The 57,671-nt window shown below is 71.7% G+C and carries 46 protein-coding genes (1 of these 46 running past the window's edge); 36 read left to right on the top strand and 10 right to left on the bottom strand.

Annotated elements, in window-relative coordinates; all coding sequences use genetic code 11:
• Nucleotides 1-225 precede the first annotated feature (225 nt).
• From ACFW48_RS24040 to ACFW48_RS24050, 3 genes are all read left to right on the top strand, one after another.
• Complete coding sequence (locus ACFW48_RS24040; protein ID WP_386317741.1) at nt 226-1,227, top strand: methionine synthase; 1,002 nt, start codon at nt 226-228, stop codon at nt 1,225-1,227.
• Between the two features lie 15 nt (nt 1,228-1,242).
• Nucleotides 1,243-3,438, top strand: a complete 2,196-nt coding sequence (gene ligA, locus ACFW48_RS24045; protein ID WP_386317742.1) for an NAD-dependent DNA ligase LigA — start codon at nt 1,243-1,245, stop codon at nt 3,436-3,438.
• A 259-nt stretch (nt 3,439-3,697) separates the two neighbouring features.
• The gene (locus ACFW48_RS24050; RefSeq protein ID WP_386317744.1) at nt 3,698-5,953 is read left to right on the top strand and encodes a putative bifunctional diguanylate cyclase/phosphodiesterase; all 2,256 of its coding nucleotides are present in this window, start codon (nt 3,698-3,700) and stop codon (nt 5,951-5,953) included.
• Nucleotides 5,954-6,280: 327 nt separating this feature from the next.
• Here the strand turns inward: ACFW48_RS24050 and ACFW48_RS24055 are convergent, their stop codons facing one another.
• Complete coding sequence (locus ACFW48_RS24055; RefSeq protein WP_386317746.1) at nt 6,281-6,871, bottom strand: TetR/AcrR family transcriptional regulator; 591 nt, start codon at nt 6,869-6,871, stop codon at nt 6,281-6,283.
• A gap of 85 nt (nt 6,872-6,956) precedes the next feature.
• Between ACFW48_RS24055 and ACFW48_RS24060 the strand changes: the two genes are divergently transcribed.
• The 11 genes from ACFW48_RS24060 (at nt 6,957) to ACFW48_RS24110 (ending at nt 18,620) form a co-directional block, all read left to right on the top strand.
• Complete coding sequence (locus ACFW48_RS24060) at nt 6,957-7,328, top strand: DUF4267 domain-containing protein (RefSeq protein WP_386317748.1); 372 nt, start codon at nt 6,957-6,959, stop codon at nt 7,326-7,328.
• A gap of 175 nt (nt 7,329-7,503) precedes the next feature.
• A complete protein-coding gene (gatC, locus tag ACFW48_RS24065) occupies nt 7,504-7,800 on the top strand; it encodes an Asp-tRNA(Asn)/Glu-tRNA(Gln) amidotransferase subunit GatC (protein ID WP_003973500.1) in 297 nt (98 codons plus the stop codon).
• Between the two features lie 5 nt (nt 7,801-7,805).
• Nucleotides 7,806-9,299, top strand: coding sequence for an Asp-tRNA(Asn)/Glu-tRNA(Gln) amidotransferase subunit GatA (gene gatA, locus ACFW48_RS24070; protein ID WP_386317750.1), 1,494 nt, complete (start codon nt 7,806-7,808; stop codon nt 9,297-9,299).
• A complete protein-coding gene (locus ACFW48_RS24075; protein WP_121749321.1) occupies nt 9,296-9,535 on the top strand; it encodes a hypothetical protein in 240 nt (79 codons plus the stop codon). The genes gatA and ACFW48_RS24075 overlap by 4 nt, the downstream gene beginning before the upstream one ends.
• 15 nt (nt 9,536-9,550) lie before the next feature.
• Entirely contained in the window at nt 9,551-11,065 is a 1,515-nt protein-coding gene (gatB, locus tag ACFW48_RS24080; protein ID WP_386317753.1) for an Asp-tRNA(Asn)/Glu-tRNA(Gln) amidotransferase subunit GatB, read from the top strand.
• A 274-nt stretch (nt 11,066-11,339) separates the two neighbouring features.
• Nucleotides 11,340-13,586: an MMPL family transporter gene (locus tag ACFW48_RS24085; RefSeq protein WP_386317755.1), complete on the top strand. Its 2,247-nt coding sequence runs from the start codon at nt 11,340-11,342 to the stop codon at nt 13,584-13,586.
• Complete coding sequence (locus tag ACFW48_RS24090) at nt 13,564-14,148, top strand: GNAT family N-acetyltransferase (RefSeq protein ID WP_386317756.1); 585 nt, start codon at nt 13,564-13,566, stop codon at nt 14,146-14,148. Before ACFW48_RS24085 ends, ACFW48_RS24090 begins: the two co-directional genes overlap by 23 nt.
• Before the next feature lie 35 nt (nt 14,149-14,183).
• Nucleotides 14,184-14,792 (top strand): hypothetical protein, encoded by a 609-nt coding sequence (locus tag ACFW48_RS24095; protein ID WP_386317758.1) that lies wholly within the window; start codon nt 14,184-14,186, stop codon nt 14,790-14,792.
• 212 nt (nt 14,793-15,004) lie between these two features.
• Nucleotides 15,005-15,190 carry a hypothetical protein gene (locus ACFW48_RS24100; RefSeq protein ID WP_386317760.1) on the top strand — a complete coding sequence of 62 codons (186 nt, stop codon included), beginning with the start codon at nt 15,005-15,007 and terminating at the stop codon, nt 15,188-15,190.
• Nucleotides 15,191-15,309: 119 nt separating this feature from the next.
• On the top strand, nt 15,310-18,393 hold the full coding sequence (locus ACFW48_RS24105) for an AAA family ATPase (protein WP_386317762.1): 3,084 nt from the start codon (nt 15,310-15,312) through the stop codon (nt 18,391-18,393).
• A 38-nt stretch (nt 18,394-18,431) separates the two neighbouring features.
• On the top strand, nt 18,432-18,620 hold the full coding sequence (locus tag ACFW48_RS24110) for a DUF6191 domain-containing protein (RefSeq protein WP_386317764.1): 189 nt from the start codon (nt 18,432-18,434) through the stop codon (nt 18,618-18,620).
• Between the two features lie 9 nt (nt 18,621-18,629).
• On the opposite strand, the gene ACFW48_RS24115 is transcribed toward ACFW48_RS24110, so the two are convergent.
• The gene (locus ACFW48_RS24115; protein WP_386317765.1) at nt 18,630-19,799 is read right to left on the bottom strand and encodes a PQQ-dependent sugar dehydrogenase; all 1,170 of its coding nucleotides are present in this window, start codon (nt 19,797-19,799) and stop codon (nt 18,630-18,632) included.
• 104 nt (nt 19,800-19,903) lie between these two features.
• Entirely contained in the window at nt 19,904-20,902 is a 999-nt protein-coding gene (locus ACFW48_RS24120; protein WP_386317767.1) for an aldo/keto reductase, read from the bottom strand.
• A gap of 75 nt (nt 20,903-20,977) precedes the next feature.
• Here ACFW48_RS24120 and ACFW48_RS24125 point away from each other — a divergent pair, with 75 nt between their 5' ends.
• The 6 genes from ACFW48_RS24125 (at nt 20,978) to serA (ending at nt 31,073) form a co-directional block, all read left to right on the top strand.
• Entirely contained in the window at nt 20,978-21,919 is a 942-nt protein-coding gene (locus ACFW48_RS24125) for a 2-hydroxyacid dehydrogenase (RefSeq protein ID WP_386317769.1), read from the top strand.
• Between the two features lie 407 nt (nt 21,920-22,326).
• On the top strand, nt 22,327-25,374 hold the full coding sequence (locus tag ACFW48_RS24130) for a putative bifunctional diguanylate cyclase/phosphodiesterase (protein ID WP_386317771.1): 3,048 nt from the start codon (nt 22,327-22,329) through the stop codon (nt 25,372-25,374).
• Nucleotides 25,375-25,646: 272 nt separating this feature from the next.
• Nucleotides 25,647-27,539 (top strand): acetolactate synthase large subunit, encoded by a 1,893-nt coding sequence (locus ACFW48_RS24135; protein WP_386317773.1) that lies wholly within the window; start codon nt 25,647-25,649, stop codon nt 27,537-27,539.
• Between the two features lie 35 nt (nt 27,540-27,574).
• Complete coding sequence (gene ilvN, locus ACFW48_RS24140; protein WP_121749334.1) at nt 27,575-28,099, top strand: acetolactate synthase small subunit; 525 nt, start codon at nt 27,575-27,577, stop codon at nt 28,097-28,099.
• Nucleotides 28,100-28,217: 118 nt separating this feature from the next.
• The gene (gene ilvC, locus ACFW48_RS24145) at nt 28,218-29,216 is read left to right on the top strand and encodes a ketol-acid reductoisomerase (protein WP_386317775.1); all 999 of its coding nucleotides are present in this window, start codon (nt 28,218-28,220) and stop codon (nt 29,214-29,216) included.
• Nucleotides 29,217-29,483: 267 nt separating this feature from the next.
• Nucleotides 29,484-31,073, top strand: a complete 1,590-nt coding sequence (gene serA / locus ACFW48_RS24150; protein ID WP_386317777.1) for a phosphoglycerate dehydrogenase — start codon at nt 29,484-29,486, stop codon at nt 31,071-31,073.
• Between the two features lie 60 nt (nt 31,074-31,133).
• Here serA and ACFW48_RS24155 read toward each other — a convergent pair whose 3' ends face one another.
• Entirely contained in the window at nt 31,134-32,681 is a 1,548-nt protein-coding gene (locus ACFW48_RS24155) for an MFS transporter (protein WP_386317779.1), read from the bottom strand.
• Nucleotides 32,682-32,778: 97 nt separating this feature from the next.
• On the opposite strand from ACFW48_RS24155, the gene ACFW48_RS24160 reads away from it, so the two are divergent.
• A complete protein-coding gene (locus ACFW48_RS24160) occupies nt 32,779-33,357 on the top strand; it encodes a TetR/AcrR family transcriptional regulator (protein WP_386317781.1) in 579 nt (192 codons plus the stop codon).
• On the opposite strand, the gene ACFW48_RS24165 is transcribed toward ACFW48_RS24160, so the two are convergent.
• Nucleotides 33,338-34,543, bottom strand: a complete 1,206-nt coding sequence (locus ACFW48_RS24165; protein WP_386317783.1) for a PucR family transcriptional regulator — start codon at nt 34,541-34,543, stop codon at nt 33,338-33,340. The two genes, ACFW48_RS24160 and ACFW48_RS24165, sit on opposite strands and share 20 nt — an antisense overlap.
• A gap of 162 nt (nt 34,544-34,705) precedes the next feature.
• Between ACFW48_RS24165 and ACFW48_RS24170 the strand changes: the two genes are divergently transcribed.
• The 5 genes from ACFW48_RS24170 (at nt 34,706) to ACFW48_RS24190 (ending at nt 40,243) form a co-directional block, all read left to right on the top strand.
• A complete protein-coding gene (locus tag ACFW48_RS24170; protein WP_386317785.1) occupies nt 34,706-35,632 on the top strand; it encodes a proline dehydrogenase family protein in 927 nt (308 codons plus the stop codon).
• Between the two features lie 46 nt (nt 35,633-35,678).
• Complete coding sequence (gene pruA, locus ACFW48_RS24175) at nt 35,679-37,319, top strand: L-glutamate gamma-semialdehyde dehydrogenase (protein ID WP_386317787.1); 1,641 nt, start codon at nt 35,679-35,681, stop codon at nt 37,317-37,319.
• A 305-nt stretch (nt 37,320-37,624) separates the two neighbouring features.
• The gene (locus ACFW48_RS24180; protein WP_386317789.1) at nt 37,625-37,756 is read left to right on the top strand and encodes a hypothetical protein; all 132 of its coding nucleotides are present in this window, start codon (nt 37,625-37,627) and stop codon (nt 37,754-37,756) included.
• A gap of 75 nt (nt 37,757-37,831) precedes the next feature.
• Nucleotides 37,832-38,875 carry a 3-isopropylmalate dehydrogenase gene (locus tag ACFW48_RS24185; RefSeq protein ID WP_386317791.1) on the top strand — a complete coding sequence of 348 codons (1,044 nt, stop codon included), beginning with the start codon at nt 37,832-37,834 and terminating at the stop codon, nt 38,873-38,875.
• 261 nt (nt 38,876-39,136) lie between these two features.
• Nucleotides 39,137-40,243 (top strand): branched-chain amino acid aminotransferase, encoded by a 1,107-nt coding sequence (locus ACFW48_RS24190; protein WP_386317793.1) that lies wholly within the window; start codon nt 39,137-39,139, stop codon nt 40,241-40,243.
• 53 nt (nt 40,244-40,296) lie between these two features.
• On the opposite strand, the gene ACFW48_RS24195 is transcribed toward ACFW48_RS24190, so the two are convergent.
• Nucleotides 40,297-41,751, bottom strand: coding sequence for a cytosine permease (locus ACFW48_RS24195; protein ID WP_386317795.1), 1,455 nt, complete (start codon nt 41,749-41,751; stop codon nt 40,297-40,299).
• 147 nt (nt 41,752-41,898) lie between these two features.
• Between ACFW48_RS24195 and ureA the strand changes: the two genes are divergently transcribed.
• The 7 genes from ureA (at nt 41,899) to ACFW48_RS24230 (ending at nt 49,855) form a co-directional block, all read left to right on the top strand.
• The gene (ureA, locus tag ACFW48_RS24200) at nt 41,899-42,678 is read left to right on the top strand and encodes an urease subunit gamma (RefSeq protein ID WP_386317797.1); all 780 of its coding nucleotides are present in this window, start codon (nt 41,899-41,901) and stop codon (nt 42,676-42,678) included.
• On the top strand, nt 42,675-44,390 hold the full coding sequence (locus ACFW48_RS24205; protein ID WP_386317799.1) for an urease subunit alpha: 1,716 nt from the start codon (nt 42,675-42,677) through the stop codon (nt 44,388-44,390). Before ureA ends, ACFW48_RS24205 begins: the two co-directional genes overlap by 4 nt.
• Nucleotides 44,391-44,401: 11 nt before the next feature.
• Nucleotides 44,402-45,439, top strand: a complete 1,038-nt coding sequence (locus tag ACFW48_RS24210) for an agmatine/peptidylarginine deiminase (protein WP_386317801.1) — start codon at nt 44,402-44,404, stop codon at nt 45,437-45,439.
• Between the two features lie 37 nt (nt 45,440-45,476).
• Complete coding sequence (locus ACFW48_RS24215) at nt 45,477-45,869, top strand: hypothetical protein (RefSeq protein ID WP_386317803.1); 393 nt, start codon at nt 45,477-45,479, stop codon at nt 45,867-45,869.
• The gene (locus tag ACFW48_RS24220; RefSeq protein WP_386317805.1) at nt 45,866-46,477 is read left to right on the top strand and encodes a TetR/AcrR family transcriptional regulator; all 612 of its coding nucleotides are present in this window, start codon (nt 45,866-45,868) and stop codon (nt 46,475-46,477) included. The genes ACFW48_RS24215 and ACFW48_RS24220 overlap by 4 nt, the downstream gene beginning before the upstream one ends.
• A gap of 355 nt (nt 46,478-46,832) precedes the next feature.
• Nucleotides 46,833-48,437: a citramalate synthase gene (gene cimA, locus ACFW48_RS24225; RefSeq protein WP_386317807.1), complete on the top strand. Its 1,605-nt coding sequence runs from the start codon at nt 46,833-46,835 to the stop codon at nt 48,435-48,437.
• A gap of 71 nt (nt 48,438-48,508) precedes the next feature.
• Nucleotides 48,509-49,855: a hypothetical protein gene (locus ACFW48_RS24230; RefSeq protein WP_386317809.1), complete on the top strand. Its 1,347-nt coding sequence runs from the start codon at nt 48,509-48,511 to the stop codon at nt 49,853-49,855.
• A gap of 42 nt (nt 49,856-49,897) precedes the next feature.
• On the opposite strand, the gene ACFW48_RS24235 is transcribed toward ACFW48_RS24230, so the two are convergent.
• Nucleotides 49,898-51,076, bottom strand: a complete 1,179-nt coding sequence (locus ACFW48_RS24235) for a Cmx/CmrA family chloramphenicol efflux MFS transporter (protein ID WP_386317811.1) — start codon at nt 51,074-51,076, stop codon at nt 49,898-49,900.
• Nucleotides 51,077-51,265: 189 nt separating this feature from the next.
• A complete protein-coding gene (locus ACFW48_RS24240) occupies nt 51,266-52,207 on the bottom strand; it encodes a DMT family transporter (RefSeq protein ID WP_386318019.1) in 942 nt (313 codons plus the stop codon).
• A gap of 84 nt (nt 52,208-52,291) precedes the next feature.
• On the opposite strand from ACFW48_RS24240, the gene ACFW48_RS24245 reads away from it, so the two are divergent.
• Nucleotides 52,292-52,921 carry a TetR/AcrR family transcriptional regulator gene (locus ACFW48_RS24245; RefSeq protein WP_386317812.1) on the top strand — a complete coding sequence of 210 codons (630 nt, stop codon included), beginning with the start codon at nt 52,292-52,294 and terminating at the stop codon, nt 52,919-52,921.
• 4 nt (nt 52,922-52,925) lie between these two features.
• On the top strand, nt 52,926-53,504 hold the full coding sequence (locus ACFW48_RS24250; protein WP_386317814.1) for a cysteine hydrolase family protein: 579 nt from the start codon (nt 52,926-52,928) through the stop codon (nt 53,502-53,504).
• On the opposite strand, the gene ACFW48_RS24255 is transcribed toward ACFW48_RS24250, so the two are convergent.
• Together ACFW48_RS24255 and hpnR are read right to left on the bottom strand one after the other, a co-directional pair.
• A complete protein-coding gene (locus ACFW48_RS24255) occupies nt 53,491-54,048 on the bottom strand; it encodes a YceI family protein (protein WP_386317816.1) in 558 nt (185 codons plus the stop codon). The two genes, ACFW48_RS24250 and ACFW48_RS24255, sit on opposite strands and share 14 nt — an antisense overlap.
• 92 nt (nt 54,049-54,140) lie before the next feature.
• Nucleotides 54,141-55,634 carry a hopanoid C-3 methylase HpnR gene (gene hpnR, locus ACFW48_RS24260; protein WP_386317818.1) on the bottom strand — a complete coding sequence of 498 codons (1,494 nt, stop codon included), beginning with the start codon at nt 55,632-55,634 and terminating at the stop codon, nt 54,141-54,143.
• A gap of 139 nt (nt 55,635-55,773) precedes the next feature.
• Here hpnR and ACFW48_RS24265 point away from each other — a divergent pair, with 139 nt between their 5' ends.
• Nucleotides 55,774-57,671: the 5' portion of a polysaccharide lyase 8 family protein gene (locus ACFW48_RS24265; RefSeq protein WP_386317820.1), read on the top strand. It continues 475 nt past the right edge of the window; 1,898 of the gene's 2,373 nt are visible here — the first part of the coding sequence; its start codon is at nt 55,774-55,776; the stop codon falls past the right edge of the window.

The following is a 57,671-nucleotide window of genomic DNA, read 5'->3' on the forward strand; positions in this document are numbered from 1 at the left end:
CCCGGCGGCCAGCAGCCCGACAAGAAACCCGCACAGAAGCCCGCCCAGAAACCGGGGCCCCCCCCCCCCCCCCCCCCCCCCCCCCGCCCCCCCCCCCCCCCCCCCCGGGGGGGGGGCCCCCCCCCCCCCCCCCCCCGGGACGGGAAGGGGCGGCGGGGGCGGAACCAGCCCGCCCCCGACAACCACCCCCCACCCCACCGTCGGAGACCTGCGTACGCTTCCCCTGTGAACGACGATCCCCGCCTCGGCCCCGCCACGGGCATCGGCTCCCTGCCGGGAACCGACGCCCGCGAGGCCGCGAAGACAAGCACCGGCACCTTCGAGGACTTCCCCTTCCTCCCCGAACTGCCCGCCCGTGGCCCCGGCGCCGACATGATCGGCCGCACCGCCGGGATGCTCGTCGAGCTGTACGCGCGCGTGGAGCCCAGTGGCTGGCGGCTCGGTGACCGGCCGGGACGGGACACCAAGCGGGCCCGGGCCTGGCTGGGGGAGGACCTCGACGCCCTGGAGGAGTTCACCCAGGGATACGAGGGACCGCTGAAGGTCCAGGCCGTCGGCCCCTGGACGCTCGCCGCCGCCCTGGAACTGCGCAACGGCGAGGCGGTCCTCTCCGACGCCGGCGCGTCCCGCGACCTCACCGCCTCGCTCGCCGAGGGCCTGCGCCTGCACCTCGCCGAGGTCCGGCGCCGTGTGCCCGGCGCCCGGATCGCGCTCCAGCTCGACGAGCCGTCCCTCACCGCCGTCCTGCGCGGCCAGGTACGGAGCGCCAGCGGCTACCGCACCCACCGGGCCGTCGACCGCCAGGTCGTCGAATCCGCCCTCCGCGACATCGCGGCCGTGCACGGCGACGACCCGGTCGTGGTCCACTCCTGCGCACCGGACGTGCCGTTCGCCCTGCTGCGCCGGGCGGGCGTCGCGGGCGTCTCCTTCGACTTCTCGCTCCTCACCGAGCGTGACGACGATGCGATCGGCGAGGCGGTCGAGGGCGGTACCCGGCTGCTCGCCGGTGTCGTGCCGGGCACGGACGCCGCATTGTCAGACCCTGCCGGTAGCGTCATGGGTGTCAGGACGCTGTGGCGCAGGCTGGGGCTGCATCCGGGGCTTCTCGCGGAGGCGGTCACCGTCACGCCGACGTGCGGACTCGCGGGCGCGTCCCCCGAGTACGCCCGCCGGGCGCTCGCCCACTGCGCCAGGGCGGCGAGATCCCTCGCGGACAACCCAGAGTAACGGGAGGACCACACGGTGGCCGGCGACAAGCAAGCGGAGACGACGAGCGTGCCCGCCGAGGCGCGCGAGAAGCACGTGCAGCTCGCTGAGCAGATCGAGGAGCACCGCTTCCGGTACTACGTGAAGGACGCCCCCGTCGTCAGCGACGCGGACTTCGACCGGCTGCTGCGTTCCCTGGAGGAGCTGGAGGAGGAGTATCCGGAGCTGCGCACCCCGGACTCCCCGACCCAGAAGGTCGCCGGTTCCTACGAGACGGAGTTCACGGCCGTAGAGCACCGCTCACGCATGCTCTCCCTCGACAACACCTTCAACGACGACGAACTCGCCGCCTGGACCGAGCGGATCGCCAAGGAGCTGGGCGAGCAGGAGTACCACTTCCTGTGCGAGCTGAAGGTCGACGGACTCGCCGTCAACCTCACCTACGAGCGCGGCCGCCTCGTCCGCGCGGCCACCCGCGGCGACGGCCGCACCGGCGAGGACATCACGCCCAACGTCCGCACCATCGCCGACATCCCCGAGCGTCTCAAGGGGGACGAGGTCCCCGACCTCGTGGAGATCCGCGGCGAGGTCTACTTCCCGATGGAGAAGTTCCAGGAGCTCAACGCCCGGTTGAACGCGGCCGGCGACAAGCCCTTCGCCAACCCGCGCAACGCGGCGGCCGGTTCGCTGCGCCAGAAGGACCCGCGCGTCACCGCCACCCGCCCGCTGCACATGGTGGTCCACGGCATCGGCGTCCTGGAGGGCTTCAAGGGCATGACCCGCCTCTCCCAGGCCTACGACCTCCTGAAGACCTGGGGCCTGCCCACCTCCCCGCACAACAGGGTCGTCGACGGACTCGACGGCGTACGGGACTTCATCGCGTACTACGGCGAGAACCGCCACTCCGTGGCGCACGAGATCGACGGCGTCGTCGTCAAGCTCGACGAGATCCGCCTCCAGGGACGGCTCGGCTCCACGGCCCGCGCGCCGCGCTGGGCCATCGCGTACAAGTACGCGCCGGAGGAGGTCAACACCAAGCTCGTCGACATCAAGGTGGGCGTCGGCCGCACCGGCCGCGTCACGCCGTACGCGCAGGTCGAGCCGGTCACCGTGGCGGGCAGCGAGGTCGAGTTCGCCACGCTCCACAACCAGGAGGTCGTCAAGGCCAAGGGCGTGCTCATCGGCGACACCGTGGTGCTGCGCAAGGCCGGTGACGTGATCCCGGAGATCCTCGGGCCGGTCGCCGACCTGCGGGACGGCAGCGAGCGCGAGTTCGTCATGCCGGCCGAGTGCCCCGAGTGCGGGACGCCGCTGAAGGCGATGAAGGAGGGAGACATCGACCGGCGGTGTCCCAACGCCCGCACCTGCCCCGCCCAGTTGCGCGAGCGCGTCTCCTACCTCGCCGGCCGGGAGTGCCTGGACATCGAGCACTTCGGTGGTGTCGTGGCGGCCGCGCTGACCGGGCCGCTGGAGCCGCCGCAGCCGCCGCTGGTGGACGAGGGCGACCTCTTCGGTCTCACCGTCGAGAAACTGCTGCCCATCAAGGCGTACGTCCTCGACCCGGACAGCGGGCTGCCCAAGCGCGACCCGAAGACCGGCGAGGAGAAGATCGTCACGGTCTTCGCCAACAAGGAGGGCGAGCCCAAGAAGAACACCCTCGCGCTGCTCAAGAACATCGAGGAGGCCAAGGCCCGCCCGCTCGCCCGCTTCCTCAACGGGCTCTCCATCCGGTACGTGGGACCGGTCGCCGCCCAGGCCCTCGCCCGGGAGTTCCGGTCCATCGACCGCATCGAGCAGGCCACCGAGGAGGAGTTGGCGAACACGGACGGAGTGGGCGGCACCATCGCCACCGCCGTCAAGGAGTGGTTCGCCGAGGAGTGGCACCGCGAGATCGTCCGCAAGTGGAAGGCGGCCGGAGTCCCGCTGGAGGACCGGTCGACGGGGGAGGACGAGGGGCCGCGCCCGCTCGAGGGGCTCACCGTCGTCGTCACCGGCACCCTGGAGAACTTCACCCGGGACGGGGCCAAGGACGCCCTCCAGAGCAGGGGTGCGAAAGTGACCGGATCGGTCTCCAAGAAGACGTCCTTCGTCGTGGTCGGTGACAACCCCGGGTCGAAGCACGACAAGGCGATGCAACTGAAGGTGCCGGTTCTGAACGAGGACGGTTTCACCGTCCTGCTCGAACAAGGACCCGAAGCGGCGGCCGACGTCGCACTTTCGGCTGAGGAATAGCGGTTGAAGGCCACCCGATCGGCGCATACCAGATGCATACGGGTGGCCGGGGTGCATTCGGGCAACCGTCGACGACCGGTGCCCCTGGAAGCCTTCCGCGGCCTACTGTTGAGGTGTGCGCCTGCCGTGCCCAGCTGCGGTCGGGGCATCTCCATGTCCCCGAGGGGCAGGGGGAAGGGTTCTCCAACGCGGAGCCGTTGATGGATGTCGGGCGTCGGGCCGCGTGGCGTGGGCACCGCCGGCCGTGAGAGGGACGGGAATGGAACCGACCGAGAGCGCCGCCGCGGGCTCACGGCTGCGCCTGCGTCGCATGGTGGGCGCGTGGCACGTGAGCCGGTGGCTCGGGCAGCGCGGTGGTGGCGCACCGCATCCCGCGGCGGCCGCCCGCGGCTCCGCGCCGCCGGCCGCAGGCCACGGCTCCCGGCCGCCGGCCGCCCGCCGCTCCTCCGTCCTGTCCGACACCGACACCGACGGTGAACGGCACCTGCACTGGCCCGCGTTGCCTTCGGCGGTCGTCGCGGCCGCCGCCTTCGTGCTGGGCGCCGGCTTCTACCGGGCGTTCACCGACGGCCACGCCCTCTTCCCGTCCGGCACCGCCGGCTGGTCCCTGGCCGTGCTGACCGGCATCGTCGTCGGGCACCTGGTCATGCTCGGCCGCTCCCGCTGGTGGGGCGGCACCGGCTCCGGCGCCGCCCTCACCCTCGCCGTCCTGCTGCTGTACGGCTGGGTTCCGGCCGGCATGGTCAGCCTCACCGTCGTCGTCCTGGTCGGCATAGCCCGCCGGGGCCGCTGGCGGCAGGGCGTCCTGCACGGCGCGGTGGACATCCTCGGCATCGCCGCGGGTGCCGTGCTGCTGGGCGTCTGCGGCTCCGTACCCTCCGTCGAGGACCCCTGGGACCCCATCACCTGGGGGGTGTACGCGGCGCCCAAGGTGGTGCTCGTCGCGGTCGCCTACCTCGCCGTCACCCGCGCCCTGTTGTGGTATCTGCAGACACCGCGCGTCGGCCTGCCCACCGTCGCCCGCACCGCCCTGGTCAGGCAGGGCCTGGTCGCCGTCGCTCTGCTCGGCATCGCCCCGCTGGTCTGCGTGGTCGCCGTCGCCAAGCCGCTGCTGCTGCCGCTGTTCTCCATTCCGCTGATCGCCCTCGACTCCACTCTGTGGATCGCCCGCGCCCGGGCCGAGGAGCAGCTGCGCGACCCGCTCACCGGACTGCCCAACCGGCAGTGGCTCCTTGAGCGAACCTGGACCGCGCTGGACGACGCCGAGCGCATCGGCGCCCGTGCCGCCCTGATGCTGATCGACCTCGACCGTTTCCGGTCGGTCAACGACACACTCGGCCACCTCGCCGGTGACCGGCTGCTGCTGCAGACCGCCGACCGGCTGCGGCAGGCCCTGCCGCGCGGGGCGGAGGCCGCGCGGCTCGGCGGCGACGAGTTCGCCGTCTTACTGCCCGTCGCCGACTCCACCACGTCGGCGACCCGGATGGCCCGTGGCCTGGTCGCCGCGCTCAGCTCTCCGATGGACCTCGACGGGCTCACCCTCGTCCTGGAGGCCAGCGCCGGAGTGGCCGTCTTCCCCGACCACGCGCTGGACGCCGAAGGGCTGCTGCGCCGCGCGGACGTGGCGATGTACCAGGCGAAGCGGGACCGCACGGGCGTCGAGGTCTACGAGTCCAAGCGGGACTCCAACACCCCGGACCGCCTCGGGCTGCTGGGCGACCTGCGCCGGGCCCTGGACGCCCACGAGGTCGAGCTGCACTACCAGCCCAAGGTCCGCTTCGACGGACAGGTCGCGGGCCTGGAGGCCCTGGTCCGCTGGGTGCACCCCGAGCGCGGCAAGGTACCGCCGGACGAGTTCATAGCGATCGCCGAGTCCTCCGGGCTGATGCCCCACCTCACCGAGTACGTGCTGGAGACGGCGCTCGGACAGGTCGCCCGCTGGCGCTCCCAGGGCCTGTTCGTGCCGGTCGCGGTCAACGTCTCCCCGCGCGACGTCCACACCCCCGGCTTCGCGGGCGCGGTGGCCGCCCGGCTGGCCCGGCACGGTGTCCCCGCGGGAGCGCTCCAGCTGGAGATCACGGAACACGTCCTCCTGGAGGACCCGCAGCGTGCCGCCGACACCCTCAACGCGCTGACCGGTCACGGCGTGAAGATGTCCCTGGACGACTTCGGCACCGGCTACTCCTCCCTCGTCCACCTGCGCCGGCTCCCGGTCAGCGAACTCAAGATCGACCGCTCGTTCGTGGCCCGGCTGGCCGTCGACACCGAGGACGCCGAGATCGTGCGCTGCACTGTCGACCTCGCGCACTCCCTCGGCCTGCTCGTCGTCGCCGAGGGCGTGGAGGACGACGAGACCTGGGAGCGGCTGCGCGACCTCGGCTGCGACGCCGTACAGGGCTGGCTGGTCGCGGCCGCGATGCCGCCCGAGGAGACCACCGCCTGGCTGCTCGCCCGGGGCTCCCGGGGCTGGGTGCGGGCCGCCGCCGCACTGCCCGCGGCGGCGACCGACGAGTGACCTGACCGCCGTGCGCCCTGACCGCCGTGTGGCCTGACCGCCGTGCAGCCTGGCCGTCGAGTGCCCTGACCGTCGAGTGCCCTGACCGCCGTGTGGCCTGACCGCCGTGCAGCCTGGCCGTCGAGTGCCCTGACCGCCGTGCGCCCTGACCGCCGTGTGGCCTGACTGTCGTGCAGCCTGGCCGTCGAGCGCCCCGACCGACGAGCGCCCCGACCGCCGTGCGCCCTGACCGCTGTGCGGCCCGGTCGACGGGTGTGCCTTCCCGGTGCCGGGCGCCCGCCGAGGGAGGCCCGGCGGAGGCGGTGCGGCGCTCCCCGCCCGTTCCGCTCAGCGCGCGGCGTCCCGCGGCGCGAAGCGCCCGATCAGCAGGTCAAGCCGTTGGCCGTGGGCCTGCTCCGGTAGCCGGCCGCTGCGCATCAGGGTCACCAGCCCGTGCAGGCCCGCCCAGTACGTCTCCGTGAGCAGTGCCGGGTCCTCGCCCTCGGCGGCGAGGGGCTCGACGGCGCTCAGCAGTTCACCGAACGCCTCCTGGAGGGCCGGCGGAGCCTCGGGCGTGGCGAACGGCAGATCCACCCGGTGCGTGAACATCACGTCGTAGAGCGCGGGCCGCCGTCGCCCGAAATCGGTGTACGCCCGCCCGACCGCCGCCAGCGTCTCGCGTGTGCCCTCGGCCGCCGCGGCCGACGCCCGCAGTTCCACCGTCAGTTCCTCACAGCCCCGCACCGCGACCGCCGCCATGATCGCGTCCTTGCCCTTGAAATGGCTGTACAGGACCGGCTGGCTGTACTCGATCTCGGCGGCCAGCCGGCGGGTGGTGACCGCCTCCCAGCCCTCCGCCTCGGCCAGGTCCCGCGCGGCCGTCACGATCAGCCGCTCGCGTTCCGCTCGTTCGCGCTCCCGGCGCGTCTGGATCGTCATGGCCGCGATTCTATCAATGCTAGCCATCCTGTCGCTGCTCTGCTAGCGTCGCGATTGTTCCTAGCGCCGCTAGCGAGGAGAGATCGTGACCGTCACCGCGTACACCCTGGCCGTCGTGCTCAACCTGTTCTGCGTGTTCCTCGGTTACCGCTTCCTGTTCCGGCCCGCACCCGCCGCCACCGGCTACGGCGTCCCGGCCGACCCGGCCGGTGATGCCGGCGCCTACCTGACGATCAAGGGCCTCCGGGACGGGACGTTCGGTCTGGTGGGTCTGGCTCTGCTGGTCTTCGCCGGCGCCCGCGCCGAGGCGTGGTTCATGCTCTGCGTGGCCGTCGTGCCGCTCGGCGACATGCTCATAGTGCTGCGCCACGGAGGTGCGAAGGCCGTGGCCTTCGGCATCCACTTCGCCACCGCGGTCGTCATCCTGATCAGTGCCGGTCTGCTCTTCGCGCTCTGAACGACCCCTGTCGCCGTCCTCCTGCACGGCAGCGTCCGGAACCGCGCGGTGCCGCGAGTCGGCCCCGGGGGGAAACCGTTTAACGGCCATGGGGCCCGGCCCCATAGGATTGGCCCGAACCGACTTGCCCAAGCCGATTTGCCCAAACCACACACTCACCCCAGAGGAACGCTGCATGCCTGGCATCACGCGCGAGGAGGTCGCCCACCTCGCCCGGCTGGCGCGTCTGGAGCTGAAGCCCGAAGAGCTCGAGCACTTCGCGGGACAGCTGGACGACATCATCGGCGCGGTCGCCCGCGTCAGCGAAGTCGCCGACCAAGACGTACCGCCGACCTCGCACCCGCTCCCGCTGACGAACGTCATGCGGCCGGACGAGGTCCGTCCGTCGCTCACGCCCGAGCAGGCGCTCTCCGGCGCCCCGGCCCAGGAGCAGCAGCGTTTCAAGGTGCCGCAGATCCTGGGGGAGGAGTAACCGCCATGAGCGACATCATCAAGCTCACCGCGGCCGAGATCGCCGCGAAGATCGCCTCCGGCGAGCTGACGGCCGTCGAGGTCACCGAGGCTCACCTGGCCCGCATCGAGGCCGTCGACGAGAAGGTGCACGCCTTCCTGCACGTCGACCGCGAGGGCGCCCTCGCCCAGGCCCGCGCCGTCGACGAGAAGCGCGAGCGCGGCGAGCAGCTCGGCCCGCTGGCCGGCGTCCCGCTCGCGCTCAAGGACATCTTCACCACCGAGGGCATCCCCACCACCGTCGGCTCGAAGATCCTCGAGGGCTGGATCCCGCCGTACGACGCGACCGTCACCAAGCGTCTGAAGGCCGCCGACGTCGTCATCCTCGGCAAGACCAACATGGACGAGTTCGCCATGGGGTCATCGACGGAGAACAGCGCGTACGGCCCGACCGGCAACCCCTGGGACCTCACCAAGATCCCCGGCGGCTCCGGCGGCGGCTCCTCCGCCGCCCTCGCGGCCTTCCAGGCCCCGCTCGCCATCGGCACCGACACCGGCGGCTCCATCCGCCAGCCCGCGTCCGTCACCGGCACGGTCGGCGTCAAGCCGACGTACGGCGGCGTCTCCCGCTACGGCATGGTGGCCTTCTCCTCCTCCCTCGACCAGGGCGGCCCCTGCGCCCGCACGGTGCTGGACGCGGCCCTGCTGCACGAGGTGATCGCCGGGCACGACCCGATGGATTCCACCTCCATCGACGCCCCGGTCCCCGCGGTCGTCGAGGCCGCCCGCGACGGCAGCGTCGCCGGCATGCGCGTCGGCGTCGTCAAGCAGTTCCGCGGCGAGGGCTACCAGGCCGGCGTCATCCAGCGCTTCGACGAGTCCGTCGAGCTGCTGAAGGAGCTGGGCGCGGAGATCGTCGAGCTGGACTGCCCGTCCTTCGACCTCGCGCTGTCGGCGTACTACCTGATCGCGCCCTCCGAGTGCTCCTCCAACCTCGCCCGCTTCGACGGCCTGCGCTACGGCGCGCGCGTCGGCGACGACGGCACGCACTCCGCCGAGGAGGTCACCTCCCTGACCCGCGAGGCCGGCTTCGGCCCCGAGGTCAAGCGCCGCATCATGCTCGGCACGTACGCCCTCAGCTCCGGCTACTACGACGCGTACTACGGCAGCGCCCAGAAGGTCCGCACCCTCATCACGCGGGACTTCGAGAAGGCCTTCGAGCAGGTCGACGTGATCGTCTCCCCGACGACCCCGACCACCGCATTCGCGATCGGCGAGCGCGCCGACGACCCGATGGCGATGTACCTCGCCGACCTGTGCACCATCCCCACCAACCTGGCGGGCAACGCGGCCATGTCGCTGCCCTGCGGCCTCGCACCCGAGGACAACCTGCCGGTGGGTCTGCAGATCATCGCCCCCGCCATGAAGGACGACCGGCTGTACAAGGTCGGCGCCGCGGTCGAGGCCGCCTTCGTGGAAAGGTGGGGCCACCCGCTGATCGAGGAGGCACCGTCGCTGTGAGCGCACTGACCAAGGCCAAGGGCTTCAAGAGCTCCAAGTCCGGCCTGTACGTCTCGATGGCCACGTCGGCGTTCGGCGCCGTCGGGGTGTACAAGCAGATCAAGAAGGCCCGGGGCGAGAGCGACACGCTGCGGCTGCTCGACGCCGTCGTGACCGGCGCAGCGGTCGTCACCAACCTCGCCATCCTGTACCGCGAGCTGAAGCGTCTGGGCGACGACGACGTCCTGCTGGGCTGAGAGGGAAGTTTCACCGTGACCACCACGACCGACCTGGTGTCGTACGAGGACGCGCTGGCGTCGTACGACCCCGTCATGGGCCTTGAGGTCCATGTCGAACTCGGCACCCACACCAAGATGTTCTGCGGCTGTTCGACCGCACTGGGCGCCGACCCCAACACCCAGACCTGCCCCGTCTGTCTCGGCATGCCCGGCGCGCTCCCGGTCGTCAACGCGACCGGCGTCGAGTCGGCGATCCGGATCGGTCTCGCGCTGAACTGCGAGATCGCCGAGTGGTGCCGCTTCGCCCGGAAGAACTACTTCTATCCGGACATGCCGAAGAACTTCCAGACCTCCCAGTACGACGAGCCGATCGCCTTCAACGGCTACCTCGACGTGCAGCTGGAGGACGGCGAGACCTTCCGCGTGGAGATCGAGCGCGCCCACATGGAGGAGGACACCGGCAAGTCGATGCACGTCGGTGGCGCGACGGGCCGTATCCACGGTGCCTCGCACTCCCTCCTCGACTACAACCGCGCCGGCATCCCGCTCATCGAGATCGTCACCAAGCCGATCGAGGGAGCGGGCGAGCGGGCCCCCGAGGTCGCGCGGGCCTACGTCCGTGAGTTGCGCGAACTCATCCGTGCCCTCGGCGTGTCCGAGGCCCGCATGGAGATGGGCCAGATGCGCTGCGACGTGAACCTGTCGCTGCGCCCGCACGGCCGGGAGAAGTTCGGCACCCGCAGCGAGACCAAGAACGTCAACTCGCTGCGCTCGGTCGAGCGCGCGGCCCGCTTCGAGATCCAGCGGCACGCCGCCGTGCTGAACGACGGCGGCACGATCATCCAGGAGACCCGCCACTTCCACGAGGACACGGGGTCCACGACCTCGGGCCGCGTGAAGGAGGAGGCCGAGGACTACCGGTACTTCCCGGAGCCCGACCTGGTGCCGGTCGCCCCCTCGCGCGAGTGGGTCGAGGAGATCCGTGCCAGCCTGCCCGAGCTGCCGCTGGTGCGCCGCAACCGGCTCCGCGAGGAGTGGGGCATCTCCGGCAACGACATGCAGTCGATCCTCAACGCCGGCGCGCTGGACCCGATCGTCGCCACGATCGACGCCGGTGCCGACGCGGCCTCCGCCCGCAAGTGGTGGATGGGCGAGCTGGCCCGCAGCGCCAACGAGTCGGGCAAGGCGCTCGACGAGCTGGCGATCACGCCGGAGCAGGTCGCCCGGGTCACCGAGCTGGTCGCCAAGGGCGGCCTGAACGACAAGCTGGCCCGCCAGGTCATCCTGGGCGTCCTCGCCGGTGAGGGCACGCCGGACGAGGTCGTCGACAAGCGCGGCCTGAAGGTCGTCTCCGACGAGGGCGCGCTCACCACCGCCGTCGACGAGGCCATCGCCGGCAACCAGGGCGTCGTGGACAAGATCCGCGGCGGCAAGGTGGCCGCGGTCGGCGCCCTGGTCGGCGCGGTAATGAAGGCGACCCGGGGCCAGGCGGACGCGGCCCGCGTCAAGGAGCTGATCCTGGAGAAGCTGGGCGTCAGCGAGGGCTGAGCCGGTCCGGCATCGCATGTTCTGAGGGGTTGCACCCGGTCGGGTGCAACCCCTCGGGCGTTCGGCTACGAATCACCCATAGGGAACAACACGTTCATCCGATCGTTCGGTGAATCGCCTTCGCCTCTGTGAATAAGCCCACTAAATCCGCAAACGATCACTTCTGGCTGAAAGAGTGGCTTCGCGTTACTCATGCGTTCTTTGCGGGCCGTTCACTTCATGAGCGACTGTTCCCGGTCAAAGATCCACAATCAGACACCCTGGGAGCACGTTCGTGGCAGCCCTTGCACGCTGGTGTGTCCAACGCCGCCTCGTCGCCGTCCTGCTCTGGCTCCTCGCCTTCGGCGGGGTCGCCACGGCCGCCGCGGTCTCCGGCTCCGCGTACTCCAACGACTACTCAGTCCCAGGCACCGACTCCGACCGTGCCTCCCAGCTGCTCGCCTCCGGCTTCCCCGGCCTCGGCGGCGGCGGTGACACGATCGTCTGGCACACGACGACCGACACCGTCCGCGCCACCGACGTCGAACAGGCCATGACCCGCACCCTGGACCGCATCGCGGACCTGCCCGGGGTGGCCTCGGTGACCAACCCGTACGACGACCCCGACTCGCCCCTGATCAGCGAGAACGCTCACACCGCCTACGCCTCGGTCACCTTCGAGGACGCTTCCCAGGACATCGACGCGGCCGAGGCGCGGGCCGTGGTCGACACCGCCGAGGCGGCCGAGACCGACGGGCTCCAGGTCGAACTGGGCGGCGGCGCCGTCGCGCTCACCGAGGCGCCGGACGGTCATCTCGCCGAGGTCCTCGGCGTGGCCGTGGCCGCGGTCGTCCTCTTCCTCGCCTTCGGCTCCCTCGCCGCCGCCGTGCTGCCCATCGCCACCGCGCTGGTCTCCGTCGGCACCGCCTACGCCGGCATCACCCTGCTCGGCCACGCCATGACCGTCGCCGACTTCGCGCCCATGCTGGGCACCCTCATCGGACTCGGCGTCGGCATCGACTACGCGCTGTTCATCGTCACCAGACACCGGCGCGGCCTGAAACGGGGACTCACCGTCGCCGAGGCCGCCGAGAACGCCGTCGCGACCACGGGACGCGCGGTCGTCTTCGCGGGTGCCACCGTTTGCATCGCCCTGCTGGGCATGCTGATCCTCCGGCTCAGCTTCCTCAACGGCGTGGCCATCGCCGCCTCGCTGACCGTCGTCCTCACCGTCGCGGCGTCCGTGACCCTGCTGCCCGCGCTGCTGTCGTACATCGGCCCGCGCGCCCTGAGCCGGCGCGAGCGGCGCAGGCTCGCGGAGCACGGGCCCGAGCCCGAGCTGCCCACCGGGTTCGCCGCCCGCTGGTCGGCGTTCGTGGAGCGCCACCCCAAGCTGCTCGGCGCCGTCGCCCTCGTCGTGATCACCGTTCTCGCGCTGCCCACCCTCGGTCTGCGCCTCGGCACCTCCGACCAGGGCAACGACCCCAAGGGCACCACCACCCGCCAGGCCTACGACCTCCTCGCCGAGGGCTTCGGACCCGGCGTGAACGGCCCCCTCACCCTGGTCACCGAGGTCGGCGGGGCCGAGGACCGGCTCGCCCTGGACAACCTCGACGCCTCCCTGCGCACCACCGAGGGCGTCTCCTCGGTGACACCGGTGACGTACAACTCCGGCGGCGACACCGCGTACCTCGCCGTCGTACCCGAGTCGGCCCCGCAGTCCCGGACCACCAGCGACCTCGTCGAGCGGCTGCGCTCCGAGGTCCTGCCGCGTGCCGAGGCCGGTACCGCGCTCGACGTGCACGTCGGCGGCGTCACGGCCGGCTACGACGACTTCGCCGACGTCATCGTCGGCAAGCTCCCCCTCTTCGTCGGCGTCGTCATCGGCCTGGGCTGCCTGCTGCTCCTGCTGGCCTTCCGCTCCGTCGGCATCCCCCTCAAGGCGGCCGCGATGAACGTCGCCGCCGTGGCCGCCTCCTTCGGCGTCGTCGTGGCGATCTTCCAATGGGGCTGGGGAAGCGAACTGCTCGGTCTCGGCAGCGCCGGCCCGATCGAACCCTTCCTGCCCGTGATCATGGTGTCGGTCCTCTTCGGACTCTCCATGGACTACCAGGTCTTCCTGGTCAGCCGGATGTACGAGGAGTGGCTGGAGACCGGCGACAACCGCCGTGCCGTCCGCGTCGGCCTCGCCGAGACCAGCCGGGTGATCAACTCCGCCGCGGTCATCATGATCTCGGTGTTCCTCGCCTTCGTCCTCAGCGGCGACCGCGTGATCGCCATGTTCGGCATCGCGCTCGCCGCCGCCGTCGCCCTGGACGCCTTCGTCCTGCGCACCCTCCTGGTGCCCGCCCTGATGCACCTGCTCGGCAGCGCCAACTGGTGGCTGCCGCGCCGGCTGGACAAGCTCCTGCCGCGCATCAGCATCGAGCCGCCCGAGTGCCGCGTCGCCCATGAGAGGCTGGCCGCGGCGACGGACGCCGAGGCGGCGGACGTCCTTGCGGAGGAGGAGCGGCAGCGGGATGTACGCGATATCACTGGGTGACGACGGAGCCGAACTGCGCCCCCTGGAGACCTGGCACGCCGAGGAGTTCCTGGCCCACCTGGACCGGGGCAGGGAGTTCATCACACAGCACATCCCCTTCGGGACGAAGGCCACCGACGCCGACTCCGCGCGGGAGCTGATCCAGTCCTACGCCGACCGGCGCGCCGCCGACAGCGGCTTCCTGCACGGGCTGTGGCTGGACGGCAAGCTCGTCGGCGGCCTGCTCTTCCGGGTCTTCGACGCGGCCACCGGTGTCTGCGAGATCGGCTGCTGGCTGGAGCCCGCCGGTACGGGGCGCGGCCTCGTCACACGCGGCGCCCGGGTCCTGATCGACTGGGCTTTCGACGAGCGCGGCATGCACCGTGTGGAGTGGCACGCGTCGTCCGCCAACACCCCGAGTGTCAACGCCGCCCGGCGACTCGGCATGATGCGTGAGGGCGTGCTGCGCGAGAGCTTCCCCTACCGCGGTGTCCGTCAGGACACGGAGGTGTGGGCGGTGCTCGCGCCCGAGTGGCGTGCGGCACGTGAGGCACGCGCGCGTGCCGCTCACAAGGATCATTAAGGGACCTCTCAGACAGCGTCCGTACGGTGCGAGACATGGGAACGAAGACAGTGGACGAGACCGGCGTGAAGACCGACGAGGACAAGACGGACGAGGCGACCAAGGCTCCTGAGAAGGCAGGGACCGAGACCGCCGACGCCGAGACCCCGGCCGGCGACGACGCCGGGACGGACGACGCCGGGACGGACGACGCCGCGGCCGAGGACGCCGCCGAGGACGACGCGGCCGGAGCCGCCGGGAACGAGGGCCCCACGGGCGTCGGCCAGGGCGCGGGCGCCGTCGTCTCCGCCGGGCTCGGCATCGTCTCGCTGACCGGCAGCTGGGTCGGCACCGTGGCCTCCGCCCGCGAGTCGCTGATCGGCCAGCTGGAGACGTCCTCGTCCTCCGACGTCGGCATGCTCATCGAGAAGGGCTACGGCAACGCCTGGCACGCCACCGCGCTGTGGGGCGGACTCTTCGCCCTGGTCGCGCTGATCGTCGGCGTCGTGGTGCTGGCCCGTCCCGCGTTCGGCGCGCCCGGCCGCCCGCAGGCCCCGTGGATCAAGTCGGTCGCCTGGGCGGGCGTCGCCCTCGGCGTGATCGGCCTGCTCCTCGCCGTCCTGAAGTACACGGACGTCCTGCTCGGGCTGCCGTCCACCGGCTGACCAAGCCCTCTGAGGGGTCTTAGGGCATCAGTGCGCCCCCAGCGCACGCCCTAAGACCCCTCACGCATGTCTAAGGCCCCACCCCCCGCCGAAGATGCGGAACTTACCCGATGTGGCGCACCCCCCTGGGAGACGAAGGTTGAGGCATCGCAAGCAAGCGAAGCCGAAGCCGAAGCCGAAACCGGCTCTCACCGAGGGACACGAGGGACACCATGTTCGAGTACGACATCCAGCAGACCCGTTCCGCCGAACTGATCCGCCGCGCCGATCAGGCCCGGCTGGCCCGCGAGGCCGTTCGCGCCCGTCGCGCCGCCCGCCGGGACGCGGCCAGGAACACCGCCGAGGCCGAGAGCCATAGCTTCCGCTTCCGGCGGCACCGGTTCACCCGGGCCGCGTGAGCGGCGTGAGCGGGGGGACCGGGGGGACCGGGGAGGGCGGCCGCACGGCCGCCCTCCCCGCCGTCGTGACCGCCGGCCCCCTCCGGAAAACCGGTGCCCCACTGTCGGACCCGCGTGCGATGCTCGCTTCCGTGGAGACCAGGTCCGTCAGTCCCGTGTTCGTCGGCCGTGCCGGCGAACTGGACACGTTGAAGGACGCGCTCGTGCGCGCCGACGCCGCCGAGCCGCAGGCGCTGCTGCTCGGCGGCGAGGCAGGGGTCGGCAAGACCCGCCTCGTCGAGGAGTTCGCCACCGCCGCGCGCGGGCAGGACGCCGTCGTCGCGCTGGGCGGCTGCGTCGAGATAGGCGCCGACGGCCTGCCCTTCGCGCCCTTCTCCACCGCGCTGCGCGCCCTGCGCCGCCAACTGCCCGGAGAGCTGGCCACCGCCGCCGCCGGGCAGGAGGAGGAACTGGCCCGGCTGCTGCCCGAACTGGGCGAGGGTGCCCCGGGCGGTGGCGGCCGGCACGACGAGGAGAGCATGGCCCGCCTCTTCGAACTCACCGCCCGCCTGCTGGAACGCGTCGCCGCCCGGCACACCGTCGTCCTCGTCCTGGAGGACCTGCACTGGGCCGACGCCTCCACCCGCCACCTGATCGCCTACCTCGTCCGCACCCTGCGCACCGGCCGCCTCGTCGTCCTGGCCACCTACCGCTCCGACGACATCCACCGCCGCCACCCGCTGCGCCCCCTGCTCGCCGAACTCGACCGGTTGCGCACCGTCCGCCGTCTCGAACTCGGCCGCTTCACCCGGGACGAGGTGGGCCGTCAGATCGCCGGCATCCTCGCCTGCGAACCCGACCCGCTCCAGGTAGACGAGATCTTCGAACGCTCCGACGGCAACGCCTTCTTCGTCGAGGAACTCGCCGTCGCCGCCCACGAGGGCTCCCGCACCGGCCTCACCGACTCCCTGCGCGACCTGCTCCTGGTCCGCGTCGAAGCCCTGCCCGAGAGTGCCCAGCGGGTCGCCCGGATCGTCGCCGAGGGCGGCTCCACCGTCGAGTACCGGCTGCTCGCCGCCGTCGCCCGGCTCACCGAGGACGACCTCATCGAGGCACTGCGGGCCGCCGTGAACGCCACCATCCTGCTCCCCGCGCCCGACGGCGACGGCTACCGCTTCCGCCACTCCCTGGTCCGCGAGGCAGTCGGCGACGACCTGCTCCCCGGCGAGCGCTCCCGCCTCAACCGCCGCTACGCCGAAGCCCTCGACGCCGATCCGACGCTGGTGCCCGCCGCCGAGCGGGTGATGCGCCTGGCCAGCTACTGGTACCACGCCCACGACCCCGCCAAGGCCCTGCCCGCCGTCCTGGACGCCTCCGTCGAGGCCCGTCGCCGCCACGCCTACTCCGAGCAGCTCCGGCTGCTGGAGCGCGCGATGGAGTTGTGGGACGCCGCCCCCGACGAGGTACGCGCCACCCTGCGCCCCGTCGACTACACCGAGGTCTACCCGCCCTGCGGCTGCGACCCCGCCACCAAGCCCCTGCGCTACCTGGACCTGATGGCCGAGGCCGCCGTCGCCGGGCGGCTGTGCGGGGAGCGCGAGCGCGCCATGAAGATCACCAAGCGGGCGCTGCGCCTGCTGGAGGAGGAGCAGGAAGCGGGGGCCGGGACGAGTACGAGCGGCCGGGACCCGCAGCGCGCCGCCTGGTTCTGGACGCAGCGTTCGCTGCTGGTCCAGGCGCAGGGCCGCGGCGACGGCTGGCGGGAGCTCGGCATCGCCCAGGAACTGGTCCGCGGCCTGCCGCCCTCCGAGGTGCACGCCGAGGTGCTGTCCATGGCCGCCAACTGGTCGATGCTCCACAACCCCGGCCCCGACGCGGTGACCGCCGCCGAGCGGGCCGTCGAGTACGCGCGCATGGTCGGCGCCGACGACATCGAGCTGAACGCCCGGCTCACACTGGGCGGCCTGATGGTCGACGCGGGGCACATCGAGGCAGGCCTCGCGGAGATGTACCAGGTGAGAGACCTGGTGGTGGCGCAGGGACGGGCCCCCGTGGTGGCCCGCAGCCACATCAACCTGCCCTCCGTACTGGAGAGCGTCGGCCGCTCCGAGGAGGCGCTCGGCATCCTGCGCGAAGGCGTGGAACTCACCCAGCGCATGGGCCTGCTGGAGTCCGAGGCCTTCGTGTGGGGCAATCTCGCCGAGTCGTCCATCTCGCTGGGCCGCTGGGACGAGGCGGTCGAGGCCGCGGTGCTGTCCGGCGCCCCGGGCCGCAGCGCCGCACCACGCGCCGGAGCCGCCCTCAAGCGGGCCACCGTGGCCCTCGCCCGAGGCGAGACGGCCGAGGCCGCCGCCCGGATCGCCGAGGCCCGCGCCGCCTACGGCACCCACGACACCATGCCGCAGTACCGGCTGCCGCTGGCCGCCCTCACGGTCGCCCTCGCCGCCGCCGAGGGCCGGATCCTCGACGCCCGCGCCGAACTCGGCCGGGCCCTGGACTTCGGCTTCCCGCCCGGCACCCAGCGCTACGGCTGGCCCCTGCTGCTGTTCGCGGCCGAGGCCGAGGCCGACGCCCGCGCGCTGCCGGCCGCCGAGGAGGGCCGCGCCGAGATCCTCCAGCGCCTCGCCAAGACCGCCAAGTCCCTCACCACGGGTGCCCCGGTGTGGCTCGCCCACGAGAAGTGGGTCCGCGCCGAACTCCACCGGGCCGAGGGCCGCGGCACCCCGGAGACCTGGTCGGAGGCGGTCACCGCCTTCGAGTGCCTGGAGCGGCCCTACGAACTCGCCCGCGTCCGGCACCGGCTGGCCGGCGCCCTGCTGGAGACCGGCGGCGAGGACGAGCGCGCCCGCGCCACGGAACTGCTCCGCCTGGCCCGCACGGTCGCCGACCACCTCGGTGCCCGCCCGCTGGCCGACGCGGTCGGCCTGCTCGCCCAGCGCGCCCGCCTCACGCTCGGCCGCGCCACCGAGCCGGCCGCCCCCGCCGACCGGGCCGAGGCCCTCGGCCTCACCAGCCGGGAACGCGACGTCCTGCGCCTGGTCTCCGACGGCCGCACCAATCGCCAGATAGCCGAGGAACTCTTCATCTCCCCGAAGACGGCCAGCGTCCACGTCTCCAACATCCTGGCCAAGCTCGGCGTCTCCGGCCGGGGCGAGGCGGCGGCGGTGGCCCACCGGCTGGCGCTGTTCCCGGCCGGACGGCTCACGTCCCGTTCCGCGGAGTGAGGCATACGCTGTAAGGGACGCCGACCGACGGAGGCTCCGTGTTCAACGCATTCGAGGAACTCTTCTCCCCCGGACGCAAGCACACCAGCGACGAGCAGAACCGTCTGGAACTGACCCGCGAGGACGTCGGCGACGGCGACGGCGACCCCGGCCACGGCCCGATAGACCTCACCTCGGGCAAGGTCGTCGTCCACCTCCCGCGCCCCACGGAGGCGGAGGAGGAGTGACGGCGCGGGCTACGTCACCCGCAGCTGCAGGATCCGGTCGTCGCCGTCCTTCGCGTCGCCCCGGCCGTCCGTGTTGCTGGTCATGAGCCACAGCTTGTCGCCGCCCGCCGGGACCACCGTGCGCAGCCGCCCGTACTCGCCCTCCAGGAACGCCTGCGGATCGGCCGCGGCCTCCGTGCCCTTCAGCGGGACGCGCCACAGCCGCTCGCCGCGCAGGCCCGCCATCCACACGGAGCCCTCGGCGTGGGCGATGCCGCTGGGGGAGGCCTCGTCGGTGCTCCACTGGGCGAGCGGGTCGTGGAACTCCGAGCCGTCGGACTCGCCCTCCGCCTCCGGCCAGCCGTAGTTGTCGCCCGGCTTGATCGCGTTCAGCTCGTCCCAGGTGTCCTGACCGAACTCCGAGGCGAACAGCCGCTGCTGGTCGTCCCAGGCCAGCCCCTGCACGTTCCGGTGGCCGTACGAGTACACCACGGAGTCGGGGAAGGGGTTGCCGGGCGCCGGCTCGCCGTCCGGCGTCATCCGAAGGATCTTCCCGCCCAGGGACTCCTTGTCCTGGGACAGGCCCGTGTCACCACTCTCACCCGTGCCCGCGTAGAGCATCTTGTCGGGGCCGAAGGCGATCCGCCCGCCGTTGTGGACGACGCCCTTGGGGATGCCCCGGAAGACCGTGTCCGGCGCGCCCAGCTGTTCACCGGACGGCCTCTTCTCGTCGTACCGCATGCGGACGACGCGGTTGTCGGAGGCCGAGGTGAAGTACGCGTAGACCATCCGGTCCGAGGCGTAGTCGGGGGAGAGGGCGATGCCGAGCAGGCCGCCCTCGCCGGCCGGAGACACCCCGGGCACCTCGCCCAGCTCAGTCTTCTTGCCCGTCTTCTCGTCGACCCGCGTGACCGTGGCCTCGTCACGGGAGGAGACCAGCAGGTCACCGCCCGGCAGCGGAGCCAGACCCCAGGGGCTCTTCAGCCCCGTGGTGACCGTACGGACGACCTTCACGGAGCCCTTCGCGGGCGGCGTCTCCTCGGCGGCCGAGCCCGAGGGCGGCGACTGCGCCGCCGTGCTGCTCGGGGAGGTGCTCGAGTCCGCGCCCGACGGGTCCCCGTCGTCGGAGGAGCAGCCCGCCGTCAGCAGCAGGGCGGCGGTGGCCAACACGGCCGTCACGGCTCGACGTTGCACGATCATGGTCGACATGGTCCCTTCGACGCGGCGGGTTCTCCTTGTCATACACCGCACGCGCCCCCCAAGTTCCCGATCGCCGAGTCCCGAACCCGGCAATCGCACGCGCGTCACTCCCACGACCCCTGCGCCGCCGGCAGCTCACGCACCTCGGCCAGGTCCCGCTCGGTCAGCCGCAGCCGTGCCGCCCCCGCGTTCTCGGTCACCCAGCGTTCCTGCTTGGTCCCCGGCACCGGTACCACGTGCTTACCCTGCGCCAGCACCCAGGCCAGCGCCACCTGCGCCGGTGTGACGCCGTCGCCGTGCCGGGCCGCGATCCGGCGCAGGCCGGCCACGATCGGCTGGTTGGCCGCCATCATCTCGGCGGTGAAGCGGGGGTGCCGGGCGCGCAGGTCCTCCGGCTCGAAGCCCTGCCCGGGGGTCAGCGTGCCGCTCAGGAAGCCGTTGCCGAGCGGCATCGCGGCGAGGAAACCGACCCCGCGCGTCACGCACCACGGCAGCAGCGTCCGCAGCGCCTCCGGCGACCACACCGACAGTTCCGCCTCCACCGCGCTCACCGGGAAGACCTGCTGCACCCGCTCCAGTTGCCGGATCGTCGCGTCGTGGAGCCGGGCCCCCGGACGCCGGGCCGACCGCGCGCCGACCGCGCAGAGCCCGAGGGCCCGTACCTTCCCGGCCCGGACCAGCTCCGCCATCGCGCCCCAGGTCTCCTCGACGGGTATCTCGGGATCGGCACGGTGCAGTTGGTAGAGGTCGATGACGTCCGTCTGCAGCCGGCGCAGTGAGGCGTCGCAGGCACGTTTCACATAGCCGGGGCGGCCGTTGGCCACGATGTGCTGATCGCCCACCAGCAGGCCGACCTTGGTCGACACGAAGGCGTCGGACCGCCGCTCCTTCAATACTCGTCCCAGCAGCAGCTCGTTGGTGAACGGGCCGTACATGTCCGCCGTGTCCAGCAGGGAAACACCCAGGTCGAGGGCCCGGTGCACCGCCCTGACCGACTCTTCCCCCCGCTGCCGCGACGCGCTGTACGCCCAGTTCATCGGCATGCACCCCAGTCCGACGGCCCCCACCGCGAGCGCCGTCGCGCCGATCGTCCTGCGCTCCACCGGTCGTGACCCTCCCTCGTCAGGCCACCCAACCTAACCTCTGCCCTTCCGCGCCCCTGACATAGCCTCCTGACCATGACTCCTGACGTGTGGCTGCCCATCCCGCCGGACGAGATCGAGGGCCTCCCCGAGGGCCCCGCCTACCGTTACTGGAACGGCGAGGAGGACTTCCCCGCCGACCCCGCCGACTGCGCGTACTACGTCGTCCCCTACATGAAGCCCAGCGGGATCGGCATACGCCCGCTGCCGGGGATGCGCTCCGTCCAGGTCGTCCAGACGCTCTCCGCCGGCATCGACCACGTGGAGCCCGGGCTGGGGCACCTGCCCACGGGCGTACGGCTGTGCAACGCGCGCGGCGTGCACGAGGCCAGTACCGCGGAACTCACCCTGGCCCTGATCCTGGCGTCGCTGCGCGGCGTCCCCGACTTCGTCCGGGCGCAGGACCGGGGCGAGTGGCTCGGCGGGTTCCGGCCCGCGCTCGCCGACCGGAAGGTGCTGATCGTCGGGTACGGCTCGATCGGTGCCGCGATCGAGGACCGGCTCGTGCCCTTCGAGGTCGCGCCGGTGGTGCGCGTCGCGCGCTCCGCCCGCACCACGGCGCGCGGCCCGGTGCATCCGCTCACCGAACTCCCCGCCCTGCTCCCGGAGGCGGACGTCGTCGTCATCTCCACGCCGCTCACCGAGGCCTCCCGCGGCCTGGTCAACGCGGACTTCCTGGCCCGGATGAAGGACGGCGCCCTGCTCGTCAACGTCGCGCGCGGTCCCGTCGTCGACACGAAGGCGTTGCTCGCCGAACTGGAGAGCGGGCGCCTCACCGCCGCCCTCGACGTGACCGACCCCGAACCGCTGCCGCCGGGCCACCCCCTGTGGCAGGCTCCGGGCGTACTCGTCAGCCCCCACGCCGGGGGGCCGACCTCCGCGTTCCTGCCGCGCGCCAAGCGGCTGCTGGTGGACCAGTTGAGCCGTTTCGTGAACCAGGAGCCGTTGCGCAACGTGATCCTGACGACGGGCGTGTAATCCGTTCCAGGTACCCTCCGCAACCCCCCGGATGCGGTGGGTACGCGCATATCCGCTGGTCGTCACGGAGCGTAGAGAACCTATGTCCCTGAGTGACGAGACTGGTGTATCGTCCGACAGGGGATGCGCCGCGCACGGTTCGGCGCCGGGGATGGACATCTCAGACTGTGAGGGGGGCGACGGGCGATGCACGGCCTATGGACGAACAACCCGACGCGGCGAAGCCGCCGCCGGCGACCCTGGCGCACGACCACGACCGCGCGCAGACGGGGGCAGCACGGCCGGCCCGGCGGCCACCACGGTCGGTGCGGCCCTCACCAGCGCCGGGTGAGCGGCCGCAAGAGGCAGGCCCAGCCGCCGCACCGGGGCCCGCGGGACACGGGGGCGGCGCGGACCGGGAGGCCCCGGTGAGTCCGCCGCCCCCCGTGCCGACTCTGGACGGAGCGCTGCGGACGCAGCAGCCCCCGCCCCGACCGCTGCTGCCCCGGCCGCCGGCCGCCGCCGGCGGACCGACCTTCGTCCGTCAGCTCGTGCTGGCCCTGATCTGCGCGGGATACGCCGTCGGTTCCGCGCTCGGCTGGGGCTCGGACCACGTCGCCAAGATCATGGGCGACTTCGGGCTGAGCGCCGCCGCGGGCGCCGCCGCCGTCTCCTGCCTCCTCTACGCCCGTGGGCCCCGGGTCCGGTTCCGACCGGCCTGGCTGCTGTTCGCCCTCTCCTCGGCGATGGCGTCCCTGGGCAATCTGGTCTGGGGGTGGTACGAGGTCGTCCTGCGGCAGCCGGTGCCCAGTCCCAGCTACGCGGACCTGTTCTTCCTGTGCTTCGCGCCGCCCGCCATCGTGGGGCTGCTGGTGCTGGCCAAGCGTCCGGTGACGAAGGCCGGCTGGATCTGCCTGGGCCTGGACGCCTGGCTGATCGGCGGTTCGCTGCTGACCCTGGCGTGGAGCCTGGCGCTCGCCCAGGCGGCGAAGGCCGAGGGCGGTTCCAGCGTGGCGCACTCCGCGCTCTCGGTGGCCTACCCGCTGCTCGACATCGCTCTCGTCAGCATGGTGCTCGCCCTGCACTTCCGGCGGTCGCCCGTCTGCAGATCCGCCGTCAACACCGCCATCGGCGCGCTCGCCCTGACGGTGGTCTGCGACGCCCTGTTCACTTCGCCGCTGCTGCACAACAGCTACCGCTCCGGCCAGTTGCTCGACGCGGGCTGGTTCGCCGGCTCACTGCTGCTCGCGTACGCCCCCTGGGCCGCTTCCCGGCACGGGCGGCCGTCGGACGAGGAAGGACCCGGCGGACACACGCGCGTGGTGCGCGAACACGTGCCCGGGCAGCGCGGCACCGGTCACCGGCCCGCACCCACGCCGGTGGCGGCGTCCGGTGGTGAGCGCGGCCGCTTTCCGGCCTCCCGGCCCATCGCCGGGTCGCTGGCCGCGCTCACGCCGTATCTCGCCGCCGCGGTCTGCACCCTGGGCATCCTCTACAACGTGCTCAACGGCCGCAGCGTCGACCGCGTGGTGTTGCTGACCGGCGGCACCGTGGTGCTCGCGCTGGTCGTGCGACAGGGCATCATGCTGCTCGACAACATCACCCTCACCCAGGAACTGGCCCAGAAGGAGAACCACTTCCGCTCCCTGGTGCAGGGCTCCAGCGACGTCATCATGATCGCCGCGCCCAACGGCATCCTCCGCTACGTCTCCCCGGCCGCCGCCGGGGTCTACGGAAGCCCCGCCGAGGAACTCGTGGGCAGCGAACTGGCCGGTCTCATCCACCCGGAGGACCTCGGCTGCGTGGTGCACGAGGTGCGCCGGTTCCTCGCCGCGAGCCCGGTCGAGGAACCCACCACGCGCATCGAGTGCCGCTTCCGCTCCGGGGACGGCGGCTGGCTCAACGTCGAGTCCACCGTCAACCGCCACCACGGGGGCCTGATCTTCAACAGCCGGGACGTGACCGAAAGAGTGCGCCTCCAGGCGCAGCTCCAGCACAACGCCGAACACGACCCGCTGACCGACCTGCCCAACCGCGCCCTGTTCACCCGGCGCGTCCAGCAGGCCCTGTCCGGCCGCCGTGCCTCCGACCGCGGCGCCGCCCTGCGCGGCACGGCGGTGCTCTTCATCGACCTCGACGGCTTCAAAGCCGTCAACGACACCATCGGGCACCAGGCCGGCGACGAGTTGCTCGTGCAGGCCGCTCGCAGACTCCACGAGGCCGTCCGCAAGGGGGACACCGCCTCCCGGCTGGGCGGCGACGAGTTCGCGGCCCTGATCGTCGGGGACGGCGCCCGGGACCGGTCCGCCCGCGAGGGCCACATCATGGAACTCGCCGACCGTCTCAGGATGACGCTCTCGCAGCCCTACCTCATCGACGGCAACGATGTCCGTGTCAACGCCTCCATCGGGGTCGCCTTCGCCGAACCGGGCCTCGGTGCGGGCGAGCTGCTGCGCAACGCCGACCTCGCGATGTACCGCGCCAAGGCGGGCGGCAAGGGACGCGTCGAGCTGTACAGACCGCAGATGCAGCAGGACGTCGTACGCAAGGCCGAGCTGGCCACGCGCCTGCGGGCCGCGCTGCACGACGGTGAGTTCGCGCTGCTGCACCAGCCGGTGGTCTCCCTGACGGACGGCCGGATCACGTCGGTCTGCGCCCAGGCGCGCTGGCGCTCCTCACAAGGGGTGCTGTTCACCCCCGCCGAGTTCCTGCGCGTGACCGAGGACGGCGACAAGACCGCCGAACTGGACCGCTGGGTGCTCCAGGAGGCCGTCGAGCAGGCCGCCGAACGCGCGGCGGCCGGGCTGTCGGCGGCCATCGCCATACGCATCGGCGCCCGTCGGCTGCTGGACCGCTCCATGCCGCTGGGATCGGTGGAGGCCCTGCTGACCCGGCACGGACTGCCCCCGGGCTCACTTGTGATCGAACTGTCGGACATCGACCCACGGGTCGGCCTGGACGAGCTGGACCGCCGGCTGAACGCCCTGCGAAGGGTCGGCGTCCGCATCGCCCTGGACGGCTTCGGCAACGGCTACGCGGCGATCACCGCGCTCCGGCGCCTCCCCGTGGACGTCCTCAAGCTCGACCGCGGCCTGATCGAGGGCGTCGTGGAGTCCGCGCGGCTGCACAAGATCACCAGTGGTCTGCTGCGCATCGCCACCGACCTGGGGCTGAAGTCCGTGGCCGACGGGGTGGACCTGCCCGAGCAGATCGTCGCTCTGCGCGCGATGGGCTGTACGCACGGGCAGGGCATGGCGTTCTCCGGGCCGCTGGACGAGTACCGGCTGCGCAGAGCGCTCAAAACCGGCCACTACCCGGTGCCGCACGGACCGGCCGAACCGGCCTTCGCGGGCGGCGGCGCGGGGGTGTACTCCAAGGGCGTCGGCACGGGCGGTGGTACTCCCGGAATGCCCGCCGTCCTGGGCGGTGGCACGGCCCTGCGCTCACATGATGAGACTCCCGTCCCACCCACTTGACAGTGGGTGCGTGCCGGGGGGAGGGTCAGTGCCATGCGCACCCGAATTCTCGTACTTGGAAAGCGCGTCGGCTGAGCTGGTGATGTCCGGACCGACCCGGACTCCCGGCGACCCACACCCGACGCGCTCCCCTCGCTTGCCTTATGGCACGAGGGGTTTTTTGTTGCACCAGCGCCGCTGAGCAACAGAGACACACCGCTCGAAACCTCGCAAAAACCCCAGCTCCAAAGCATCAGACCCTCAGCATCAAAACCCTCAGCATCGAGAAGAGAATGCCGATGACCGAGCAGGCCACCGGGGCCCATCACCCGCAGCCGCGGCCCCGATCCGGAGGACAGTCCGCCCCCGAGCACGTCACGGGTGCGCAGTCCCTCATCCGCTCTCTCGAGGAGGTCGGCGCCGACACGGTATTCGGCATTCCCGGCGGTGCGATCCTTCCGGCGTACGACCCGCTGATGGACTCCACCAGGGTGCGCCACGTCCTGGTCCGCCACGAGCAGGGCGCCGGCCACGCGGCCACCGGCTACGCGCAGGCCACCGGCAAGGTGGGCGTCTGCATGGCGACCTCCGGGCCCGGTGCCACCAACCTGGTCACCCCGATCGCCGACGCGCACATGGACTCCGTGCCGCTGGTCGCGATCACCGGCCAGGTGGCGTCCTCCTCGATCGGCACGGACGCCTTCCAGGAGGCGGACATCGTCGGCATCAGCATGCCGATCACCAAGCACAACTTCCTCGTCACCAAGGCCGAGGACATCCCCCGGGTGATCGCGCAGGCGTTCCACATCGCCTCCACCGGCCGCCCGGGCCCGGTCCTGGTCGACATCGCCAAGGACGCCCTCCAGAAGAAGACCACCTTCTCCTGGCCGCCGGTCATGGACCTGCCCGGCTACCGCCCGGTCACCAAGCCGCACGCCAAGCAGATCCGCGAGGCGGCCAAGCTCATCACCGCCGCGAAGCGCCCCGTGCTCTACGTCGGCGGCGGCGTCCTCAAGGCGCAGGCCACCGCCGAGCTGAAGGTCCTCGCCGAACTCACCGGAGCGCCCGTCACCACCACCCTGATGGCGCTCGGCGCATTCCCCGACAGCCACCCGCTGCACGTGGGAATGCCGGGCATGCACGGTGCGGTCACCGCCGTCACCGCGCTGCAGAAGGCCGACCTGATCGTCGCCCTCGGAGCCCGCTTCGACGACCGCGTCACCGGCAAGCTGGACAGCTTCGCCCCGTTCGCCAAGATCGTCCACGCCGACATCGACCCGGCCGAGATCGGCAAGAACCGCGCCGCCGACGTGCCGATCGTCGGGGACGCCCGCGAGGTCATCGCCGACCTCGTGCAGGCCGTCCAGAAGGAGCACAGCGAGGGGAACCAGGGCGAGGCCGCCGCGTCGAGGTATGCGGCCTGGTGGAAGGACCTCAGCCGCTGGCGCGACACCTACCCCCTGGGCTACGACCAGCCCGAGGACGGATCGCTCTCCCCGCAGCAGGTCATCGAGCGCATCGGGCAGCTGGCGCCCGAGGGCACGATCTTCGCGGCCGGCGTCGGCCAGCACCAGATGTGGGCCGCGCACTTCGTCCAGTACGAGCAGCCCGCCACCTGGCTGAACTCCGGCGGCGCCGGAACCATGGGCTACGCCGTCCCGGCCGCCATGGGCGCCAAGGCCGGAATGCCCGAGCAGGCGGTCTGGGCGATCGACGGCGACGGCTGCTTCCAGATGACCAACCAGGAACTCACCACCTGCGCCCTGAACAACATCCCGATCAAGGTCGCCATCATCAACAACGGTGCCCTCGGGATGGTCCGCCAGTGGCAGACCCTGTTCTACAACCAGCGGTACTCCAACACCGTGCTGCACTCCGGCCCGGACGCCGACGGCGCCGCGTCCATCAGCGGCTCCGCCGCGGGGCCGAGCGCCGGCACCCGGGTCCCCGACTTCGTGAAGCTGTCGGAGGCCATGGGCTGCTACGCCATCCGCTGCGAGTCCCTGGACGACCTCGACAAGGTCATCGAGGAGGCGAACTCCATCAACGACCGCCCCGTCGTCGTCGACTTCATCGTCCACGAGGACGCGATGGTCTGGCCGATGGTCGCCGCCGGCACCTCCAACGACGAGATCATGGCCGCCCGGGACGTCCGCCCCGACTTCGGTGACAACGAAGACGACTGAGAGCCGTCAGGACTTTCAAGCAGAGGAAGCAGATCATGTCCAAGCACACGCTCTCCGTCCTGGTGGAGAACACGCCCGGCATCCTCGCCCGGATCGCCGCCCTGTTCTCCCGCCGCGGCTTCAACATCGACTCGCTCGCCGTCGGCGTCACCGAGCACCCCGACATCTCCCGCATCACCATCGTGGTGAGCGTCGAGGAGTTCCCGCTGGAGCAGGTCACCAAGCAGCTCAACAAGCTGGTCAACGTGCTCAAGATCGTCGAGTTGGAGCCCACCCAGGCCGTCCAGCGCGAACTCGTCCTGGTGAAGGTGCGCGCCGACAACGAGACGCGCTCCCAGATCGTCGAGATCGTCCAGCTGTTCCGCGCCAAGACCGTCGACGTCTCCCCGGAGGCCGTCACCATCGAGGCCACCGGCAGCAGCGACAAGCTGTCCGCCATGCTCAAGATGCTGGAACCGTACGGCATCAAGGAACTCGTCCAGTCCGGCACGATCGCCATCGGTCGCGGCGCCCGTTCGATCACGGACCGCTCGCTGCGCGCACTCGACCGGTCCGCATAACGACGGAAACGGGCGGTCGCGCACACCGCCGGCCGCCCGCATTCCGAGACCCCGAAACTTCCCTTCCCCTCACCGGCATACGGTGGGACGCAACACCTGCACACAAGGAGAGAACCCAGTGGCCGAGCTGTTCTACGACGCCGACGCCGACCTGTCCATCATCCAGGGCCGCAAGGTCGCGGTCATCGGGTACGGCAGCCAGGGCCACGCCCACGCCCTGTCGCTGCGCGACTCCGGCGTCGACGTGCGCGTCGGTCTGCACGAGGGCTCCAAGTCCAAGGCCAAGGCCGAGGAGCAGGGCCTGCGCGTGGTGAGCCCGTCCGAGGCCGCCGCCGAGGCCGACGTCATCATGATCCTCGTCCCGGACCCGATCCAGGCCCAGGTCTACGAGGAGCACATCAAGGACAACCTGAAGGACGGCGACGCGCTGTTCTTCGGCCACGGCCTGAACATCCGCTACGGCTTCATCAAGCCCCCCGCCGGCGTGGACGTCTGCATGGTCGCCCCGAAGGGCCCGGGCCACCTGGTGCGCCGTCAGTACGAGGAGGGCCGCGGCGTTCCCTGCATCGCCGCCGTCGAGCAGGACGCCACGGGCAACGGCTTCGCGCTGGCCCTGTCGTACGCGAAGGGCATCGGCGGCACCCGCGCCGGCGTCATCAAGACGACCTTCACCGAGGAGACCGAGACCGACCTGTTCGGCGAGCAGGCCGTCCTCTGCGGTGGCACGGCCGCGCTGGTCAAGGCGGGCTTCGAGACCCTGACCGAGGCCGGTTACCAGCCGGAGATCGCCTACTTCGAGTGCCTGCACGAGCTGAAGCTGATCGTGGACCTCATGTACGAGGGCGGCCTGGAGAAGATGCGCTGGTCGATCTCCGAGACCGCCGAGTGGGGCGACTACGTCACCGGCCCGCGGATCATCACCGACGCCACCAAGGCCGAGATGAAGAAGGTCCTCGCCGAGATCCAGGACGGCACGTTCGCCCAGCAGTGGATGGACGAGTACCACGGCGGTCTGAAGAAGTACAACGAGTACAAGCAGCAGGACTCCGAGCACCTGCTGGAGACCACCGGCAAGGAGCTGCGCAAGCTCATGAGCTGGGTCGACGAGGAGGCGTAAGCCTCACGCCCGAGGGGCCGGAGCGAAGCCGCTCCGGCCCCTTCGGCGAACCACGGGTAACGTCGCACGTGCGGCGTTGTCCAACCCGTCCAGCCACGGACGGGTGATCCTTCCGCCAAGGCGCAGGACGCCCGCCGCCGCGCCACTAGACTGCTGAACAACATACGCGTCAGGCCCACAGCGTCGTGCGTCTTCCACGCGGCTAGCAAACCTCCACCGCATGCGGCCGTCGGGACGGCCGTCCGCATTGGACTTGTGAGGACTCACGTGAGCTCGAAACCTGTCGTACTCATCGCTGAAGAGCTGTCGCCCGCGACCGTGGACGCGCTTGGCCCCGACTTCGAGATCCGCCAGTGCAATGGCGCGGACCGGGCCGAACTGCTCCCCGCCATCGCCGACGTGGACGCGATCCTGGTCCGCTCCGCGACCAAGGTCGACGCCGAGGCCATCGCCGCCGCGAAGAAACTCAAGGTCGTTGCCCGCGCCGGTGTCGGCCTGGACAACGTCGACGTCTCCGCCGCCACCAAGGCCGGCGTGATGGTGGTCAACGCCCCGACCTCCAACATCGTGACCGCCGCCGAGCTGGCCTGCGGCCTGATCGTCGCCACCGCCCGCAACATCCCGCAGGCCAACGCCGCGCTCAAGAACGGCGAGTGGAAGCGCAGCAAGTACACCGGCGTCGAGCTGGCCGAGAAGACCCTCGGTGTCGTGGGCCTCGGCCGCATCGGGGCCCTCGTCGCGCAGCGCATGTCGGCCTTCGGCATGAAGGTCGTCGCCTACGACCCCTACGTGCAGCCCGCGCGGGCCGCGCAGATGGGCGTCAAGGTGCTGTCGCTGGACGAGCTGCTCGAGGTCGCCGACTTCATCACCGTCCACCTGCCGAAGACCCCCGAGACCCTCGGCCTGATCGGCGACGAGGCGCTGCGCAAGGTCAAGCCGAGCGTCCGCATCGTCAACGCCGCGCGCGGCGGCATCGTCGACGAGGAGGCGCTGTACTCGGCGCTGAAGGAGGGCCGCGTCGCGGGCGCCGGCCTGGACGTGTACGCCAAGGAGCCCTGCACGGACTCGCCGCTGTTCGAGTTCGACCAGGTGGTCTGCACCCCGCACCTCGGCGCCTCCACCGACGAGGCCCAGGAGAAGGCCGGCATCGCCGTCGCCAAGTCGGTCCGCCTCGCCCTCGCCGGTGAGCTGGTCCCGGACGCGGTCAACGTCCAGGGCGGCGTCATCGCCGAGGACGTCAAGCCCGGTCTGCCGCTCGCCGAGCGCCTCGGCCGCATCTTCACCGCGCTCGCCGGTGAGGTCGCCGTCCGCCTCGACGTCGAGGTCTACGGCGAGATCACCCAGCACGACGTGAAGGTGCTGGAACTCTCCGCCCTCAAGGGCGTCTTCGAGGACGTCGTCGACGAGACCGTGTCGTACGTCAACGCCCCGCTGTTCGCCCAGGAGCGCGGCGTGGAGGTCCGGCTGACCACCAGCTCGGAGTCCCCGGAGCACCGCAACGTCGTCACCGTGCGCGGCACCCTCTCGGACGGCGAGGAGGTGTCGGTCTCCGGCACGCTGGCCGGCCCCAAGCACCTCCAGAAGCTCGTCGCCGTCGGCGAGTACGACGTCGACCTCGCCCTCGCCGACCACATGGTCGTCCTGCGCTACGAGGACCGTCCCGGCGTCGTCGGCACCGTCGGCCGCGTCATCGGTGAGGCCGGCATCAACATCGCCGGTATGCAGGTCGCCCGCGCGACGGTCGGCGGCGAGGCGCTCGCCGTGCTGACCGTCGACGACACGGTGCCCTCCGGGGTGCTGGCGGAGGTCGCGGCGGAGATCGGCGCGACGTCGGCCCGGTCGGTGAACCTGGTCTGACGTCGCCGTGTCCGGGGGCTCCGCCCCCGGACCCCCCGTTCGCCCTGAACGGGCTCGTCCTCAAACGCCGGACGGGCTGACTCGATCAGCCTGTTCGGCGTTTTCCGTGGGCGCCTCCGGACGGACCCTGATGTGCCGCAGGCCCACCGCCGCCAGTCCCGCCGCCCCGACGAGCAGCAGCGCCCCCGCGATCGCGGCGCCCTGCATGCCGTCGGTGAACGCCTCGCGTGCCGCCGTCGCCAGGGCGTCTCCCGCGCGCCCGGGGAGTTCGGCGGCGACGGCCAGTGCGCCGCCCAGCGTCTCCTGGGCCGGAGCGGGCGCGTCCGACGGCATGCCGTGGTGGTAGAGGGCCGTACCGATGGAGCCGAGGGCGGCCATGCCCAGGGCGCCGCCGAACTCGGTACCGGTCTCCAGCAGGGAGGACGCCGCCCCCGCCTTCTCGACCGGCGCCGAGCCGAGGGCCAGGTCGGTGAGCAGGGACATCACGATGACGATGCCGACGGCGAGGACGCCGGACCCGGCCAGCACCAGCCACAGCGAGTCCGTGCCGGCCAGGGCCAGCAGTCCGTAGCCGCCCGCCGCGATGACGAAGCCGGCCGTCACGACGTACGCGCGCTCGACGCCCCGCTGGACCAGCTGGGCGGCGACCGGTGCCGCGGCGCCGATGAGCACCGACGGCAGCAGGCTCCACAGCGCCGCCTCCAGCGAGCTCTTGCCCAGGACCGACTGGAGGTACTGGGTGGTGAAGTACGCCGAGCCCATCATCCCGAAGGCCGACAGGGTGTTGAGCGCGAGTGCCGGGGTGAAGCCGTGCCCGCGGAAGAGGGCCGGTGAGATCATCGGCGCGGCCGACGCGCGCTGGCGCTGCACGAACAACGCCGCGAACAGCAGACCGACGGTGATCGACACGACGTACCGGACGTTCCAGCCCTCGGCGGCCAGTTCCTTCAGCCCGTAGATCACCGGCAGGACCGCCGCCATCGAAAGCGGCACGCTCAGCAGGTCGAAGCGGCCGGGGGAGGGGTTCTTCGACTCGGGGAGCAGTACCGGTCCGAGAACCAGCAGCAGGGCCATCGCGGGCAGGTTGACCAGGAAGACCGAGCCCCACCAGAAGTGCTCGACGAGAACGCCGCTCATCACCGAGCCGAGCGCGATCCCGGCCGTCATCACCCCGGACCACAGCCCGATCGCCTTCGCCCGCTGGGCGGGGTCGGTGAACATCGTGCGGACCAGCGCCATCGTGGTCGGCATCAGCGTCGCGCCGCCGATGCCGAGGACCGCGCGGGCCGCGATCAGGGTCTCGGCACTGTGCGCGTAGGCCGCGAGCAGTGAGGCGGCGCCGAAGGCGGCCGCACCGATGAGGAGCAGCCTGCGGCGGCCGATGCGGTCGCCCAGTGAGCCCATCGTCATCAGCAGGCCGGCGAGGACGAAGCCGTAGATGTCGAAGATCCACAGCTGCTGGGTGCCGCTCGGGTCCAGGTCCGCGCTGATCTGCGGGATCGCGAAGTAGAGGACGGAGACGTCCATCGAGACCAGGAGGAGCGGGAGCATCAGCACGGTCAGCGCGGTCCACTCGCGGCGGCCGGCGCGTGGCGGGTTCGGTGTCATGCCGAGGACTGTACGTACGTCTTATACGCTTGTCTAGAACGACTGTATATGACGACTGTATAAGACGGCCGTATGGACGTGTGGGTAAGGTGGCGCCATGGGACACCGTGAGGATTTGCTGGAGGGCGCCAAGCGCTGCCTGCTCGCCAAGGGGTTCGTGCGCACGACGGCACGCGACATCGTCAAGGAGTCGGGGACCAACCTGGCGTCCATCGGCTACCACTACGGATCGAAGGACGCGCTCCTCGCTCAGGCCTACGTGGCGATGGTCGAGAACATGTCCGAGGCCTTCGACGGCGAGATCGACGGCGAGCCCGGCTCGTTGGAGCGATTCACCTCGGTGTGGTCGAACATCATCGGCACCATGCGCCGGCCGGGCTCGATGTGGCGCCTCAGCATGGAGGTCGTGGCCATGGGCGATCAGCTGCCCGAGGTGCGCGACCATCTGGCGCGGGCCCAGCGGGACGGCTCGCGCGGGTTCGTCGCCCTGTTCACGGGCGCGCGCGAGGAGGACGTGCCGGACGAGGTCGTGGACACGCTCGGCACCTTCTACACGACGCTGATGATGGGCGTCATGGCCCAGTGGACCTTCGACCCGAAGTCCGCCCCCGAGGCGGCCCAGCTCACGGACGGCCTGCGTCAGGTGGTGGAGGCCGCTACAGGCGGTACGCCTTGAGCGCCATGTGGAGCAGCAGCCGGTCCTCGCCGTCGTCCAGGTCCAGGCCCGTGAGCTGTTCGACGCGGGAGAGGCGGTAGTACAGCGTCTGGCGGTGGATGCCCAGCTCGGCGGCGGTGCGGCCGGCCTGGCCCGCGCAGTCGAGGTAGACCTCGGCGGTGCGGGTCAGTTCGCGGTGGGCGGGGGAGAGCAGCACCTGTACGGCGGGATCGTGGGCCGACCGCGGCGGCAGCGCGGTCAGCAGGCGGAAGGCCCCGATGGACGTCCACTCGGCGACCGGGCCGAACCGGTTCTCGGCGCGTGCCGCCCGGGCCGCCGCCGACGCCTCCCACCAGGCCGCCCCCAGCTCCGCCAGCCCGGTGCGCGGCGCGGAGAGCCCGGCCGCCGCGGTGCCCGCGGCCCCGCTCGCGCCCCGCGCCCGCTCCAGCAGCCGCCCCGCCGCCGACGTCGCCGGGGTCAGTACGTCCACCGAGCGCAGCCGGACCAGCAGCGCCAGTGACTGGCCCGCCGACCCCCACGGCACCGTGCACAGCGCCGTCGCCCCCGGCACCGTACGGACCGAGGGCGCGTCGTCGGGACCGGCCGACGGCCAGGGGGCGACGCAGACCACCGCGTGCGGGGTGTCCGCGCGGGAGCCGAGGGCGCTGCGCAGTTCCGCCACGGCCATGTCCCGCTGCCAGTCGCGCTCGGCGGTCAGCACCGCCCGCAGCTCCCGGCTCAGGTCGGCGCCGTGCTGTGCCTCGTCCGCGAGCAGCGCGCCGATCCGGGCGGTGACCTCCATGGCCGCCGCCAGCTGCCGGTCGGTCGGGCCGGGGTCGGTGTCCAGCAGCCACACGTAGCCGAGGACGACACCCCGATGGCGTACCGGCAGACATGTGCGCCCCCGGTACACCCCCGCCTCCGGGGTCGGCGGAATGCGGACCGGGCCCCTCGCGCGGGTGATGCCGAAGCCCTCGAACCAGGCCCGGACGGCGGCGGTGGAGCGCCGGGTCAGGATCGAGCGGGTGCGTACCGGGTCGAGGGCGGACGGATCGAGGTCGCCCTCGCTGTCGTAGGCGCCGAAGGCGATCAGCTCGAAGTCGCGGTTCTCCAGGGTCGCGGGGGCGCCCAGCAGCTCGGAGATCTCGTCGACCAGCTCCTGGTAGTCATCCTTGGAATCCGACATCACCCGGGCATTCTGCCGCATTTGCGCGCCCTTCATACATCTGTCTGAGATCTGCGGCACGGATGCGTGACAGCTGTCGATGGCCGACGATCGGGTGGATCCTTAGATTTCACGGTGGTTCTCCGTGCCGTCCCCCGTTCGTCGGGCAACGGCCTCGTGTTGGTTGGTAAGTGGAGGTGCCCCGTGCTGGGTCCCGTGATTCTCGCCGCGTCGCGCAGCGACCGGATGCGCCGCCTGGTCTCGGCCGCGCCCGTGACCAAGCCGGTCGTCGACCGGTTCATCCCCGGCGAGACGGTCGACGAGGTGCTGCCGATCATCCAGGGCCTCACCGACCAGGGTCTGGAGCTGACGATGGACGTCGTCGGCGAGGACATCACGAACCCCGCGCAGGCCGAGGCCGCCCGCGACGCCTACCTGGAGCTGGTCGACCGGCTGAAGCCGCTGGACCTCGGCGGGCGTGCCGAGATGTCGGTGAAGCTGTCCATGTTCGGCCAGGCGCTGGACGGCGGCCACGAACTGGCCCTGAAGAACGTCCGCCCGGTCGTCGAGGCCGCCGCCGAGGTCGGCACCACGGTCACGCTCGACGCCGAGGACCACACCACCCTCGACTCGATGTTCGCCATCCACGAGGAGCTGCGGAAGGACTTCCCGCAGACCGGCTGTGTCATCCAGTCCTACCTCTTCCGCACCGAGGCCGACGCGCGCCGGCTCGCCGACAACGGCAGTCGCGTACGGTTGGTGAAGGGCGCCTACAAGGAGCCCGCCGAGGTCGCGTACCAGCAGCGCCACGAGATCGACAAGGCGTACGTGCGCATCCTGCGGACGCTGATGGAGGGCGAGGGCTACCCGATGATCGGGTCCCACGACCCGCGTCTGATCTCCATCGCGCAGGAGCTGGCCCGTACCGCCGGGCGCAAGCTCGACGAGTACGAGTTCCAGATGCTGTACGGCATCCGCGGCGACGAGCACCTGCGGCTGGCCGCCGAGGGACACCGCATGCGCGTCTACACCGCCTACGGCACCGACTGGTACGGCTACTTCATGCGCCGTCTGGCGGAGAAGCCGGCCAACCTCCGGTTCTTCGCCCGCTCGATGGTCAGCAAGGGCTGAGCCCACCCGCTCGCAAGACCGCTCAGTTAAAGGAGTTACGGAACCCATGGACGCTGTGACCCAGGTCCCCACCCCCGTCAACGAGCCGGTGCACGGCTACGCCCCCGGCTCGCCCGAGCGTGCCCGTCTGGAGGCCAAGCTCAAGGAGCTGGCCGACAACCCGGTCGACCTGCCCTGCACCATCGGTGGCGTCAAGCGGATGGGCGGCGGCGAGCGCTTCGACGTCGTGCAGCCGCACAACCACAAGTCCCGCCTGGGCACGTACGCGAACGCCACCCAGCAGGACGCCCAGGACGCGATCGACGCCGCCCTGGCCGCCGCCCCGGCGTGGCGCGCGATGTCCTTCGACGACCGCGCGGCGATCATCCTGCGCGCCGCCGAGCTGCTGTCCGGCCCGTGGCGCGAGACCATCGCCGCCTCCACCATGCTCGGCCAGTCCAAGACGGCCCAGCAGGCCGAGATCGACAGCCCCTGCGAGCTGATCGACTTCTGGCGCTTCAACGTCCACTACGCCCGCCAGATCCTCGCCGAGCAGCCCCCGGCCAACTCGCCGGGCGTGTGGAACCGCATGGACCACCGCCCGCTGGAGGGCTTCGTCTACGCGATCACGCCCTTCAACTTCAGCGCGATCGCGGCCAACCTGCCCACCGCGCCCGCACTCATGGGCAACGTGGTGGTCTGGAAGCCGTCCCCGACGCAGACCCACGCCGCCGTGCTGCTGATGCAGCTGCTGGAGGAGGCCGGGCTGCCCAAGGGCGTCATCAACCTCGTCACCGGCGACGGCATCGCGGTCTCCGAGGTCGCCCTGGAGCACCGCGACCTCGCGGGCATCCACTTCACCGGCTCGACCCCGACCTTCCAGCACCTGTGGAAGACGGTCGGCAACAACATCGCCAAGTACCGCACCTACCCGCGCCTGGTCGGCGAGACCGGCGGCAAGGACTTCCTGGTCGCCCACCCGAGCGCCGACCGCGCCGTGCTGAAGACCGCCCTGACCCGCGGTGCCTTCGAGTACCAGGGCCAGAAGTGCAGCGCCACCTCCCGCGCGTACATCCCGGCGTCCATCTGGAACGACGGCTTCAAGGAGGAGTTCGCCGCCGAGGTCGACTACCTCACCATGGGTGACGTCACCGACCTGTCGAACTTCATGGGCGCCGTCATCGACGAGCGGTCCTTCGCCAAGAACAAGGCCGCGATCGACCGCGCCAAGGCGGACGACACCTGCACCATCGTCGCGGGCGGCTCCTACGACGACTCGGTCGGCTACTTCGTGCGCCCGACGGTCGTCGAGTGCTCCGACCCGGAGAACGAGGTGTTCCGCACCGAGTACTTCGGCCCGTTCCTCGCCGTGCACGTCTACGACGACAGCAAGGCCGACGCGTACGACGAGATGCTGACCCAGATGGAGTCCGTCTCCGACTACGCCCTCACCGGCTCGGTCATCTCGGGCGACCGCGCCGCGGCGGCGTACACGATGGAGAAGCTGCGCTACGCGGCCGGCAACTTCTACATCAACGACAAGTCGACCGGTGCCGTGGTCGGCCAGCAGCCCTTCGGTGGCGGCCGTGCCTCCGGCACCAACGACAAGGCCGGCGCCCCGCAGAACCTGATGCGCTGGACGCTGACCCGCGCCATCAAGGAGACGCTGGTCGCGCCGACCGACTACACGTACCCGCACATGGGCTGACGCCCGTGGAACAACGCCCGACGGGCCAGGTCACCCGACCTGGCCCGTCGGGCGTTTTCGCAGGTCGGGCACGTGTGACCGAGTGCACCGTCTCAGATAGTAGGAAGTCCGAGTAATTGTGGAGACAGATGCTCCGTGCTCCCTTAACTTTGTAGGAGCCGAACGTCCCGCTCGATCGAGCGAATGGCGGTCGTGAGCCGGGCCCCGTGCAGGCAACCCCTGCGGCACCGTGCTTCCCGCCCCTTCCGGCGTCTCCCCTTCCACTCGCTTTCCGCGCTGCCCGCGTGCCGAAGGAGTCGATTCCCATGGCCGAGACGACCGTCCGCCGCCGAGTCCGCCACCTCTCCCGCACCAGTGACTCCGACCGCAAGAACGCGGCCGCCGCCCTCCAGCGCGCCCTCGACCGCCGGGACAACGGCGGCGTCACCGGCCACTGAGCCGGGGGTGACAGGCCGGCGTCCGCATGTCGGACGCCGCATGTCATCCCGTGGGACGAGGGGTAGGGTGCCGTCATGTCTCGCAGCCTCAATCTCGCAGTGATTCCCGGTGACGGCATCGGCCAGGAGGTCGTGGCCGAAGGTCTCAAGGTCCTCTCCGCCGTCCTTCCGCAGGATGTGAAGCTGGAGACCAAGGAGTTCGACTTCGGCGCCCGGCGCTACCACGCCACCGGTGAGACCCTCACCGACGCCGACCTCGACGCCCTCAAGGCGCACGACGCCATCCTGCTCGGCGCGATCGGCGACCCGTCGGTGCCGTCCGGCGTCCTGGAGCGCGGCTTCCTGCTCAAGCTCCGCTTCGCCTTCGACCACCACGTCAACCTGCGGCCGAGCAAGCTCCTGCCCGGCGTCGCCACCCCGCTCGCCGGCCAGCCCGAGATCGACTTCGTCGTCGTCCGCGAGGGCACCGAGGGTCCGTACACCGGCAACGGCGGCACCATCCGCAAGGGCACCGAGCACGAGGTCGCCACCGAGGTCTCCGTCAACACGGCCTACGGTGTCGAGCGCGTGGTCCGCGACGCCTTCGCCCGCGCGCAGGCCCGCCCGCGCAAGAAGCTCGCGCTGATCCACAAGAACAACGTGCTGACCTTCGCGGGTCACCTGTGGACCGACGTGTTCAACGAGGTGGCCGCGGAGTACCCCGAGGTCACCACCGAGTACATGCACGTCGACGCGGCGACGATCTACCTCGTCACCCAGCCCGAGCGCTTCGACGTGATCGTCACCGACAACCTCTTCGGCGACATCATCACCGACCTCGCCGCGGCCGTCTCCGGCGGCATCGGCGTCGCCGCGAGCGGCAACATCAACCCCTCCGGCGACTTCCCCTCGATGTTCGAGCCGGTGCACGGCTCCGCGCCCGACATCGCCGGCCAGGGCAAGGCCGACCCCACCGCCACGGTGCTGTCCGTCGCCCTGCTGCTGCGCCACCTCGGCTACGAGGACGAGGCCACCCGCATCGAGGACGCGGTCTCGGCCGACCTCGGCGAGCGCGGCGACAAGTCCGCCCGCTCCACCTCCGAGATCGGCGACGCACTCGCCGTACGAGTAGCCGGCTGACACCCGCCGCGCCACTCGATCGAAACCGTTTCGAAGCCGCCGGGTCCCAAAACAAGGCACCCGGCGGCTTTCTCCTGCGTCCGCCAGGTGCGACCATCGAACCCTGGGCCGCATTCACCCCGTTTCAGCCATCGCCACCCGCGCGCGATAATCGAACGCGAAGCCGCGACATGAGGGAATGCTCGGACGTCCTAGCACCGGCCACCGGCCGTACGGGCGTGACCGCGGCCCGTCACGACAACCGGTGAAGGACATCAACCCATGACGACGCCCATGATCGAGCTCAAGCCCTCCGCCAACCCGCTCTCCGACACGGAGCGTCAGGCGATCCTGGCCAACCCCGGGTTCGGCCGCCACTTCACCGATCACATGGTGACGGTCAAGTGGACCGAGGGCCGAGGCTGGCACGACGGTCAGCTCGTTCCGTACGCCCCGCTCTCCCTCGACCCGGCCACCATGGTCCTGCACTACGCGCAGGAGATCTTCGAGGGACTGAAGGCCTACCGCCGCCCCGACGGATCCGTCGCCACCTTCCGTCCGGAGAAGAACGCGCAGCGCTTCCAGGCCTCCTCGCGCCGGCTCGGTATGCCGGAGCTGCCGGTGGAGACGTTCATCGAGGCGTGCGACGCGCTGGTGCGGCAGGACCAGAACTGGGTCCCGGCGCACGGCGGCGAGGAGTCCCTCTACCTGCGCCCGTTCATGATCGCGACCGAGGTCGGTCTGGGTGTGAAGCCGGCCAACGAGTACCTCTTCATCGTCATCGCCTCCCCGGCCGGCGCCTACTTCCCCGGCGGGGTCAAGCCGGTCTCCATCTGGGTCTCCGAGGACCGGGTCCGCGCCGTCCCCGGCGGCATGGGCGACGCCAAGACCGGCGGCAACTACGCCGCGTCGCTGCTCGCGCAGGCGGAGGCGGCGGCGAAGGGCTGCGACCAGGTCTGCTACCTCGACGCGGTCGAGCACCAGTGGGTCGAGGAACTCGGCGGCATGAACCTGTACTTCGTCTACGGCGCTGGGTCCAATGCAAAGCCTGTGATCGTCACCCCGACCCTCACCGGCTCCATCCTGGAGGGCGTCACCCGCGACTCCCTCCTCACCGTCGCCCGCGACCTCGGCTACGAGGCCGAGGAGGGCCGCGTCTCGGTCGAGCAGTGGCAGCGCGACTCGGAGAACGGCACCCTCACCGAGGTCTTCGCCTGCGGTACCGCGGCCGTGATCACCCCGGTCGGCACGGTGAAGCGGGCCGGAGCCCAGTGGCAGCAGAGCGGGGGCGAGCCCGGCGAGGTGACGCAGCGTCTGCGGAGCGCTCTGCTGGACATCCAGCGCGGTACCGCCGAGGACAAGCACGGGTGGATGCACCGGCTGGTGTGAGGCGCCCGGCGCTGGGGCGTGCGTTGCCGGGGGCTCAGCCCCCGGCCCCCGCCCTAGGCCCGCCCACCACCTGACTCGGTCGGACACGAAGCGGGCTCGACCAGTCCCTCTCCGGGTGCCGTCGCCGCGACGGCACCCGGAGTCGACAGCACGTACACCACCCCGCCCACCAGCCCCGACAGCAGGAAGCTGCAGTCCACGCCGCCGGTGAACGCCAGGAGCGGGCCCTCGTACGACGGCAGGGACACCGCCAGCAGACCGGCGGCCGCGCCCACCGCCCAGGCCGCCGTGGCCGGGACGTTCCAGCCGGCCCGGTACCAGTACGCGCCGCCGCGGGCCCGGCGGTTGAAGACCTGGAGCGCGTCGGCGTCGTACACCCCGCCGCAGCGGGCGAAGCCGATCATCGTGATGACCGCCCACGGCGTGCCGATCGCCGTCAGCAGCAGCACGAACGACGTCATCGCCGACTGCGCGTCCCAGGCGTAGTGCCCGACGAAGACACAGGCCGTGGCGACGACGGCGACGGCGCAGGTGGCCCGGGCCCGGGAGGCGCGCGGCAGGATGGCGTCCAGGTCCAGGCCCATGGAGTACAGCATCAGCCCCGCGTTGCCGACCGAGCCCGCGGAGGCGGCGAGCAGCAGCGGGACCAGGTACCAGGTGGGTGCGGCGTCGACCAGCGGCCCGGCGTAGTCCAGGGCGGCGCGGGCGGCGTAGGACGTGAAGGTGCCGAAGAGCTGCGGCACCAGCAGGCCCAGCATCAGCCCCAGCCAGGTCGCGTGCAGTACCCGGCGGGAGGAGAAGCGGGCCGGAGAGATGTATCGGGTGTAGTCGCCGAGCAGTGTGATGAAGGCGACCGGCCCGGACAGTCCGGCGGCCACGGCCGCGAGCAGCCACGTCGGCCAGAACCCGCCCAGCAGATACCCGCCCGCCTCCGGCAGCGCGGCGGTCGTGAAGTCGGGGGCGTAGGCGATCACGCCCAGGACCAGCAGGGCGGTCATGCCGAAGGCCAGCACCCGGGACATGGCGAGCAGCACCCGGTAGCCGTAGACCGCGCCCGCGACGGTCGCCGCGGCGAGCAGCCCGTAGACCACGGCGTACGCGGCCCCGCCCTGCGGCAGGTCCAGGAGCCGGCCGAGGACGCCCATCATCACGTCGCCGCCGATCCACACGGTCAGCGCGGTGTAGCCGAGGGCGAGGAGCAGGCCGACCACCGAGCCGACCAGCCGTCCGCGCACGCCGAACTGGGCGCCGGACGACGTGGACAGGTTGGTGCCGGTGCGCAGGGAGACCAGGGCCAGTGGAGCCGTGAAGACGGTACCGACGACCGTACCCGCCACCACCGAGCTGACCGACGCCCACCAGTCGAGGCCGAAGGACGGCGGCAGCCAGCCGAAGACGATCACTCCCAGGCAGAGGTTGGACCCCAGCAGGATCGAGACCAGGTCCCGGGGCCCGCTGGTGCGTTCCCCCTCGGGGATGGTGTCGACTCCGCGCTGTTCTATCGGCATGGCTGGTCTCCTTCGACGGCCGCCTGATGAGGTTTAGAGCGACGTTCAATGTGACGTCTGCCCTGTCGGTCCGTCAATCCTTCCGTCACATGAATCGCAGGTTTAGAGTGGTGCTCTAATGTCATGTCGGCAAGGAGGTACCGCGTCGTGAGACTGACTCCCACGGAACGCGACCGGCTGCTGCTCTTCGGGGCGGCCGAGCTGGCCCGCGCCCGACGCGCGCGCGGGCTCAGGCTGAACGTGCCGGAGGCGACCGCGCTGATCGCGGACACCGTGTGCGAGGCCGCCCGCGACGGTGCCCGCCTCGCGGAGGCGATCGAGCGCGCCCGGTCCGTACTCGGCCCGGACGACGTGCTGCCCGGTGTCGCGGACGTGGTCACCGAGGTGCATGTGGAGGCCGTCTTCGACGACGGCTCCCGGCTCGCGGTGGTCTCCGGCCCCATCGGGGGCGGGGCGCTCGGACCGGCGGGGCCGGGAGCCCTGCTGCCGGGCCCCGGACACGCCGAACCCGAGGCCGCGGTGCGCGTCCCGGTCACCAACACCGCGACCGTGCCGGTCTCCGTGACCTCGCACTTCCACTTCTTCGAGGCCAACCCGCGGCTGGACTTCGACCGCGAGCGGGCCTACGGCATGCGGCTCGCCGTCCCGGCGGGCTCCTCGGTGCGCTTCGGGCCCGGGGAGAGCGCCGAGGTCGGCCTGGTGCCCATCGGCGGTCGGCGCGTCGCGATCGGGTTCGCCGGTCTGGTCGACGGGCCGCTGGACGTGCCGGGGGCGAAGGCAGAGGCCCTGCGGCGGGCGGCGGCCTGCGGATATCTGGGCGTCGCACAAGAAGCATCCGAAGCATCCCAAGCCTCCCAAGCATCGGAAGCGTCGGAAGCACAGGGAGCCTCGGAAGCACAGGGAGCCTCGGAAGGAGGCGAGCGATGAGCCGCTCGAAGGGGCGCGAGATCAGCGAGTCGATCCACATCGACCCGCACGCCTACGCCGCCACCCACGGCCCCCGCGCCGGCGACCGCGTTCGCCTCGGCGACTCGGGGCTGGTGATCCGCGTCGAGTCCGACGCCCAGCGCTACGGCGACGAGTTCCTCGCCGGTTTCGGCAAGACCGCCCGCGACGGACTGCACCTCAAGGCCGCCGCCGTCCGGGAGACCTGCGACGTCGTCATCAGCAATGTCGTCGTGATCGACGCCGCTCAGGGGATCAGGAAGGTCTCCATCGGCATCCGCGAGGGCCGGATCTGCGGGATCGGCCGGGCCGGGAACCCCGACACCCTCGACGGGGTCGACGTCGTGGTCGGCACGGGCACGTCCATCGTCTCCGGCGAGGGCCTCATCGCCACCGCCGGCGCCGTCGACACCCACGTCCACCTGCTCTCCCCGCGCATCATGGAGGCGTCGCTCGCGTCCGGCGTGACGACGATCATCGGGCAGGAGTTCGGCCCCGTGTGGGGCGTCGGCGTCAACTCGCCCTGGGCGCTGAAGCACGCGTTCGGCGCGTTCGACGCCTGGCCGGTCAACATCGGGTTCCTGGGCCGGGGATCGTCGTCCGACCAGGCGCCCCTGATCGAGGCGCTGGCCGAGGGCGGCGCGTCCGGCTTCAAGGTGCACGAGGACATGGGCGCCCACACCCGCGCCCTCGACACCGCCTTGCGCGTCGCCGAGGAGCACGACGTCCAGGTCGCCCTGCACAGCGACGGCCTGAACGAATGCCTCTCCGTGGAGGACACCCTCCGCGTCCTGGAGGGCCGCACCATCCACGCCTTCCACATCGAGGGCTGCGGCGGCGGACACGTCCCCAACGTGCTGAAGATGGCCGGTGTCCCCAACGTCATCGGCTCCTCCACCAACCCCACCCTGCCCTTCGGCCGGGACGCGGTCGCCGAGCACTACGGCATGATCGTCTCCGTCCACGACCTGAAGACCGACCTGCCGGGCGACGCCGCCATGGCCCGCGACCGCATCCGCGCCGGGACCATGGGCGCCGAGGACGTGCTGCACGACCTGGGCGCGATCGGCATCACCTCCTCCGACGCGCAGGGCATGGGCCGGGCCGGCGAGACCGTCCGCCGCACCTTCGCCATGGCCGGGAAGATGAAGGCCGAGTTCGGCGCCCCGGACGACGACCACGACAACGAACGCGTCCTGCGCTACATGGCGAAGCTGACCATCAACCCCGCCATCGCCCACGGCCTCGCCCACGAGGTCGGCTCGATCGAGGTCGGCAAGCTCGCCGACATCGTCCTGTGGCGCCCGGAGTACTTCGGTGCCAAGCCGCAGCTCGTCCTCAAGTCGGGCTTCCCGGCGTACGGCGTGGTCGGCGACCCCAACGCGGCCACCGACACCTGCGAACCCCTGGTGCTGGGCCCGCAGTTCGGCGCGCACGGCGCCACGCCCGCCGACATATCGGTGGCCTTCGTCGCCCAGGCCGCCCTCGACCAGGGCGGCGACACGATGCCGACCCGCCGCCGCAGGGTCGCGGTGCGCGGCACGCGCGGCATCGGCCCGGCCGACCTGCGCCTGAACTCCCGTACCGGCGCGGTCGACGTCGACCAGCGCACCGGCCTGGTCACCCTGGACGGCGACCCGCTGCGCTCCGAACCGGCCGAGTCCGTCTCCCTCAACCGCCTCTACTTCCTGTGAAGGTACCCACCATGACCGCTGCCGCCGACGGCTTCCGCATGCCCCCCGAATGGGCCCCGCACGAGCGCACCTGGATGGCGTGGCCGGGCCCCAACCACACCTTCGAGGACCCCGAGGACCTGGCCGCCGCGCGTATCGCCTGGGCGTCGGTGGCCCGTGCCGTCCGCCGCTTCGAGCCGGTCACGGTGGTGTGCGGTCCGGGACAGTCGGCGGAGGCACGCGCCCTGCTGGGCGACGGCGTCGACACGGTCGAACGCGACCTGGACGACGCCTGGATGCGCGACATCGGCCCCACCTTCCTCACCGACGGCACCGAACTGGCCGCCGTCGACTGGACCTTCAACGGCTGGGGCGCCCAGGAGTGGGCCCGCTGGGAGCACGACGCGAAGATCGGCGCGTACGTCGCCGACCTCGCCGGCGCCCGCACGTACACCTCCCCGCTGGTCAACGAGGGCGGCGGCATCCACGTCGACGGCGAGGGCACCGTCCTGCTCACCGAGACCGTGCAACTCGGGCCCGAGCGCAACCCCGGCTGGACGAAGGAGCGGGTCGAGGCGGAGATCCACGCCCACCTCGGCACCCGCAAGGCGATCTGGCTCCCGCGCGGCCTCACCGGCGACTACCCCCCGCACGGCTTCGGCACCCTCGGCCACGTCGACATCGTCGCCGCCTTCGCCGCCCCCGGCGTCGTCGTCGCCCACCACCAGCCCGACCCGGCCCACCCCGACCACGAGGTGACCAAGGAGGCCATCGGCATCCTGCGCTCGGCCACCGACGCCCGGGGGCGCCGTCTGGAGGTCGTCGAGGTACCCGCCCCGACCGTCCTGGAGACCGACGGCCACTGGGCGGACTACTCCTACATCAACCACTACCTCTGCAACGGCGGCGTCGTGCTCTGCGGCTTCGACGACCCGCGCGACGAGATCGCGGCCGGCGTCTTCCGCCGGCTCCACCCGCGGCGCACGGTGACCCTGGTGGACGCGCGCACGATCTTCGCGGGCGGCGGCGGCATCCACTGCATCACGCAGCAGCAGCCGAAGACGGGCTGACGGCGGGGCGACGGCGGTGATCGGGTAGAACGTACGGGTGGATGTACTGCTCCGCACGGCCTGCGGACACCGACTGACCGAGCCGCCGCGTCTTCTGCCCGAGGTGCCACCGCACCCGGAGCACGACGGACCCAAGCACCCGGACGGCTCGCGGCCCGCCCCGCCGGCCCTGCCGCCCGGCAGCTACGCGGTGGCCCCCGAGCCGAGCGGGGCGCCGTACGTGCCGCACCCGGCCCCGGAGTGGGAAGGGGCGGACCTGCCGGGCAACCCGGACGTCCGGGAGGCGGGAGGCCGCGGAGCGCTCGGCACGGAAGGACCCAACCAGGTGTGCGGGGGGTGCGGAGCAGCGGTGGCCACCTGGCACAGCGAGTGCTACGGGCCGTGGGAGATCCGCTTCCTGCCGGACGCGGTCCGGGGGGCCTCCGCATGAGCACCCCCGGCGCCCGCCGCCGCAACACCGCCCCGCCGCGCGAGGACGTCCTCGCCGCCGCCATGGAGATGATCGCCGAACGCGGCCTGGAGAAACTCACCATGGCGGCACTCGGCCGCGAGGTCGGCATGAGCAGCGGCCACCTCCTCTACTACTTCCACTCCAAGGACGAACTGCTGCTGCGCACCCTGGAGTGGAGCGAGGGCCGGCTCGGAGCCGAACGCGGCCGCCTGCTCACCCGTCCCGGAACAGCCCGCGAACGCCTCGACTGCTACGTCGACCTGTACGTCCCCGACGGGCACCGCGACCCGCACTGGACGCTGTGGCTGGAGGTCTGGAACCGCTCGCAGAACGCCGCCGACGAGGCCCGCGACCGGCAGGCCGCCATCGAGGGCGCCTGGCACCGCGACCTGGTCGCACTGCTCGCCGAAGGCGTCTCGCGAGGCGAGTTCCGTCCCGTCGACCCCGACCGCTTCGCCTCGCGGCTGCGCGCCCTCCTCGACGGCTTCGCCATCCACGTGGCGATCGGGCTGCGCGGGACGGACCGGGAGAGGGTTCTCGGCCATGTGCGGGAGTTCCTGGACGAGAGCCTGGCCGGGGGCGCCTGATCGTGCGCCCGGGTGGTGCGCCCGGGACGCGTGGCCCCGCGGTGGATCGCCCAGCACCGCGTTCGCATCCTGAGACGGTAAGTGAGCACGGGGGCGGTCTGTGCCAGACTGCTCCCGTGCTCTCGTTCGCCATGATTATTGGCAGCAGGCGCGCCGGTCCGCAGTGACCACCGCGTACGACCAGGTACGGGTGGACACCGTCGTCCTCGACCCGCGCGCAGACCTCTCGCACCCGCGAGAGGTTTTTCGTTTTCCTGGCCCACCCCCAGCCGGGAAGAGAGCGTGCGGGATCATTGACGGACGGTGGAACCGGTCATTCCGGTAGACCGAGATCCCATACAGGAGTCTTCAGATCATGACCGCAACCAGCGAACTCGACGATTCGTTCCACGTCTTCGACACCACCCTGCGCGACGGCGCGCAGCGCGAGGGCATCAACCTCACGGTCGCGGACAAGCTGGCCATCGCACGGCACCTGGACGACTTCGGTGTGGGCTTCATCGAGGGCGGCTGGCCCGGCGCGAACCCGCGGGACACCGAGTTCTTCGCCCGTGCGCAGCAGGAGATCGACTTCAAGCACGCCCGGCTGGTCGCCTTCGGCTCCACCCGCCGCCCGGGCGCGACCGCCGCAGAGGACCACCAGGTCAAGGCGCTCCTGGAGTCCGGCGCCCAAGTGATCACCCTGGTCGCCAAGTCCCACGACCGGCACGTCGAACTCGCCCTGCGCACCACGCTCGACGAGAACCTCGCGATGGTGCGGGACACTGTCTCCCACCTCGTCGCGCGGGGCCGCCGGGTCTTCGTCGACTGCGAGCACTTCTTCGACGGCTACCGCGCCAACCCCGAGTACGCGAAGGCTGTCGTCCGCGCCGCCTCGGAAGCGGGCGCCGACGTGGTCATCCTGTGCGACACCAACGGCGGCATGCTCCCGGCGCAGATCCAGGCCGTGGTCGGCACGGTGCTGGCCGACACCGGTGCCCGGCTCGGCATCCACGCCCAGGACGACACCGGCTGCGCCGTCGCCAACACCCTCGCCGCGGTCGACGCGGGCGCGACCCACGTCCAGTGCACGGCGAACGGCTACGGCGAGCGCGTCGGGAACGCCAACCTGTTCCCGGTCGTGGCCGCGCTGGAGCTGAAGTACGGCAAGCGGGTCCTGCCCGAGGGCCGGCTGCGTGAGATGACCCGCATCTCCCACGCCATCGCCGAGGTCGTCAACCTCACCCCCTCCACCCACCAGCCCTACGTCGGCGTCTCCGCCTTCGCGCACAAGGCCGGGCTGCACGCCTCCGCGATCAAGGTCGATCCCGACCTGTACCAGCACATCGACCCCGAGCTGGTCGGCAACACCATGCGGATGCTGGTCTCCGACATGGCCGGCCGCGCCTCCATCGAACTCAAGGGCAAGGAACTCGGCATCGACCTCGGCGGCGACCGCGAGCTGGTCGGCCGGGTGGTCGAGCGAGTGAAGGAACGCGAGCTGTCGGGCTACACCTACGAGGCCGCGGACGCGAGCTTCGAACTCCTGCTGCGCGCGGAGGCCGAGGGCAGCCCCCTCACGTACTTCGACGTCGAGTCCTGGCGCTCGATCGCCGAGGACCGCCCCGACGGCACCCACGCCAACGAGGCCACGGTCAAGCTCTGGGCCAAGGGCGAGCGCATCGTCGCCACGGCCGAGGGCAACGGCCCGGTCAACGCCCTGGACCGCGCCCTGCGGGTCGCCCTGGAGAAGATCTACCCGGAGTTGGCCAAGCTCGATCTGGTCGACTACAAGGTCCGCATCCTTGAGGGCGTGCACGGCACCCAGTCCACGACCAGGGTCCTCATCTCCACGAGCGACGGGGCGGGGGAGTGGTCCACGGTGGGTGTCGCGGAGAACGTCATCGCCGCCTCCTGGCAGGCTCTGGAGGACGCGTACACGTACGGGCTGCTGCGGGCGGGGGTCGCGCCCGCCGGGTGATCCGGTGTCCCGGCCGGGTTCCTCACCCGTACTGATGTCTTATTGAGGTCGATTCGGGTACTTTCGAACGTATGAAGGACGCACGTGTTCGAGTCCTCATACGCCTCCTGGTCGCGCCGGTCATCGCCGCGCTGGCGGTGCTGATGGCCGGTGCGCCCGGCGCGCAGGCGGCCACCGACGTCTCCGAGATCGGCGCGGCCCTGCGCGAGAGTCCCGTGTACGTGGACCCGGCCGCCTCCGACCTGCTGTGGTCGGCGGACGCCGAGGCGCTCGCCGACAAGATCGAGGACGCGAACGAACCGGTCTTCGTGGCGGTCCTCCCCGCCGGTTACCCGACCGAGAACCTCTTCCAGAACCTCCGCACCGAGACCGGCATCACCGGCCTGTACGGCGTCCGGCTCGGCGACGAGTTCGACGCACGCGCCGACAGCAGGGTGCTGAGCCGCCAGGGCGTGGACAACCTGGTCACGGCCGCGCAGGGCGCGGGCGACGCCAAGGCCCAGCTGAACGACTTCGTGGACGACGCGCTGCGCAGCGTGCGCGGCTCCGCACCCTCGTCCTGGGACTCCGGCGACGCCTCGGTGCCGACCGGCGCGCTGATCACCGCCGGCGCGGTCGTGGCCGTCGGCGGCGCGAGCGTCTACGCGCTCTCCCGGCGCAACCGGCACCGCCGCGAGGAGGAGCAGCGGGCGGCACTGGAACGGCTGCGGGTGGTGGTCGACGAGGACATCACCGCGTTCGGCGAGGAACTGGACCGCCTGGACTTCCACCCGGCCGAACCGCGCGCCGACGACGCGATGCGTACGGACTACGAACGCGCCCTCGACGCCTACGAGCAGGCCAAGACGTACATGGCGGACGCCCGGAAACCCGAGGACGTCCGCGCCGTCACCCAGGCCCTGGAGGACGGCCGCTTCTCCCTCGCGCAGCTCGCCGCCCGCCGTGAGGGCAGGCAGCTGCCCGAACGCCGCCCGCCCTGCTTCTTCGACCCGCGCCACGGCCCGTCGGTCGCCGACGTCACCTGGACCCCGCAGGGCGGCACCACCCGCCAGGTCCCGGTCTGCGCCGCCGACCAGACCCGTCTCTCCGACGGCCGGGACCCGATGATCCGCGAGGTGGACACCGAGTACGGCCGCCGCCCCTACTGGGACGCGGGCCCGGCCTACGGCCCCTGGGCGGGCGGCTACTTCGGCGGCGGCATCCTGCCCGGCCTGCTGGTCGGCACCATGCTGGGCAGCATGATGGCGGGCCCCGCCTACGGAGCCGGTTACGGTTCCGGCTACGGCGACTTCGGCGGCTACGAGGGCGGCGACGTCTCCGGCGCGGACTTCGACACCGGCGACTTCGGGGGCGGTTTCGGCGACTTCGGCGGAGGCGGCGGTTTCGGCGGCGGAGGCGACTTCGGCGGAGGCTTCTGACGGGGCGGCCCCGACGTGCCCCGCCGCCGCACCGGCCCGGAGTCAGACCGGCGTCGACCGGGAGGACCGGGAGGACCGGGACGTCCGCGCAGCCGACGCCGCGACGGCGAGAGCAAGGGCGGAGGCGACCAGCCCCGCGCTGACCCACACCGGCGACCGGTACCCGAACCCCGCACTGATCGCCGCACCCCCGGCCCACGGACCCAACGCCGCCCCCACATTGAACGCGGCCGTCGCGAAGCCCCCGGCCAGCGTGGGCGCACCCGGTGCCGCGTACAGCACCTGCGAGATGAGCGTGGAGCCGACCCCGAAGGACAGGGCGCCCAGCAGGAACACGAGCCCGAGGGCCGGTACCGGGTTACCGGCGCCGAGCGCGAGCACGCACCACCCGGCGCACAGCACGGCACTGCCCGCCGTCACCACCAGCACCGGACGACGGTCGGCGAACCGCCCGCCCGCACTCACCCCGGCGAACGCCCCCGCCCCGAACAGTGCCAGCACGCCGGGCACCCACGCGTCGTCGAGCCCGCCGACCTCGGTGGCCAGCGGCGCGAGATACGTGAACGTACAGAAGGTCGCCCCGTTCACCAGGGCGCCCAGCAGCAGCGTGACCAGGAGGTGCGGGCTGCGCAGTGCCCGCACCTCGCCCCGCAGCGGGGGACGAGCGACATCGGCGGCCCCGCCCGGAACCGACCGGGCGACCGCCACCACGGCGGGCACCGACAGCAGCGCCACCGCCCAGAACGCCGACCGCCAGCCCCACAACTGCCCGAGCAGCGCCCCGGCGGGCACTCCGACCACGCAGGCCAGCGTGACCCCGGCGAGCAGTGTGGACGTGGCCCGCCCCTTGGCCTCCGGCCCGACCATGCCCGTGGCGGCCACCAGGGCGACGGCCAGGAACCCGGCGTTGGCCAGCGCCCCGACCACCCGCGTGGCCAGCAGCACTCCGAAACTGTCGGTGACGGCACCGACGACATGGACGGCGAGGAAGACGATCAGGAAGCCCAGCAGGGCGCCCCGTCGTGACCAGCGCCGGCCGAGCGCCGCCATCAGCGGCGCCCCGATGACCATGCCCACCGCGAAGGCGGAGGTCAGCGCCCCCGCCGCCGGCACGGTGACCTGTAGATCCCTGGCGATGTCCGGCACCAGCCCGGACAGCATGAACTCGGATGTTCCCTGGGCGAACACGGCAAGGCCCAGCAGAAGAAGAGCGAACGGCATGAAGAGAACCCCGCACCCGGAAGTCGACGTCGAACACGACACGGCGGACGGTCGTCCGGTGGGCGGCGGTGGAGACAGCGGCGACTACGGGTACACGCGCGGCGCGTCCCTCAGCCCGGCATCACGAACAGCCACCGGAGGACCGGTGGCCGGAGTCTGGACGCTTCGGGGCTGTTCACGTCGGGCAGATTAGCGCCTCTCGGCGCAGGGCACGACCGAATAGTCGGCGGCGGACCGCGTGGACCGGGTCCGCGACCCGCCCCCGCCCCCGCCCCCACGCCGGACGACGACGACCGCCGCGAGGCCGACGGCCAGGCCGAGCGCGGTCTGCACGCCGAAGGGTTCACCGAACATGAGGGCGCCCCACACGGCCGTGACCGGGGCCATGAGGAACATGAGGGTGTTGACCTCGGTGATTCCGGACCGTCGCAGGATCAGCCAGTACAGCCCGTAGCCGCCGAAGGTGGGCAGCACCACGAGCCAGGCGGTCGCCACCCAGAACGAGGAGTCGGCGGGCGGGGCAGCGGCCCCGACGCCGACCGCCATGCCCGAGAAGAGGACGGCGCTGGTCACGCAGTGGATCGTCAGCGCCACCCGGGGCTGGACCGGCGCGCGTGAGCGGCCCTCCAGGAAGGTCGCCGCCACCAGGGACAGCATGCCGAGGAAGGGCACGAGGTACGCCCACCAGGCCACGTCCGCTCCCGCCGCCGCGGCGTCGGCGACCGTGACCGTGGCGACGCCGGCCAGCCCCAGCCACAGTCCGAGCCACTGCCGGCGCGAGACGTACTGCCGCAGCAGGGGGCCGGCGAGCGCACCGGCGACGAGCGGCTGGACGCCGTCGATCAGGGCGGTGGTGCCGCTGGAGACACCGAGCTGGATGGCGTAGTAGACGCTGAGCAGATACCCGCTCTGCGACAGCGCGCCGATGGCGATCTGCCGGCCGGCGTCGCGGAGCGTCAGGCCCCGCCACGCCGCGCGGGAGACGGCCGCGGCGGCGACGAGGGCCACGGCGAGCGGCAGGAAGCGCCACATCAGGAGCGTGGTCGCGTCCGCCGTCCCGGCGCCGAGCTTGGCGCCGATGAAGCCGGAGCTCCAGCACAGTACGAAGGCGACCGAGAGCAGGGATTTCACGTCGACCACTTCCGGAATCCAGTAGACAGATCGGTTTACTTGCGTTCCGGGTGCCCACTATACAGGTCGGTATACTCGTGAAATATGGAGCCTTTGGAGAACCAGGAGAAGCCGCACCGCGTCCGCATGACGCCCGGTGCGCGACGCGTTCTGGCAGCCGCCGAGCGGCTGTTCTACGAGCACGGCATCCATGCCGTGGGCGTGGACCTCATCGCCGCCGAGGCCGGGGTGACCAAGAAGACGCTGTACGACCGGTTCGGCTCGAAGGAGCAGATCGTCGTGGAGTACCTGGCCGGGCGCGACGAGCGCTGGCGGGAGCTTCTGGCCGGCCGTCTGGAGGCGGCCTCGGGGCAGGCGCCGACCGCCCGGGTCCTGGCCGTCTTCGAGGCCTCGCGCGCGTGGGCGGCGGAGTACGGCGCCAAGGGATGCAGCATGATCAACGCCCACGCGGAGATCAGCGACCCGGCCCACCCGGCGTACCCGGTCATCACCGGGCAGAAGCGGTGGATGCTCGACCTGTTCACCCGCCTCGCCCGGGAGACCGGCGCGGCCGGCGCGGACCGGCTGGCGCGCTCACTGATGCTGCTGCACGAGGGCGCGCTGGTCACGCACGGGCTGGGCGTCTTCCCCGACCCCTTCGGCCAGGCCCTCGACCAGGTGCGGGACCTGCTGGAGAACGGAGCGGCGGCCGGGCGGGACACACCGCTACGGTGAGCCCATGCCGTCCACCGCCGCGCTCCTCGTCATCGACATGCAGAACGCCATGGTCGCCATGGCGCACCGGGCCGCCGAGACGGTCGCCGTGATCGCGGGGCTGAGTGAGCGGGCCCGGGCGGCCGGTGTGCCGGTGGTGACGGTCCGGCACCGGGGCGAGGAGGTCGTGCCCGGCACCGAAGGATGGCGGGTCGTGCCCGAGCTGGCGCCGCGGGAGGGGGAGCCGGTCGTCGACAAGACGACCCCGGACGGCTTCCTGGCCACCGACCTCGACGAGACCCTCAAGGCGCTGGGCGTCACCGAGGTGATCGTGACCGGGTTCGCCACGGAGGTCTGCGTGGACACCACGGCACGGCAGGCGCTGAGCCGGGGGTACGACCTGGTCGTCGAGGCCGACGGGCACACCACGTCACGGCGGAGCGCGGCGGACGCCGAGGGTCTGGTGCCCGCGGACCGTTCGATCGCGCAGTACAACACGGTCTACCGGACGATCGGCTGGCCCGGCCGCCGTATCCGGGTCCGGGCCGCCGTCGGCGTGGACTTCACCGCCCCCGAGGGGGTGCCGGGCGTCACGCCTGCTTGATCGCCGAGATGTCGAAGTTCAGCTTGATCTTGTCGGAGACCAGGAAGCCGCCGGTCTCCAGGGCCGCGTTCCAGGTGAGGCCCCACTCCGAGCGCTTGATCTCCGCCTTGCCCTCGAAGCCGACGCGCTCGTTTCCGAACGGGTCCTTGGCGGCGCCGTTGAACTCCAGGTCGATGGTGAGCGGTTTGGTGGTGCCGAGGATCGTGAGGTCGCCGGTGACGCGGTAGTCGTCGCCGCCCAGGGCCTCCGCCCCGGTGGAGCGGAAGGTCATCTTCGGGAACTCGTCCGTCTTGAAGAAGTCCGAGCCCTTGAGGTGGCCGTCGCGATCGGCGGACCCGGTGTCCACGCTGTCCATCGTGATGTCGAGGGACGCGGTGGAGCGGCTCGGGTCGGCGCCGTCCAGGTGCAGGGCGCCGCTGAAGTCGAGGAACTTGCCCTTGACGTTGGTGACCATGGCGTGGCGTGCCGTGAAGCCGATCGTGGTGTGCGCGGGGTCGATCGTGTACTCGCCGGTCAGGGTGGTGAGGTCGGGGGTGGTGGTCATGGCGTCCTCCGGGAAGGGTCGAGTCGTGATGTTGAATGTTCAACCAGTTCAACGGTCCCGACTGTAGACCTATTCCGTTCAACCTTCAACGGTTACGCGCGGGGTGGCGGCGATGCCTGCGGCGCCGGCCGCGTGTGGACGTACAGCTGCCGCCGGTCGCCGACGTCGACGGGCTTGGGCAGCGGAAGTTCGTACCGCACCGGCATGCTGTGGTCCGCGAACTGCCGGCGCGGGTTGTAGACCTGGTTGAACTTCCACAGCATGCGGGCGAAGTTCGTCTGCCCGTGCAGCAGGTTCCGGCCGAGGATCCGGGCCGCGCCGAACGCCGTCCGCAGGCCCAGGTGCTTGCGGTTGATCACGGCCTGGGTGCGCACCAGCTCCTCGTAGAACCGGTCCAGCGGCAGCGTGGTCGGCACCACGGCGTGCTGGATGTCGAAGAGGCGGTAGTCGCGGGTGGTGAGGCGGCGTGACTCGGTGTGCCAGATCTCCGTCCCCGGGTACGGCGTCATCACCGTGAAGTGCACGATCTCCGGCACCGACAGCGCGAACTCCCGCACCACCCGGAAGCGCTCCTCGTCCCAGGCCGGGTCCACGATGAGGTTGATGGCGACCTGGATGCCCAGGCGCCGGGCCGTCTCCAGCGCCCGGAAGTTCTCGTCCGGGCTGATCCGCTTGCGGAACAGGTCCAGGCCCTCGGCGTCGATGGCCTCCATGCCCAGGAACATGTAGCGCAGGCCGAGCCTCGCCCACCGCTCGAAGACCTCGGGGTGGCGCAGCAGCACGTCGCTGCGCGTCTCCAGGTAGTACTGCTTGCGGATGCCGCGCCGTTCCACCTCGGCGGCGATGGCGTTGCCGTGCTCGGGCCGGATGAAGGCCACGTCGTCCACGATGAAGACGTTGGGCTCGCGGATCCTCGCCAGGTCCTCGGCCGCGGCCTCGGGGGAGGCCTTGCGGTAGCTGCGGCCGTAGAACGTCCAGGCGGAGCAGAAGGAGCAGTCCCAGGGACAGCCGCGGGTGAACTCGATGGAGGCGCACGGGTCCAGCTCGCCGATGAAGTAGCGGCGCCGGTTGCGCATCAGGTCGCGGGCCGGCAGCGGAGAGTCGATGCCGTGCATCATCAGCGGCGCGGGCCCCCGCCCGGCGGTGGTGATGATCCCGGGAACGTCCTCCACACCGCCGTCGCGCACCGCCTCCAGCAGCGGCGCGATCACCGGTTCGCCCTCGCCCCGGACCACCGCGTCCACCGCCCCGGCCGCCTGTTCCAGCACGTCCTCGGCGACGAAGGAGACGCTGTGCCCGCCGAAGAAGACGAAGCAGCCGGGGACCTCCCGCTTCACCTTCGCCGCCAGGTCGATCGCCTCCGGGATGTTCGCCAGGTAGTTCAGCGAGACGCCGAGGGCCTCCGGCCGGAAGGACCGCACCTCGTCCCGCAGAGTCGCCAGGTCCAGCACCTGGAGGTCCACGACCCGGACCTCGTGCCCCGCCTCGCGGGCCGCGCCCGCCACCCGTTCGAGCCCCAGGGGCTCCAGGCGCAGGAAGATCTCGGAGTACAGCAGGGCGCTGGGATGGACGAGCAGCAGGCGCATGGTCACCTCGTCGCGGGTCGGAGCGCACCGGAACGGAGGCGAACCGGAACGGCGGGCAGGCCTCCCCTTGGTAACCCGGCGGACCCCGCCCCGCAGCACGCGTACCGCCGCCTGGCGGACCCCGGAACGGGGAAGGGTCATGGGCATGACCCCCAAGTGGCCGTACGCACGCCGAACCGGCGCCGAACCCACCCGCCGCACCGTCCTGTTCGCGACCGCCCTGGCCGCCGTGCTCACCCCGGCCCTCGGCACCCGCGCCCTCGGCGCCCCCGCCGCGGCCGCCGCCGACCCCTACGACACCCTCCGCCGGCGCTGGCTCGGCATCGCCCTCGGCGACGGCTACGACCCGGCCGCCGAACCGTACGCCTCCCGCCTCGCCGGAACCGGCGAACGCGCCCGCGCCCACCGCGCCACCATGGCCCCCAGCCCCACCTCCCTGTGGCCCGGCCACCCCTTCGACCCGCCCGCCGGCATCACCTTCGCCTACGGCCGCCTGTGGACCATGACCGAGGCGTACGTCCAGCAGGGCACCGGCTCCACCGGGGACGAGGCCCTCCTCGCCGATATCCTGCGCGGCCTCGACCACCTCTCGGCCACCGTCTACAACCCGGGCACCACCCGCTACGGCAACTGGTGGGAATGGCAGATCGGCAGCCCCCGCCTCCTGATGGACATCACGGCCGCCCTGTACGACCACCTCGGCACCGACCGCGTCACCGCCGCCTGCGCCGCCGTCGACCACTTCGTCCCCGACGCGATGCTCGGCGACTACACCGGCACCTCCACCGGCGCCAACCGCGTCGACCTGTGCCGCTCCGTCGCCCTGCGCGGCGTCCTGGGCCGGGCCCCCGCCAAGATCGCCCTCGCCCGCGACGCGCTCTCGCCGGTCTTCCCGTACGTCACCAAGGGCGACGGCCTCTACGCCGACGGCTCGTTCGTCCAGCACACGTCGGTCGCCTACTCGGGGACGTACGGCCAGGTCGTGCTGGACGGACTCGGCCGGCTGTTCACCCTGCTCGCCGGTTCGGAGTGGGAGGTGACGGACCCCGGCAGGCAGATCATCCTCGACAGCGTCGAACACGCCTACGCGCCCCTCATCCACGACGGACTGGTGATGGACGGCGTCAACGGCCGTGCCATCAGCCGGGGCTACCTCAAGAGCGACGACCTGCACGTCATGCGCAGCGACCACTTTCACGGACAGCGGCTCATCGCCGCCATGGCGGTCCTCGCGGGTGGCGCGAGCGACGCCGAGCGCGCGCGCTGGTACGCGCGGATCAAGGGCTGGATCGAACGGGACACCGTCACCCCCGTCCTGACGGCGCCCCAGTTCCCGGTCGCCGACCTGGCCCGGCTGCACGAGATCGCGGAGGCCCCTGTCGAGGCCGCGCCCGAGCCCACCGGGCACCGCCTCTTCGCGGCCATGGACCGCGCCGTCCACCGCCGGCCCGCCTTCACCGCGGGCCTCGCCATGGCCAGTGACCGCATCGCCCACTACGAGTGCGGCAACGGCGAGAACCCGCGCGGCTGGCACACCGGCGCGGGCATGCTCGGCTGGTGGGCGAACGGCGCCGCCTCCGACCAGTACACGGACTGGTTCTGGCCCACCGTCGACTGGTACCGGCTGCCCGGCACCACCGTCTCCACCAAGCGCCTGCCCGACCGGGCGGGCGGCGAATGGGGCGCACCCAAACCGGACGCCCGCTGGGTCGGCGGCACGACCGACGGCGAGTACGCGGCCGTCGGACAGCACCTCAAGGGGCTCGGCTCGACCCTCGAAGCCCGCAAGTCCTGGTTCTTCCTCGACGACGAGGTGGTCTGCCTGGGCGCCGGCATCACCTGCGCGGACGGCGTCCCGGTCGAGACGGTCGTCGACAACCGCAACCTCGGGGAGGGCGGCGCCCAGGCCCTCGTCCGCGGCCGGGACTGGGCCCACCTGGAGGGCCACGGCGGCTGGATCGTGCCCGAGGGCGAGCTGCGGACCCTGCGCGAGGACCGCACCGGCGCCTGGTCCGACATCAACACCACCAGCACGAC

Source organism: Streptomyces sp. NPDC058812 (assembly GCF_042744565.1).
In the GTDB taxonomy this organism is placed as follows: domain Bacteria; phylum Actinomycetota; class Actinomycetes; order Streptomycetales; family Streptomycetaceae; genus Streptomyces; species Streptomyces thinghirensis.

What these genes read in the sequence shown, in the direction of transcription:
- ACFW48_RS24205 (WP_386317799.1), top strand. Translation starts at nt 42,675, where the DNA reads ATGAGCCGCTCGAAGGGGCGCGAGATCAGCGAGTCGATCCACATCGAC.
- ACFW48_RS24210 (WP_386317801.1), top strand. Translation starts at nt 44,402, where the DNA reads ATGACCGCTGCCGCCGACGGCTTCCGCATGCCCCCCGAATGGGCCCCG.
- ACFW48_RS24050 (WP_386317744.1), top strand. Translation starts at nt 3,698, where the DNA reads ATGGAACCGACCGAGAGCGCCGCCGCGGGCTCACGGCTGCGCCTGCGT.
- ACFW48_RS24190 (WP_386317793.1), top strand. Translation starts at nt 39,137, where the DNA reads ATGACGACGCCCATGATCGAGCTCAAGCCCTCCGCCAACCCGCTCTCC.
- ACFW48_RS24180 (WP_386317789.1), top strand. Translation starts at nt 37,625, where the DNA reads ATGGCCGAGACGACCGTCCGCCGCCGAGTCCGCCACCTCTCCCGCACC.
- gatC (WP_003973500.1), top strand. Translation starts at nt 7,504, where the DNA reads ATGCCTGGCATCACGCGCGAGGAGGTCGCCCACCTCGCCCGGCTGGCG.
- ACFW48_RS24245 (WP_386317812.1), top strand. Translation starts at nt 52,292, where the DNA reads ATGGAGCCTTTGGAGAACCAGGAGAAGCCGCACCGCGTCCGCATGACG.
- ACFW48_RS24100 (WP_386317760.1), top strand. Translation starts at nt 15,005, where the DNA reads ATGTTCGAGTACGACATCCAGCAGACCCGTTCCGCCGAACTGATCCGC.
- gatA (WP_386317750.1), top strand. Translation starts at nt 7,806, where the DNA reads ATGAGCGACATCATCAAGCTCACCGCGGCCGAGATCGCCGCGAAGATC.
- ACFW48_RS24135 (WP_386317773.1), top strand. Translation starts at nt 25,647, where the DNA reads ATGCCGATGACCGAGCAGGCCACCGGGGCCCATCACCCGCAGCCGCGG.
- ACFW48_RS24165 (WP_386317783.1), bottom strand. Translation starts at nt 34,543, where the DNA reads ATGCGGCAGAATGCCCGGGTGATGTCGGATTCCAAGGATGACTACCAG.
- ACFW48_RS24155 (WP_386317779.1), bottom strand. Translation starts at nt 32,681, where the DNA reads ATGACACCGAACCCGCCACGCGCCGGCCGCCGCGAGTGGACCGCGCTG.
- ilvN (WP_121749334.1), top strand. Translation starts at nt 27,575, where the DNA reads ATGTCCAAGCACACGCTCTCCGTCCTGGTGGAGAACACGCCCGGCATC.
- ACFW48_RS24255 (WP_386317816.1), bottom strand. Translation starts at nt 54,048, where the DNA reads ATGACCACCACCCCCGACCTCACCACCCTGACCGGCGAGTACACGATC.
- pruA (WP_386317787.1), top strand. Translation starts at nt 35,679, where the DNA reads ATGGACGCTGTGACCCAGGTCCCCACCCCCGTCAACGAGCCGGTGCAC.
- ACFW48_RS24185 (WP_386317791.1), top strand. Translation starts at nt 37,832, where the DNA reads ATGTCTCGCAGCCTCAATCTCGCAGTGATTCCCGGTGACGGCATCGGC.
- ACFW48_RS24220 (WP_386317805.1), top strand. Translation starts at nt 45,866, where the DNA reads ATGAGCACCCCCGGCGCCCGCCGCCGCAACACCGCCCCGCCGCGCGAG.
- cimA (WP_386317807.1), top strand. Translation starts at nt 46,833, where the DNA reads ATGACCGCAACCAGCGAACTCGACGATTCGTTCCACGTCTTCGACACC.
- ACFW48_RS24160 (WP_386317781.1), top strand. Translation starts at nt 32,779, where the DNA reads ATGGGACACCGTGAGGATTTGCTGGAGGGCGCCAAGCGCTGCCTGCTC.
- ACFW48_RS24105 (WP_386317762.1), top strand. Translation starts at nt 15,310, where the DNA reads ATGCTCGCTTCCGTGGAGACCAGGTCCGTCAGTCCCGTGTTCGTCGGC.
- ACFW48_RS24115 (WP_386317765.1), bottom strand. Translation starts at nt 19,799, where the DNA reads ATGATCGTGCAACGTCGAGCCGTGACGGCCGTGTTGGCCACCGCCGCC.
- ACFW48_RS24230 (WP_386317809.1), top strand. Translation starts at nt 48,509, where the DNA reads ATGAAGGACGCACGTGTTCGAGTCCTCATACGCCTCCTGGTCGCGCCG.
- hpnR (WP_386317818.1), bottom strand. Translation starts at nt 55,634, where the DNA reads ATGCGCCTGCTGCTCGTCCATCCCAGCGCCCTGCTGTACTCCGAGATC.
- ACFW48_RS24090 (WP_386317756.1), top strand. Translation starts at nt 13,564, where the DNA reads ATGTACGCGATATCACTGGGTGACGACGGAGCCGAACTGCGCCCCCTG.
- ACFW48_RS24250 (WP_386317814.1), top strand. Translation starts at nt 52,926, where the DNA reads ATGCCGTCCACCGCCGCGCTCCTCGTCATCGACATGCAGAACGCCATG.
- ACFW48_RS24235 (WP_386317811.1), bottom strand. Translation starts at nt 51,076, where the DNA reads ATGCCGTTCGCTCTTCTTCTGCTGGGCCTTGCCGTGTTCGCCCAGGGA.
- ACFW48_RS24055 (WP_386317746.1), bottom strand. Translation starts at nt 6,871, where the DNA reads ATGACGATCCAGACGCGCCGGGAGCGCGAACGAGCGGAACGCGAGCGG.
- ACFW48_RS24125 (WP_386317769.1), top strand. Translation starts at nt 20,978, where the DNA reads ATGACTCCTGACGTGTGGCTGCCCATCCCGCCGGACGAGATCGAGGGC.
- ACFW48_RS24195 (WP_386317795.1), bottom strand. Translation starts at nt 41,751, where the DNA reads ATGCCGATAGAACAGCGCGGAGTCGACACCATCCCCGAGGGGGAACGC.
- ACFW48_RS24095 (WP_386317758.1), top strand. Translation starts at nt 14,184, where the DNA reads ATGGGAACGAAGACAGTGGACGAGACCGGCGTGAAGACCGACGAGGAC.